The 57,045-nt window shown below is 72.0% G+C and carries 53 protein-coding genes, 2 tRNA genes and 1 pseudogene (1 of these 56 only partly in view); 32 read left to right on the top strand and 24 right to left on the bottom strand.

The features are described 5' to 3' along the window. The 5 genes from sigM to BIV28_RS14530 all read left to right on the top strand — a co-directional run. Positions 1–310, top strand: partial view of an RNA polymerase sigma factor SigM gene (gene sigM / locus BIV28_RS14550; RefSeq protein ID WP_076262999.1) — the 3' portion only. The gene continues 263 nt to the left of window position 1, outside the view; only the last 310 of its 573 coding nucleotides appear in the window; its start codon lies beyond the left edge, outside the window; it ends in the stop codon at positions 308–310. A 208-nt stretch (positions 311–518) separates the two neighbouring features. Beyond that, the gene (locus tag BIV28_RS14545; RefSeq protein ID WP_076262997.1) at positions 519–1,334 is read left to right on the top strand and encodes a hypothetical protein; all 816 of its coding nucleotides are present in this window, start codon (positions 519–521) and stop codon (positions 1,332–1,334) included. A gap of 179 nt (positions 1,335–1,513) precedes the next feature. Next, positions 1,514–2,548 carry a thioredoxin-disulfide reductase gene (gene trxB / locus BIV28_RS14540; protein ID WP_076263020.1) on the top strand — a complete coding sequence of 345 codons (1,035 nt, stop codon included), beginning with the start codon at positions 1,514–1,516 and terminating at the stop codon, positions 2,546–2,548. 50 nt (positions 2,549–2,598) lie between these two features. Beyond that, positions 2,599–2,922 carry a thioredoxin gene (gene trxA / locus BIV28_RS14535; protein WP_207556001.1) on the top strand — a complete coding sequence of 108 codons (324 nt, stop codon included), beginning with the start codon at positions 2,599–2,601 and terminating at the stop codon, positions 2,920–2,922. A 157-nt stretch (positions 2,923–3,079) separates the two neighbouring features. Then, positions 3,080–4,300, top strand: coding sequence for an N-acetylmuramoyl-L-alanine amidase (locus BIV28_RS14530; protein WP_076262995.1), 1,221 nt, complete (start codon positions 3,080–3,082; stop codon positions 4,298–4,300). Between the two features lie 7 nt (positions 4,301–4,307). On the opposite strand, the gene BIV28_RS14525 is transcribed toward BIV28_RS14530, so the two are convergent. Beyond that, positions 4,308–4,985, bottom strand: a complete 678-nt coding sequence (locus tag BIV28_RS14525; protein WP_076262993.1) for a GNAT family N-acetyltransferase — start codon at positions 4,983–4,985, stop codon at positions 4,308–4,310. Between the two features lie 102 nt (positions 4,986–5,087). On the opposite strand from BIV28_RS14525, the gene BIV28_RS14520 reads away from it, so the two are divergent. Continuing rightward, positions 5,088–6,104, top strand: coding sequence for a glutathione S-transferase family protein (locus BIV28_RS14520; protein ID WP_076262991.1), 1,017 nt, complete (start codon positions 5,088–5,090; stop codon positions 6,102–6,104). Between the two features lie 60 nt (positions 6,105–6,164). Here BIV28_RS14520 and BIV28_RS14515 read toward each other — a convergent pair whose 3' ends face one another. The 3 genes from BIV28_RS14515 to BIV28_RS14505 all read right to left on the bottom strand — a co-directional run bounded on the left by BIV28_RS14515 (position 6,165) and on the right by BIV28_RS14505 (position 8,346). Further along, a complete protein-coding gene (locus BIV28_RS14515) occupies positions 6,165–6,989 on the bottom strand; it encodes an alpha/beta fold hydrolase (protein ID WP_076262990.1) in 825 nt (274 codons plus the stop codon). 58 nt (positions 6,990–7,047) lie between these two features. Then, the gene (locus BIV28_RS14510; protein WP_076262988.1) at positions 7,048–7,341 is read right to left on the bottom strand and encodes a DUF4287 domain-containing protein; all 294 of its coding nucleotides are present in this window, start codon (positions 7,339–7,341) and stop codon (positions 7,048–7,050) included. Positions 7,342–7,455: 114 nt separating this feature from the next. Beyond that, positions 7,456–8,346: a metallophosphoesterase family protein gene (locus BIV28_RS14505; protein WP_076262987.1), complete on the bottom strand. Its 891-nt coding sequence runs from the start codon at positions 8,344–8,346 to the stop codon at positions 7,456–7,458. Positions 8,347–8,409: 63 nt separating this feature from the next. On the opposite strand from BIV28_RS14505, the gene BIV28_RS14500 reads away from it, so the two are divergent. Then, on the top strand, positions 8,410–8,733 hold the full coding sequence (locus BIV28_RS14500) for a DUF1905 domain-containing protein (RefSeq protein ID WP_242653047.1): 324 nt from the start codon (positions 8,410–8,412) through the stop codon (positions 8,731–8,733). 35 nt (positions 8,734–8,768) lie between these two features. After that, positions 8,769–9,170 (top strand): PNPOx family protein, encoded by a 402-nt coding sequence (locus BIV28_RS14495; protein WP_076262984.1) that lies wholly within the window; start codon positions 8,769–8,771, stop codon positions 9,168–9,170. Between the two features lie 42 nt (positions 9,171–9,212). Here the strand turns inward: BIV28_RS14495 and BIV28_RS14490 are convergent, their stop codons facing one another. After that, on the bottom strand, positions 9,213–10,073 hold the full coding sequence (locus BIV28_RS14490) for an Fpg/Nei family DNA glycosylase (RefSeq protein WP_076262982.1): 861 nt from the start codon (positions 10,071–10,073) through the stop codon (positions 9,213–9,215). A gap of 136 nt (positions 10,074–10,209) precedes the next feature. On the opposite strand from BIV28_RS14490, the gene BIV28_RS14485 reads away from it, so the two are divergent. After that, on the top strand, positions 10,210–11,673 hold the full coding sequence (locus tag BIV28_RS14485; protein ID WP_076262981.1) for a DUF2339 domain-containing protein: 1,464 nt from the start codon (positions 10,210–10,212) through the stop codon (positions 11,671–11,673). Between the two features lie 21 nt (positions 11,674–11,694). Here BIV28_RS14485 and BIV28_RS14480 read toward each other — a convergent pair whose 3' ends face one another. The 8 genes from BIV28_RS14480 to rpmH form a co-directional block, all read right to left on the bottom strand. Further along, entirely contained in the window at positions 11,695–12,783 is a 1,089-nt protein-coding gene (locus BIV28_RS14480; protein WP_076262979.1) for a ParB/RepB/Spo0J family partition protein, read from the bottom strand. A 1,044-nt stretch (positions 12,784–13,827) separates the two neighbouring features. Beyond that, complete coding sequence (locus tag BIV28_RS14475) at positions 13,828–15,366, bottom strand: ParA family protein (protein WP_423221542.1); 1,539 nt, start codon at positions 15,364–15,366, stop codon at positions 13,828–13,830. Between the two features lie 101 nt (positions 15,367–15,467). Continuing rightward, positions 15,468–16,274 carry a 16S rRNA (guanine(527)-N(7))-methyltransferase RsmG gene (gene rsmG / locus BIV28_RS14465; protein ID WP_076262976.1) on the bottom strand — a complete coding sequence of 269 codons (807 nt, stop codon included), beginning with the start codon at positions 16,272–16,274 and terminating at the stop codon, positions 15,468–15,470. 81 nt (positions 16,275–16,355) lie between these two features. Continuing rightward, positions 16,356–17,081: a R3H domain-containing nucleic acid-binding protein gene (locus BIV28_RS14460; RefSeq protein WP_076262975.1), complete on the bottom strand. Its 726-nt coding sequence runs from the start codon at positions 17,079–17,081 to the stop codon at positions 16,356–16,358. A gap of 94 nt (positions 17,082–17,175) precedes the next feature. Continuing rightward, entirely contained in the window at positions 17,176–18,156 is a 981-nt protein-coding gene (gene yidC, locus BIV28_RS14455) for a membrane protein insertase YidC (RefSeq protein WP_076262973.1), read from the bottom strand. A 78-nt stretch (positions 18,157–18,234) separates the two neighbouring features. Then, positions 18,235–18,600 carry a membrane protein insertion efficiency factor YidD gene (gene yidD, locus BIV28_RS14450; protein ID WP_341350229.1) on the bottom strand — a complete coding sequence of 122 codons (366 nt, stop codon included), beginning with the start codon at positions 18,598–18,600 and terminating at the stop codon, positions 18,235–18,237. After that, complete coding sequence (gene rnpA / locus BIV28_RS14445) at positions 18,597–18,947, bottom strand: ribonuclease P protein component (RefSeq protein WP_076262970.1); 351 nt, start codon at positions 18,945–18,947, stop codon at positions 18,597–18,599. The genes yidD and rnpA overlap by 4 nt, the downstream gene beginning before the upstream one ends. 18 nt (positions 18,948–18,965) lie before the next feature. Then, on the bottom strand, positions 18,966–19,103 hold the full coding sequence (rpmH, locus tag BIV28_RS14440) for a 50S ribosomal protein L34 (RefSeq protein WP_010849920.1): 138 nt from the start codon (positions 19,101–19,103) through the stop codon (positions 18,966–18,968). A 550-nt stretch (positions 19,104–19,653) separates the two neighbouring features. Here rpmH and dnaA point away from each other — a divergent pair. After that, entirely contained in the window at positions 19,654–21,408 is a 1,755-nt protein-coding gene (gene dnaA / locus BIV28_RS14435) for a chromosomal replication initiator protein DnaA (RefSeq protein ID WP_207556000.1), read from the top strand. Positions 21,409–21,459: 51 nt separating this feature from the next. Here dnaA and BIV28_RS14430 read toward each other — a convergent pair whose 3' ends face one another. After that, positions 21,460–22,425 (bottom strand): NAD-dependent epimerase/dehydratase family protein, encoded by a 966-nt coding sequence (locus BIV28_RS14430; RefSeq protein WP_076262968.1) that lies wholly within the window; start codon positions 22,423–22,425, stop codon positions 21,460–21,462. Between the two features lie 141 nt (positions 22,426–22,566). On the opposite strand from BIV28_RS14430, the gene BIV28_RS14425 reads away from it, so the two are divergent. The 6 genes from BIV28_RS14425 to BIV28_RS14400 all read left to right on the top strand — a co-directional run bounded on the left by BIV28_RS14425 (position 22,567) and on the right by BIV28_RS14400 (position 29,991). Next, on the top strand, positions 22,567–23,274 hold the full coding sequence (locus BIV28_RS14425; protein ID WP_076262967.1) for a TetR/AcrR family transcriptional regulator: 708 nt from the start codon (positions 22,567–22,569) through the stop codon (positions 23,272–23,274). A gap of 729 nt (positions 23,275–24,003) precedes the next feature. Then, positions 24,004–25,131 carry a DNA polymerase III subunit beta gene (dnaN, locus tag BIV28_RS14420; protein WP_076262965.1) on the top strand — a complete coding sequence of 376 codons (1,128 nt, stop codon included), beginning with the start codon at positions 24,004–24,006 and terminating at the stop codon, positions 25,129–25,131. A gap of 178 nt (positions 25,132–25,309) precedes the next feature. Next, a complete protein-coding gene (gene gnd, locus BIV28_RS14415; RefSeq protein WP_076262963.1) occupies positions 25,310–26,434 on the top strand; it encodes a phosphogluconate dehydrogenase (NAD(+)-dependent, decarboxylating) in 1,125 nt (374 codons plus the stop codon). A 16-nt stretch (positions 26,435–26,450) separates the two neighbouring features. Further along, the gene (gene recF, locus BIV28_RS14410; protein ID WP_076262962.1) at positions 26,451–27,830 is read left to right on the top strand and encodes a DNA replication/repair protein RecF; all 1,380 of its coding nucleotides are present in this window, start codon (positions 26,451–26,453) and stop codon (positions 27,828–27,830) included. Then, positions 27,823–28,473, top strand: a complete 651-nt coding sequence (locus BIV28_RS14405; protein WP_083707366.1) for a DciA family protein — start codon at positions 27,823–27,825, stop codon at positions 28,471–28,473. The genes recF and BIV28_RS14405 overlap by 8 nt, the downstream gene beginning before the upstream one ends. A 60-nt stretch (positions 28,474–28,533) precedes the next feature. Further along, positions 28,534–29,991 (top strand): protealysin inhibitor emfourin, encoded by a 1,458-nt coding sequence (locus tag BIV28_RS14400; RefSeq protein ID WP_076262961.1) that lies wholly within the window; start codon positions 28,534–28,536, stop codon positions 29,989–29,991. Positions 29,992–30,084: 93 nt separating this feature from the next. Here BIV28_RS14400 and BIV28_RS14395 read toward each other — a convergent pair whose 3' ends face one another. Both BIV28_RS14395 and BIV28_RS14390 read right to left on the bottom strand, forming a co-directional pair. Further along, complete coding sequence (locus BIV28_RS14395) at positions 30,085–31,149, bottom strand: hypothetical protein (protein ID WP_076262959.1); 1,065 nt, start codon at positions 31,147–31,149, stop codon at positions 30,085–30,087. A 183-nt stretch (positions 31,150–31,332) separates the two neighbouring features. After that, entirely contained in the window at positions 31,333–31,839 is a 507-nt protein-coding gene (locus BIV28_RS14390) for a SigE family RNA polymerase sigma factor (RefSeq protein ID WP_076262958.1), read from the bottom strand. Between the two features lie 439 nt (positions 31,840–32,278). Between BIV28_RS14390 and gyrB the strand changes: the two genes are divergently transcribed. The 6 genes from gyrB to BIV28_RS14360 all read left to right on the top strand — a co-directional run bounded on the left by gyrB (position 32,279) and on the right by BIV28_RS14360 (position 38,741). Further along, entirely contained in the window at positions 32,279–34,450 is a 2,172-nt protein-coding gene (gyrB, locus tag BIV28_RS14385; protein WP_076262956.1) for a DNA topoisomerase (ATP-hydrolyzing) subunit B, read from the top strand. A gap of 115 nt (positions 34,451–34,565) precedes the next feature. After that, a complete protein-coding gene (gene gyrA, locus BIV28_RS14380) occupies positions 34,566–37,319 on the top strand; it encodes a DNA gyrase subunit A (RefSeq protein WP_083707365.1) in 2,754 nt (917 codons plus the stop codon). A 56-nt stretch (positions 37,320–37,375) separates the two neighbouring features. After that, positions 37,376–38,167, top strand: a complete 792-nt coding sequence (locus BIV28_RS19780; protein WP_242653045.1) for a DUF3566 domain-containing protein — start codon at positions 37,376–37,378, stop codon at positions 38,165–38,167. A 168-nt stretch (positions 38,168–38,335) separates the two neighbouring features. Next, positions 38,336–38,412 (top strand) — tRNA-Ile (locus tag BIV28_RS14370). A gap of 28 nt (positions 38,413–38,440) precedes the next feature. After that, on the top strand, positions 38,441–38,626 hold the full coding sequence (locus BIV28_RS14365; RefSeq protein WP_076262955.1) for a DLW-39 family protein: 186 nt from the start codon (positions 38,441–38,443) through the stop codon (positions 38,624–38,626). 39 nt (positions 38,627–38,665) lie between these two features. Then, positions 38,666–38,741 (top strand) — tRNA-Ala (locus tag BIV28_RS14360). A gap of 143 nt (positions 38,742–38,884) precedes the next feature. Here BIV28_RS14360 and BIV28_RS14355 read toward each other — a convergent pair. Both BIV28_RS14355 and BIV28_RS14350 read right to left on the bottom strand, forming a co-directional pair. After that, on the bottom strand, positions 38,885–41,974 hold the full coding sequence (locus BIV28_RS14355) for a DEAD/DEAH box helicase (RefSeq protein ID WP_076263009.1): 3,090 nt from the start codon (positions 41,972–41,974) through the stop codon (positions 38,885–38,887). Between the two features lie 103 nt (positions 41,975–42,077). Next, on the bottom strand, positions 42,078–42,560 hold the full coding sequence (locus tag BIV28_RS14350; protein WP_076262953.1) for an SRPBCC domain-containing protein: 483 nt from the start codon (positions 42,558–42,560) through the stop codon (positions 42,078–42,080). A gap of 307 nt (positions 42,561–42,867) precedes the next feature. Here BIV28_RS14350 and BIV28_RS14345 point away from each other — a divergent pair, with 307 nt between their 5' ends. The 7 genes and pseudogenes from BIV28_RS14345 to BIV28_RS20525 all read left to right on the top strand — a co-directional run. Beyond that, complete coding sequence (locus BIV28_RS14345) at positions 42,868–43,428, top strand: TasA family protein (protein WP_076262952.1); 561 nt, start codon at positions 42,868–42,870, stop codon at positions 43,426–43,428. Positions 43,429–43,568: 140 nt separating this feature from the next. Beyond that, entirely contained in the window at positions 43,569–44,207 is a 639-nt protein-coding gene (locus tag BIV28_RS14340) for a signal peptidase I (protein WP_076262950.1), read from the top strand. 289 nt (positions 44,208–44,496) lie between these two features. After that, a complete protein-coding gene (locus tag BIV28_RS14335; RefSeq protein ID WP_076262948.1) occupies positions 44,497–46,320 on the top strand; it encodes an Ig-like domain-containing protein in 1,824 nt (607 codons plus the stop codon). Further along, positions 46,320–46,829: a hypothetical protein gene (locus tag BIV28_RS20065; protein WP_207555999.1), complete on the top strand. Its 510-nt coding sequence runs from the start codon at positions 46,320–46,322 to the stop codon at positions 46,827–46,829. The genes BIV28_RS14335 and BIV28_RS20065 overlap by 1 nt, the downstream gene beginning before the upstream one ends. Next, positions 46,756–47,553, top strand: coding sequence for a response regulator transcription factor (locus BIV28_RS14325; RefSeq protein ID WP_076262945.1), 798 nt, complete (start codon positions 46,756–46,758; stop codon positions 47,551–47,553). The genes BIV28_RS20065 and BIV28_RS14325 overlap by 74 nt, the downstream gene beginning before the upstream one ends. After that, complete coding sequence (locus BIV28_RS14320; RefSeq protein WP_076262943.1) at positions 47,546–48,760, top strand: sensor histidine kinase; 1,215 nt, start codon at positions 47,546–47,548, stop codon at positions 48,758–48,760. The genes BIV28_RS14325 and BIV28_RS14320 overlap by 8 nt, the downstream gene beginning before the upstream one ends. 45 nt (positions 48,761–48,805) lie before the next feature. Further along, positions 48,806–49,276: pseudogene (locus BIV28_RS20525) on the top strand (AAA family ATPase); the annotation flags it as partial. Between the two features lie 15 nt (positions 49,277–49,291). Here BIV28_RS20525 and BIV28_RS14310 read toward each other — a convergent pair. Next, positions 49,292–51,364, bottom strand: coding sequence for a hypothetical protein (locus tag BIV28_RS14310; RefSeq protein ID WP_207555998.1), 2,073 nt, complete (start codon positions 51,362–51,364; stop codon positions 49,292–49,294). A gap of 34 nt (positions 51,365–51,398) precedes the next feature. Here BIV28_RS14310 and BIV28_RS14305 point away from each other — a divergent pair, with 34 nt between their 5' ends. From BIV28_RS14305 to BIV28_RS14295, 3 genes are all read left to right on the top strand, one after another. After that, positions 51,399–51,662 carry a response regulator transcription factor gene (locus BIV28_RS14305; RefSeq protein WP_076262940.1) on the top strand — a complete coding sequence of 88 codons (264 nt, stop codon included), beginning with the start codon at positions 51,399–51,401 and terminating at the stop codon, positions 51,660–51,662. Between the two features lie 132 nt (positions 51,663–51,794). Beyond that, positions 51,795–52,115, top strand: coding sequence for an antibiotic biosynthesis monooxygenase family protein (locus BIV28_RS14300; protein ID WP_076262939.1), 321 nt, complete (start codon positions 51,795–51,797; stop codon positions 52,113–52,115). Between the two features lie 13 nt (positions 52,116–52,128). Beyond that, positions 52,129–52,593 carry an ester cyclase gene (locus BIV28_RS14295; RefSeq protein WP_076262937.1) on the top strand — a complete coding sequence of 155 codons (465 nt, stop codon included), beginning with the start codon at positions 52,129–52,131 and terminating at the stop codon, positions 52,591–52,593. 27 nt (positions 52,594–52,620) lie between these two features. Here the strand turns inward: BIV28_RS14295 and BIV28_RS14290 are convergent, their stop codons facing one another. From BIV28_RS14290 to BIV28_RS14270, 5 genes are read right to left on the bottom strand one after another with little or no spacing between them, the layout of a single operon-like run. Beyond that, entirely contained in the window at positions 52,621–52,917 is a 297-nt protein-coding gene (locus BIV28_RS14290; protein WP_076262935.1) for a DUF6510 family protein, read from the bottom strand. A 1-nt stretch (position 52,918) separates the two neighbouring features. After that, complete coding sequence (locus BIV28_RS14285; RefSeq protein ID WP_076262933.1) at positions 52,919–53,659, bottom strand: ferredoxin reductase; 741 nt, start codon at positions 53,657–53,659, stop codon at positions 52,919–52,921. Between the two features lie 13 nt (positions 53,660–53,672). Beyond that, on the bottom strand, positions 53,673–54,269 hold the full coding sequence (locus tag BIV28_RS14280) for a sulfite oxidase-like oxidoreductase (RefSeq protein WP_076262931.1): 597 nt from the start codon (positions 54,267–54,269) through the stop codon (positions 53,673–53,675). 51 nt (positions 54,270–54,320) lie between these two features. Next, entirely contained in the window at positions 54,321–56,567 is a 2,247-nt protein-coding gene (locus tag BIV28_RS14275) for a caspase, EACC1-associated type (protein ID WP_076262929.1), read from the bottom strand. After that, positions 56,564–56,959: an effector-associated constant component EACC1 gene (locus BIV28_RS14270; RefSeq protein WP_076262928.1), complete on the bottom strand. Its 396-nt coding sequence runs from the start codon at positions 56,957–56,959 to the stop codon at positions 56,564–56,566. Before BIV28_RS14270 ends, BIV28_RS14275 begins: the two co-directional genes overlap by 4 nt. Positions 56,960–57,045 lie beyond the last annotated feature (86 nt).

Raw genomic sequence — 57,045 nt, 5'->3', positions numbered from 1 at the left:
CGCCTGCCTCGACCGGCTCCGGCGCCGCAAGCCCACGAGCGAGCTGCCCGAGTACGAGCTCGCCGACCGCCACGACGACCACGCCTCGACCGAGGTCCGCCTCGACATCCGCGAGGCGCTCGAGCGGCTCCCCGAGGGCCAGCGGGCGGCGCTCGTGCTCGTCGACATGCACGCGGTGCCCGTCGCCGAGGCCGCCGAGATCCTCGGCGTCGCCGAGGGCACCATCAAGTCACGGTGCGCCCGCGGCCGGGCGGCGCTGGCCCAGCACCTCGGGCTGACGCCGGGCCGCCGGCCCACCGCCGACGCCTGAGCCCCCACCCCGCACGCCACCGTGTTCGCGGACGGGCCCGATCCGCTCCCGGCGCACGATGGTTGAATCCGGGTGGAACCGGAGGACGGCGTCGGGGCGTCGAAACCCCGGCGTACGGCTACCCACGCCCGGTCCCTGCCGGGTACGGACCCCGTGCACCAGCACGCACCGCACGGCCCCTGCACGCACCTGACGAAGGACCCACCCCGTGGACGAGTCCAGGCATTCCCCTGAGCCGCACCTCGACCCCGACGCACCGACCGCGCTCCCGTCCGCCGAGGAGCAGGAGCTGCACGACGAGCACGAAGAGCACGTTCGCGCCCTCCTCGCGGACCCCGGGCCCGACCCGGGCCCGATGCCGGACGCCGTCGCCGACCGCATCGCCGCCGCGCTGGCGCAGGAGGGCCGCCTCCGCGTCGACCGTGGCCCGCTCGCCGACGCGTCGGCGCCCGCCGGTCCGCACGACGAGCACGCCGCCGTCCTCGAGCTGCGCCGTCCGGAGCGCCGGCGCCGCCCGTACTACCTCGCCGCGGCGGTGGCCGCTGCCGCCCTCGTCGTCGCGGCGGGCGCGTCAGCGCTGCACCTGACGAAGCGCCCGAACAGCACGGCCGTCATCGGCGGCGGGTTCACCTCCTCGACGCCCGCGGCGTCCTCCCCCTCGGCCGCACCCGGCGCCTCCGGCGTCCACATCCAGCTCGGCAGCACCGCCTACGCGGCGGCCACGCTGGGCACACAGGCCCGCGACCTGCTCGACCACCCGGGCACGGCGCTGCGCCCGGGTGCCGCCGAGGCACCGGCCATCGGGCCCATCGGCACCGAGGTCGGCCTCGCGAGCTGCCTCGACGGACTCGGCGTCGGATCCCCGGCGCCGAGCGCCGTGTCGGCCGACCTCGCGACGTTCGAGGGGCGTCCGGCTGCGGTCGTCGTCGTCACCCGCGACGGCGCGAGCAGCGTCTGGGTCGTCGAGCGGTCGTGCTCGGCGCAGGCGCCGGGCGTGCTGCACCCCGAGACCCCCGTGCCCTGACGCGTCGGCGCGCTGGCGGGCGCGGGAACAAGGACCGCCTAGGATCGGTTGAGGCCCATGAGGCCCGCAGCACCGACCCGGTGCGCGGGACGCGTGGGCACACGCCGGGGGTCAAACGCCCCGCCCGTGTCAGCGAGAGTGTCATCGAGCTTCACCGAGGAGCAGTCCCAGTGTCCGACATGTCCGACGTGCGCAACGTCATCATCATCGGCTCCGGCCCGGCCGGCTACACCGCAGCGGTCTACGCCGCGCGGGCGAACCTGGCCCCCCTCGTCTTCGAGGGCGCCGTCACGGCCGGTGGTGCGCTCATGAACACCACCGACGTCGAGAACTTCCCCGGCTTCCGCGACGGCATCATGGGCCCCGACCTCATGGACAACATGCGCGCGCAGGCCGAGCGGTTCGGCGCCGAGCTCGTCACCGACGACGTCACCGCCGTCGACCTGACCGGCGACGTCAAGACCGTCACCGACGGCGAGGGCAACACCCACCGCGCCAGGGCCGTGATCCTCTCGATGGGCTCGGCCTACCGCGAGCTCGGCCTACCCCGCGAGAAGGAGCTGTCCGGCCACGGCGTCTCCTGGTGCGCCACCTGCGACGGCTTCTTCTTCCGCGACCAGGACATCGCCGTCGTCGGCGGCGGCGACTCCGCCATCGAGGAGGCCACCTTCCTGACGAAGTTCGCCCGGACCGTCACGATCATCCACCGTCGCGACGAGCTGCGGGCGAGCAAGATCATGGCCGAGCGCGCCTTCGCCAACGACAAGATCCGCTTCGCGTGGAACTCCGAGGTCGCCGAGATCCACGGCGAGGGCAAGCTGTCCGGGGTCACGCTGCGGGACACCGTCACCGGCGACACCCGCGAGCTCGCCGTCACCGGCCTGTTCGTCGCCATCGGCCACGACCCCCGCAACGAGCTCGTCAAGGGCGTCGTCGACACCGACGACGCCGGCTACGTCCTCGTCCAGGGTCGCTCCACGCGCACCAACCTGCCCGGCGTCTTCGCCTCCGGCGACCTCGTCGACCACACCTACCGCCAGGCCATCACCGCGGCCGGCTCCGGCTGTGCGGCCGCCCTCGACGCCGAGCACTACCTCGCCGCGCTCGAGGACACCTCCGGGCCCGCCGAGGCCGCCGCCGAGGCCGCCGCCATCGACGACACCGACTCCGGCGCCATCCCCGACCCGCGCGCCGCCGTCGGCGCCGACGCCTGAACCACAGCGCACCACCCACCTCGCCACCCCGCACCCGAGAAGGAATCTCCATGGCACTGAAGAACACGACCGACGCCACCTTCGCCGACGACGTCCTCATGAGCGAGAAGCCCGTGCTCGTCGACTTCTGGGCGACGTGGTGCGGTCCGTGCCGCAAGGTGGCCCCGATCCTCGAGGAGATCAACGAGCAGTACGGCGACAAGATCGAGATCGTCAAGCTCGACACCGACGCCAACGTCGACACCGCGGCCCGCTACGGCGTCGTGTCGATCCCGACGCTCAACGTGTACGTCAAGGGCGAGGTCGTCAAGACCATCGTCGGCGCGCACCCGAAGCCGAAGCTGCTGCGCGAGCTCGAGGAGTTCATCGCCTGATCGGGTACGTTGTCGGGGGTGGTCGGCCGTGTGGCCCCACCCCCTTCGCGTACTACGCTGCCCTTGGGTCGAGACACGTGCCCCCGGGACGACCTCACCCCCGCCCGCGATCCGTCCGCCACCCGCGCCCGGGCCTCCTCCACCGGAAGGAGCCGTCATGACCCCTCTCCCCTCGGTCGTGCTCCGACGCGGTGACTCCGGTCCCGCCGTCGCCGCCGTCTGCGAGCGGCTCGTCGTCACCGGCGACCTGCCGGGCGGCGCGGGCCACGTCGACCGCTTCGGCGACCCGATCTTCGACGAGCGCGTCGAGAAGGCGGTCAAGTCCTTCCAGCAGCGGCGCGGCCTGCTCGTCGACGGCGTCGTCGGGCCCTCCACGTTCGCGGCGCTCGACGGCGCACGCTGGGGCCTGGGCGACCGCGTCCTGCGCTACCTGCCCGAGCACTTCCTCGAGGGCGACGACGTCGTGGTGCTGCAGGCACGGCTCGCCGAGCTCGGGTTCACCGCGGGCAAGGTCGACGGCCTCCACGGCCCCGACACCGACGCCGCCGTGCGCGCCTTCCAGGCCGCGGTCGGGCTCGTGCCCGACGGTGTCGTCGGGCCCGAGACGATGCGCGCCTTCGCCGGCCTGCGCCGCTCGGTCGTCGGGGGCTCCGCCAACGCCCTGCGCGAGCGCGAGCACATCCGGCGCAGCGGGTTCTCCCTGAGCGGGCGCACCATCGTGCTCGACCCGGGCCACGGCGGTCGCGACGCCGGCGCCACGGGGCACCGGGGCCTCGTCGAGGCCCAGGTCGCCCTCGACCTCGCCCGACGCATCGAGGGTCGGCTCTCGGCGCACGGCGTCAGCGTCGTCTTCACCCGCACCGCGGCCACCGACGCCGGCACCGACGACGAGCGCGCCGCCTTCGCCAACTCCTGCGACGCCGACCTCGTGCTGTCGCTGCACGCCGACCACAGCTCCACCGGCTCGGCCCACGGCGTCGCCACCTTCTTCTACGGCCACGGCGACGGTGCCGGCTGGTCGACCACGGGTGAGCACTTCGCCGACCTGCTGCTGCGCGAGATCGTCGCGCGCACGGGCCTCACCGACTGCCGCACCCACGCGCGCACGTGGTCGCTGCTGCGCCGCACCCGGATGCCCGCCGTACGCCTCGACTTCGGCTACCTCAACAACGAGGGCGACGCCACGGCCCTGTCCGACGCGCGCACGCTCGATGCGATCGCCGAGGCCGTCGTCGTCGCGCTGCAGCGCATGTACTTCGGCGAGGCCGACACCACGCGCACCGGCGTGCTGCGCCTCGACGACCTGCGCCGCCACCTCGAGGCGATGCGACACCAGCAGGTCGGGTCGGAGGCCGTGCCGCCCCGCACCGGCACCTGACCGCACGTCAGGCGTGGCTCGAGCCATTCGGGTGCGTCTCGGGCACCGGGCGCACGCCTGGCACCTTTGCCAGGGCACGGCGCACGGCCTCGGCCGCCTCGTCGCGGATCGTCACGAGGGTGCGCAGGTCGATGCGCAGCCGGGGGTAGGTCGGGTGGTCCCGCTCGACGTGGAAGCCGGCGTCCTCGAGCAGGTGCGCCTCGAGCACGCAGGCGTGGCGGTGCACGGCGAGCGGTCGGGCCGCGACGACGTCGAGCGCGCGGACCCGGTGGTTGAGGGCCTCCTTGGCGGCCGCCTGGACGAGCACCTTGCGCAGCGCCTTGCCACCCCTGCCTGCGCCGTCGACGGCTCCCGCCGGGTCGCCCGTGACGGCGGTGACGAGCATGAGCGTCGCCGGGTCCGACGGCGAGGTCGGGAAGGCGGCGAGCCGGGGGACGTGCCGGGCCGGGGCGACCACCACGTGCCCGACCGCGCGGCCGTCGACGTAGGCGACGCGTCCGGGGGGCCCCCAGTCGGCGGTGACCTGCTCGACCCAGGCGGCGAGCAGCTCGAGCGGGTCGGTCGGTCGGCCGTGCCCGTTGTGCGGGACGGTCTGCCAGAACGTGCACGGCGCGCACGAGCCGACGAGGTCCCCGACGCGCTCGGGCGTGAGCGGCAGCAGCTCACGCGTCCTCGGTCCGGGCATGGCCCCATTCTGACCCGATGCCGATGCGTCGTGCCCGCCGGACGCGCTGCGGTGCGGTGCCGCGTCGTCCCAGGGGCGCCTCGGCCACCTAGGGTGAGAGCCATGAGCGAACCCGGCACGTACGTCGAGAAGAGCTTCAAGCGCGACACCAACTACATCACCACGCGCATCACCCGCGACGGCCGTGACGGCTGGCCGGTCGAGGCCGGCCGCTACCGGCTCGTCGTGTCGCGCGCCTGTCCCTGGGCCAACCGCGCCATCATCGTGCGCCGCCTCCTCGGGCTCGAGGACGCCCTGTCGATGGGCATCTGCGGGCCCACCCACGACAGCCGCAGCTGGACCTTCGACCTCGACCCCGGTGGCCTGGACCCGGTCCTGAAGATCCCGCGCATCCAGGACGCCTACCTGCGGCGCGATCCCGAGTACCCGCGCGGCATCACGGTGCCCGCGATCGTCGACGTGCCCACCGGTCAGGTGGTCACCAACGACTTCAAGCAGATCACCGTCGACCTCGAGACGCAGTGGCGCGAGCACCACCGCGACGGCGCACCCGACCTCTACCCCGACGCTCTCGCCGACGAGATCGAGGCTGTGAGCGAGCCGATCTACCGGTACGTCAACAACGGCGTCTACCGGTGCGGCTTCGCCGGCACCCAGGAGGCCTACGACAAGGCCTACCACCGGCTCTGGCGGCACCTCGACGCGCTCGAGGAGCGGCTCGCCACGCGCCGCTACCTCGTCGGCGACCACGTCACCGAGGCCGACGTGCGCCTCTTCACCACGCTCGTGCGCTTCGACCCGGTCTACCACGGGCACTTCAAGTGCAACCGGAACAAGCTCTCCGAGATGCCGGTGCTCTGGGCCTACGCCCGGGACCTCTTCCAGACGCCGGGGTTCGGAGACACGATCGACTTCGCGCACATCAAGCGGCACTACTACGTCGTGCACCGCGACGTGAACCCCACCGGCATCGTGCCGCTCGGTCCCGCGCTCGAGGGCTGGGCCGCTCCGCACGGCCGTGAGGCGCTCGGGGGCACGCCGTTCGGTGACGGCACTCCACCGGGTCCGGTGCGGGAGCCGGTCAGGCCGGAGCACAACCCGGTGCTGGCGCTCCTCTGAACCGCCCCGTGGGTTCCTCTGTCTGGCAGAGGAACCCAGGGGGGTCGCGCCGGATGCTGCTCAGCCCCTGAAGAACTCGGCGAGGGCCGGTGCCAGTGTCGAGGCGGGCACCTGGTGGAACTCGCCCGGCAGTTCGACAGCCGTCCCGTTCGGCAGCGCGTCGGCGACCACCTGGGCGGAGTCGTGGAGCCACGGCATCTGTGTCCCGCTGCTGCACACGGCGAGGAACGGGATCATCACTCGCGCAAAGGTTTCGGCCGGGATGTCCTGCTCGTCGCCGCCAAGGCACAGGCCGTCGTACTTGACCGTGTACGTCATCGACAGCATCGGCTCCCACATCGGGGTCCCCTTGAGCCCGTCGACCATCTCCTCGGGCATCCCGACGGCCTCGCGGTTGAAGAACCGCAGGATCCCCTCGCGGTCGCCCTCGGCCTCGAAGGCCTCGAGGCGCTCGATGTAGCGCTCGGGCGGCGGCGGCCACGCCGCGGTGCGGTAGGGCACCTCGAGGGCGGAGGCCTTCGTCAGCGGTGCGCCGCCGGCGGCGGCCTCGATGACGAGCGCACCACCGGAGGAGATCCCGAAAGCGTATGCGGCTGAACCGGATTCGCCGGCCGCCTCGATGACGGCGGTGAGGTCCTCGACCTCACGCGCCACCGCGTAGGGCTTGGTGTCGCCGCTGTCCCCGCGGCCGCGTCGGTCGTAGGTGACGCCGGTGAAGCCGAGCTCACCGAGCGTCTGGGCGACGTCCCGGAAGGCGCCTCGGTCGCAGAACGCACCGCCGACGACAGCGACGACGGGTCCGCTGCCGTACGCCTCGTAGGCGATCTGCGTGCCGTCGGCGGACTGCGCGTGCTGGACGGTGGTGGTGGTCGGGGTGGTGCTCATCGTCGGTCTCCTGTCGAAAGTCGTTGTCGGGTGGTCGTTCTCGCGTTCTGGATGGCGTTCAGGCTGGTCCGTGGCGCTGCGCGATCCCGTCGAGACGCAGCTGTGTCGAGTCGTCGCGGTGCGCGCCGGTGCTGCCGACGTGCTTGTCGCTGATCGTCGCCCCGTTCTTGACCACGTGGAACAGGGCCATGGCGTGGCCCCGGCCCAGCCCGTAGTCCTCAGCGAGCCACTCGACGACAGCCGCGGCCTTCGCGTCGGGGCCGTACCCCTTCGCGGTCGCCTCGTCGAGCAGCTCCTGCGGGGTGAGGCCGGTCTTCTTCTCGATCGCGTCGAGGTAGGCCTGGAAGGACATGTCGGGTGCTCCTTGGTCTGGGTGTCCGGTGCGGGGCCCGGGTCGGTCCCGGCGGCCTCTCACCCTCATGTCGAACGCCATCGGACCGTCTCGACATTTCGATAATCGAAATGGTCAGCGCTTGGTCGAGAAGACCGTCCGGCGGTCCTCCTCGGGCACGGTGGCCATGAACTCGACGACGGCGTCAGCCAGGCTCGGCCACGTGGGGTGCTGCTCGACCGGTGCCACCGTCGCGACGACGTGGTCGGCGTGCACCTCGACGAGGTTCCACGACTGCGGGCCGTCGACCCCCATGAGCAGCTCGCGCGGCGCCCCGACGTCGTCGACGTAGGAGACCCCACCCGCGACGAACACGGGCACGCGCCCGAGCGTGCCGAAGCTCGTGACGTGGAGGTGCCCGCTGAGGATCGCCCGCACGTCGGTGCCCTCGAGGGTCGCGCGCAGCCGGTCGGGGTCGTCGAAGTCGAGCAGCTGCATCACGGGCGACCGGTAGGTGATGGGCGGATGGTGCATGACGAGCACCGTCCCGTGCTCCGCCGGCGTCGCGAGCACGTCGGCCAGCCAGGCGTACTGCTCGTCGGAGAAGCCACCGTGGTGGAAGCCCGGCAGGGCCGAGTCGATCGCGACGATGCGCAGGCCGCGCACGACGGTCACGGTGTCCTGGGGCTCGTCGGTGTCGCGCCCGAACCAGCCCCGGGCCAGGGGTCGCCGCTCGTCGTGGTTGCCGCCCGTGACGACGACTGCCGCGCCGAGCCGCTCGGCCACCGGCTCGACGAGCTCGCGCAGCCTGGCGTACGCCTCGGGCTGGGCGCTGTCGGTCAGGTCACCGGACAGGACGATCGCATCGAACCGCTCACCCGATGCCTCGACCTTCTCCAGCGCCTTGCGCAGCTGGGTGACGGTGTCGATGTGTCCCTGCAGCAGGCCCTCGCCGGCGATGAGGTGCATGTCGGACAGGTGGGCGATGACGTGCGACGGTGCCGGTCGGCTCCCTGTGAAGACCATGGCGCCAATCTACGGTGGGGCGGGTCGTTGTGATCGAGGTCGAGGCGTTGGATGCTGGGTCGCGTGGCACCCGTCGCCCCTGGGCTCTTCCGCGTCGACTTCACCGGTGAGGTGATCTTCTGGCGCGGGCCGTCCCCGTACCACTTCGTCGCCGTCCCCGAGCCCGCGCTCGAGGAGGTGGCGTCGTGGTCGTTCGCGAGCTACGGCTGGGGCTGCCTACCCGTCCACGGCCGGCTCGGCCGCACCGACTTCCGGACGTCCCTGTTCCCCAAGGACGGCGGCTTCGTCGTCCCCATCAAGGCCCACGTGCGTCGGGCGGAGGACGTCGACCTCGGTGACGTCGTGCGGCTCCGCGTCGACCTCGTCACCGAGGGAATCGCCGACTGAACCATCGCCCGAATGATCGACTGAGGAGCCCACCCGTGCCGCTGCCCCGAGCCATCACGACGGTGAACCGCGACGTCCTCAACAAGGCGATGGTGCACCTGGCCGGGCACGGCTGGTTCGTCGAGGTGGAGCACGTCGGGCGCCGCTCGGGGCGCGTCTTCCGGGTCCCGATGATGGCCTTCGACGGCGGTGACCACGTCACGGTGGCGCTCACGTACGGCCGTGGGGTCGACTGGCTGGCCAACCTCCGCGCCGCGCACGGGGGCCGCATGCACCTGCGCCAGGAGCTGTTGACCCTCGGCACCCCCGCCTTCCTCGACGAGGCGGAGGGCTTGCGACGCATGCCGCAGCCGCCGCGTGCGATGCTGCCGGTCCTCGGGTGCCACGACTTCGTCGAGATCCCCGTGCTGGCGCGAGCCCCGTTCCGCGGGTGGTGAGCCCGTGGATCTCGCCGGTAGGGGCAGTGACGCCGAGGTGGCTCAGTGGCGCAGCTGACAGGTGGGACACCAGTAGAGCGTCCGTCCGGCGACGGCGCGGTCCTGCACGGTGGCCGCGCACCGTGGGCAGTCGAGTCCGGTGCGCTTGTAGACGAGGAACCGGCGCTCGAAGTGGTCGCCGAGCCGCTCCCCCGTCAGCGACTCCGTGACGGACCTGGCGCGTCCGCTGCGCCGCAGCCGCCGCGCCGCCTCCACCTGGTCGGGCATGGTGAGGATCTGCGAGAACGTGGCGCCGAGCGGCATGAGCAGCACCAGGTCGTCCCACAGCGCCGTCCATGCGTCGGTCGACAGGTCGCGCCCGGGGGTCAGCGGGTCGATGGCCTGGCGGTGCAGCACCTCGCAGCGATAGACGTTGCCGACGCCGGCGACCACCGACTGGTCCATGAGCAGCTCGCCGATCCCCTTGCGGCTGTTCGCGATTCGCTGCAGAGCCCGATCCGGGTGCTGCCGCCGTCGCAGCGGGTCCGGGCCCAGGGTCCTGACGATCTCGCGTTCCCGTGCGGCGTCGACGAGCGTGCACGTCATCGGCCCGCGCAAGTCGGCGTAGTGGGCGTCGGTCTCGAGGCGCAGACGCACGGTCGGCAGCGGGGCCGGCACGTGGCCGCCCGGGGCGGGGCGCACCGGGAAGCTGCCGATGAGCCCGAGGTGCACGTGGAGCGTCGCCGGGCCGATGTCGACGAACAGGTGTTTGCCGTGGGCTCGGGCGCCGTGCAGCTCCTGCCTGTCGAGTCGGGCCGCGTCGGCCGCGAACCGTCCCTGCGGGCTCGAGGCCGCCACCACCCGTCCGGAGAAGGCCCGTTCGAGCCGGGCCGCCAGGGCGTGGATCGTGTGGCCCTCGGGCACCGCTTCCCTCCGTACGTCGGTCGGTCCGTCGGCGGCTCCGCGGCCCCTGGACAGCGGGTCGCCGCCCGCCCGCGGCTACCGTATCGTTGCCCGAGGGGGAACAGCAGTCGCCGGCAGCTTCCGACAAGGAGAGTAGATGGCGACTGACTCGGTGCGTACCCGTCGGCTGCGCGGCGACGCCGACCAGCAGCCCGATGCCGACCGTCCCGATGTCGGACCGGGCGCGGACGCGGCGGAACGGCCGCCGTTGTGGGTGCCGGTCCTGGCGGTCGCCCTCGGTGTGCTGGCCAGCGGCTACGTCGCGCAGGTTGTCACGCCGTTCATCCGCCGCGACGACTGGCCCTACCTGCTGCCGGACCATGCCCCCGGCGGGTCCGACGTGTTGCACAAGAACCTCACCGAGGGTCGGTGGCTCAACTACGTCTGGTGGCTCGTCGTGGGACAGCACGAGGCGCCCGTCGTGGCGTCGGTGCTCTACGCCGTGGCCTACGCCTGCTTCGTCGTGGGGTTCGCCCGGCTCTTCGACGTCCGCGGGCGACTCGCCGCCGGCCTGCTGACCCTCGCGGTCTTCGCCTCGCCGCTGTGGGAGCGGCTCGTGTACTGGCCGGGCACCCTCACCCCGTCGGTCATCGTGGCGGCACTGTCGGTGTGGACGCTCCCGCGCGCCTCCACGAGCCGCGTCCGCCTCGGCACGTGGGTGGCCATCACGACGATCCTCTGCGTGCTGACCTATCCGCCGATCGCACCGGTGCTGCTCATCGCGGCGTTGGTCCACCTCCGGACCCGCTCGTGGCGCACGACCATCGCCGTCTGCGTCGTCTGGCTGGTCGCGTACGGGGTCGGCATCCTCATCATCTACACGCTGAACTGGATCGCCTTCAGCCACTTCGGGATCCGTATCGCCGCCTGGCGCCACCCGAACACGGCCCACAGCCTGCACGCCCTCCGCGTCAACGCACACCGATACCTGTCCGACCTCCAGTCGCTGGCCAAGGCCCTGGGGTGGGCCACGCTCGCGGTCGGCGTCGTCCCCGGTGCCGTGGCGCTGATCGACCGGCGGACGCGCGGGCCGTGGCTGCGCATCCTCGCCGGCTTCGTCGTCGCCGTCGGTCTCGGGGGCGTCCAGACCCTTGCCACCGGGGTCACGACCAACCCGCGCGGCCTGCTGTGGGGATGGCTGCTGGCCGTGGTGCCCGCAGCCCTGCTCCTCTCGAGCGCCACGTGGACCCGGTGGGTCGGCACGGTGGCCCTCGTGGCCCTGTCGGTCGTGGGCCTGCTCCAGTGGCGCGCCGACGTCGCCGCCCACCAGCAGACGCGCCGGGAGTACGCCGCGATCGTCGACGCCGCCGTCGCCGCCCAGCAGCGCACGGGAATCCGCGACGTCGTGCTCTACCAGGATCCCGCCCAGCGCAAGACCGCCGTCGGCGGCATCACCGCCGGCACGATCCAGATGATGCTCTACGAGTACGGCGGCATCGTCACGCACTGGTGCGCCACGGCCCAGTGCGCCGAACTCAAGGCTGCGTCCGGGTCCGGGCCGGTGCTGCCGATCAACGGCGCGATCGGCGTCATCGTGCCGAGACCGGCGTCGTGGCTCTGATCGCCGCGGGTTCGCGAGGGCTCAGCGGCCCTGGCCGTCGACGCCCATCAGGCCCATGATGCGGCGCAGGTCCTCGATCGAGGCGAACTCGACGGTGATCTTGCCCTTGCGCTGACCGAGGGCGATCGCGACCCGCGTCTCGAGGTGGTCGGCGAGCCCCGAGGTGTACTCCTCGAGCTGCGGGTGGCGCGAACCGGCACGCGGGCGACGCGGCTTGGGGGCCTGCCCGCCCTCGCCGAGCGCGACGAGCTCCTCCACCGTGCGCACCGACAGGCCCTCGGCGACGATGCGCTGGGCCATCCGCTCCATGGAGGCACCGTCGGGCAGGCCGAGCAGCGCTCGTGCGTGCCCGGCGCTCAGCACGCCCGCCGCGACGCGCCGCTGGACGAGCGGGGGCAGCTTGAGCAGGCGCAGCGTGTTGGAGATCTGCGGCCGGGACCGGCCGATGCGCGTCGCGAGCTCCTCGTGCGAGCACCCGAAGTCGTCGAGCAGCTGCTGGTAGGCGGCCGCCTCCTCGAGCGGGTTGAGCTGGCTGCGGTGCAAGTTCTCCAGGAGCGCGTCGCGCAGGAGGTCGTCGTCGCTCGTGTCCTTGATGATGGCCGGGATCGTGGCCTGCTCCGCCTGCTGCGACGCCCGCCACCGCCGCTCACCCATGATGAGCTCGAAGCGCTTGCCGTCGGCCTCGCCGAGCTGGTCGTCCGGGATGCGCCGCACGACGATGGGCTGCAGCACGCCGATCTCACGGATCGAGTGCACGAGCTCGCCCATGTGGTCCTCGTCGAAGACCGTGCGCGGCTGGCGCGGGTTGGGCCGGATCGAGTCGATGTCGAGCTCGGCGAACTCGGCGCCCGGCACGACCGCGAGCTCGGGACCGTCCGTCGGGGCCTGCTGCGACTGGGGGGCGCCAGCGTCCGCGCCCGTCGAGCCGGTGGCGTCGGCGCCGGCAGCAGCCTCCGGCGACTCCTCGGTCGCGACGGCGACTCCGCCGCCGACCTCGTCCCGCTTCTGGTCGGGGAAGAAGACGTCGACCGGCCGGCCTGCTCCCCCGCTCGGTGCGCTCGGAATGAGTGCTCCGAGACCCCGACCCAGTGCGCGACGCTTCTCCGCCATTCAACATCCTCTGACCATGTCGGCCGCGACCCTCGCGTCCGGCGCTCAGTCTAGGTGGTTGTCGTGGCCGATCCGCGCACGCCGCACGAGCTGCCGCTATGGGCGTTTCACGTGAAACGAAATGCGACAGGCGGTCGAAACGACGCACAGCAGTCTTCCGGGTCGCGTTTCACGTGAAACACGCACCCATCAGACCTTGCCGATCGGAGAAGCGGCCGTCTTGTCTCCGTGTTTCACGTGAAACCGGCCGCTGCCCATCGTCTCGTCGTGCCCTGACAGATCCCAGCGCCGACCAACCGGGAGTCAGGACTGTGGGTGGGGCGCCGGTCCACGCCACGCGCGTCATCCGGCCCCGCGACGGATGGGCGTGCTCGGAGCGGAACGCGGCAAGGGCGCCTGTCGCCGTTCAGGGCCGCCGGCGGCCGCGCTTCGGTAGAGCGGGCGCGGATGACGACGCCTTCGTCGCCGGCAAGGTTCGCTGCCATTGGACCCGGGACACCTTGTACCTGCCACCCTCGACCCGCCCACCCTTCCACGCTTTGTGTCCGTTCCTTGGCGCGCGGCGCCCCGGGTGCCCTTCTGCGACAGTCGAGCCCGACGACGTCGCCGCTCGCAACGACCATGACGGCACGAATCCATGGAGGGTCTTTCCCGCCGAGGCTGGTGTGATCCGACCGCGGCCCAGGACCCGGTGGGCCCGTCGGGACCGCTGGTCCCAGCCGCACCTCCCCCGCCTGGCGCCCGGACGCGATCCGGCCCGAGCAGGCTCCCGAACACCGCACCCCGCCCCGTCGGCACAGCTCCCCGGTCGCAACAGCGTCGACAGCCACATCGGCCTCCTCGCGGTCTGTGCCCCACTGACCAGTCAGGAGTTGAGTGGCGCCATGCCCTCGGCCGCCGGCCCCGCCGCGGGTCGGGCGTTCGGTTTCACGTGAAACGGGAGCACCGGTGGAGAGCGCCGCCGACGCCGTTCAGCGCGTTTCACGTGAAACGGCGCCGCCCCGGTCGGGAGCGGCGCCGTTCTCAGCGCGTCGGAGGGACGGGTCAGGCAGCCCCGGCGGCACCGCGGTCGGCCATCTCACCGGCGGCCTCGAGGTAGGCGAGGGCGCCGCTGCTCGTCGAGTCGTACGTCATGACCGTCTCACCGAAGCTCGGGGCCTCGGAGATGCGTACCGACCGCGGCACCGTGGTGCGCAGCACCTGCTCGGGGAAGTGCTCGCGCACCTCTTCGGCGACCTGGGCCGACAGGCGGGTGCGGCCGTCGTACATCGTCAGCAGGATCGTGGAGACGTGCAGCGGCGGATTGAGGTGGGCCCGCACCAGCTCGATGTTCTTCAGCAGCTGCGACAGGCCCTCGAGCGCGTAGTACTCGCACTGGATCGGGATGAAGACCTCGCTCGCCGCCACCATGGCGTTGACGGTGAGCAGTCCGAGGCTCGGCGGGCAGTCGATGAGGATGTAGTCGTAGCTGTGCCCGGCCTCCGACGCCGCGGCGATCGCCTTCTGCAGGCGCGTCTCACGGGCCACCAGCGACACGAGCTCGATCTCGGCACCGGCGAGGTCGATCGTCGCCGGCGCGCAGAAGAGGCTCTCGACCGTGGTGCACGGCTGGACCACGTCGAGCAGCGGCGTGCCGTCGACGAGGACGTCGTAGATCGAGGGCACCTCGGCGTGGTGGTCGATGCCGAGGGCCGTGCTGGCATTGCCCTGCGGGTCGAGGTCGATGACGAGAACCTTCAGCCCCGACTGCGCCAGGGCCGCCGCGACGTTCACCGTGGTCGTCGTCTTGCCGACGCCACCCTTCTGGTTCGCGACGGTGAGGACGCGGGGGGCGGCCGGCTTCGGGAAGGGGCGGCCGGTCAGCTGGATCCGGCGGCGGGCGTTGTCGGCGAGCTCGCGCGCCAGGGGCGTGTCGTCGTCGACCGTCGGCAGGGCGGCGACGAGGGCCTCCCGGTCGGCGTGCCCGTCCGCGTACGCGCGTCGCCGCGCCTCTTCGTCCACAACGTTGTCCCCAGCCGCCGGAACCCCTGGTTCCTGCGTGGAGAGCGTGTTATCGGGCGCGTCATCCACCGCGTTGTCCACAGGTCGTTCTTCCTCGTCGTCAGTCTCGTCGTCAGTCAGATCATCCGGCCCGGAGGCCTCGGTGCGGTCGTCGTCGACCGGCTCCCGGCTCGCGTTGTCCCGGCCGTCGGGCTCTTCCTCGACAGGGGCGGGCTCGGAGGAGAGCACCTCCGGACCAGCGTCGCTCCCCCGCGCCCCACCCGGGTCCCCTCGACCGTGGTCGCCGTCGGCGTCCGCATCGGCGAGGGCCTCGACCGCATCGGGTTCGGCACGGTCCACGTCGGTGCGTCCTGGCGTATCGATCTCCGCGTCTCCGTCCCCGGCGACGAGCGTCGCATCGACGACGGCCGCTTCGGGCGCTTCACCACCGCCGACGCCCAGACCGCTGCCACCCGTGTCTCCCGAACCGGGCCCCTGCCCCGTTTCACGTGAAACACCACCGAGCATGCGGGCCAGCCAGCCCAGACGACGGTGCTCCGGCGACGGTTCGGGTTCGCTGGGCCACCCCAGGTTCGTCGACATCGTCACGGGGAGTACACCTCCGGGGATCGCGGGCGAGGGTGGCGGTGGCGCGGAACGGGCGACCCGTCGCCGCATCCACCGCCGAAAAGGTCTCGACACGATCATGTCTGATGCGGCCGACGTCTGCCGGACGCCGGGCCGGTGCGCCGCGAACCGCGCGGCCGATCCGCCCGTCGCCGCGCCGAACCCGCGCTGCTGGGCGCGCGCGATCGGAACCGCCGCCGGTCCACTCCCTCGCCGATGGTCAGACGCAGCACGAGCGTCGGGTCGGCGAGGACCCCGGCGCCGTAGGCCTCGACGGCCGCATCGACCACGCCGAGGCGGGTCAGCGCGGTGCGGTTCTCCGTCAGCTCGTCATGGGCTCGTGACCCCTTGAGCGCGAGGACGCTGCCGTGCGGTGTGAGCAGGGGCAGCGTCCACTCGGCGAGCTGGACGATGCCGGACACGGCCCGCGCCGTGACCCACGGTGCGGTGACGGTGTCCCACAGGGCCTCCGCACGTGCCGTGTGGACCGTGACGTTGTCGAGGCCGAGCTGGGCGATCGTTCCCGAGAGCCAGCCGGTGCGTCGGGCGAGCGGCTCGACGAGGTGCACGTGGAGGTCCGGGCGCGCGATCGCGATGGCGAGGCCGGGCAGCCCGGCCCCCGAACCGACGTCGACGACCTGCTGGCCGTCCTCGGCCACGGGGATGGCGTGGTGCACGACGGCGCAGTTGAGCACGTGGCGGTCCCAGAGGCGGGGTGCCTCCCTGGGGCCGATCAGCCCGTGGCTGATGCCGGTGTCCGCCAGCACGGCGACGAACTCCTCGGCGAGCGAAAGCCGCTCCCCGAAGACCGACGCCGCAGCATCGGGTGTCTCCGGCGTCACCGGCGGGACCGGACCGCTCGGCTCGCGCTCCTCGTCAGCCACGCCGTGCTCCTTGTCCTGCGTCGTCGTCGGCGGCGGGCACGGGACGCGGAACGCCCCGTTTCACGTGAAACGCGCCGGTGATCAGGCCGGCAGGATGACGACGTGGCGGTTCGGCTCGACGCCCTCGGACTCCGACACCAGTCCGGCCGCGGCCACCTCGTCGTGCACGACCTTGCGCTCGAACGCCGACATCGGCTCGAGCGCGGACTTCGTGCCGCTCGTCCTGACCTGCTCGATCGCCGTCTTGGCGAGGTCGACCAGGGTGGAGCGGCGCTCGGCCCGGTGCCCGGCGATGTCGAGCATGAGGCGGCTGCGCTCACCGGTCTCGACCTGGACCGCGAGGCGGGTCAGCTCCTGGAGGGCCTCGAGCACCTTGCCGCCGGGGCCGACGAGGCGGCGCGGCACGCGGCCGTCCTCCGAGTCGACGATGGCCACCGCGGCCCGGTCGCCGTCCACATCGACGTCGATGTCGCCGTCGAGGTCGGCGATGTCGAGGAGCGTCTCGAGGAAGTCGGCCGCGACCTCGCCCTCGCGCTCGAGCTGGCGGACGCGCGACGGCTTGTCGCCCTTGTCCTCCGTGGCGGTGCCGTCAGCAGCGTCGTCGTCGGAGTCCCGCGTCGCGTCGTCGGCGTCGATCGCCGCGTCGTCGGCGTCGATCGCCGCGTCGGTCGCCGCGTCCGTCGGGGTGCTCGCAGCGTCGGCCGTCGCGTCGGGCGTCGCCTCGGGGGTGGTGTCGGGCGTGGTGTCGGGCGTGGTGTCGGGCGTGGTGTCGACGGCCACGTCGCCGGTCGCCTGGGTGTCGCTCATGGGTGCTCCTTCGTTCACCGGCCCGGCCTGGGGACAACTCGTGTCCTCGCAGGTCAGCGGCTCGGCAGGGTGGGAAAGACTGTGGACGGACGCCTCAGCGGCGGTTCTTGGGCGCGGTGGTCTTCGAGCGCTTCTTGCTCTTCGGCTGCTGTCGCTGGCCGGCCTTGGGGGCATCCTCGACGGCGTCTTCGCCGTTCAGCCCCGGCACCGTCAGCTCCTCGAACGTCTTGCCCTTGCGCTCGAGCCGCTTGCGGCGGTTGGCCTCGGCCTCGGACCCGGGCGCGGGCATGTTGCGGATGACGTAGAACTGCTGGCCCATCGTCCACAGGTTCGTCGTGAGCCAGTAGATGAGGACACCGATCGGGAAGTTGATGCCGGAGATCGCGAAGAAGATCGGCATCAGGTACAGCAGGACCTTCTGCTGCTTCGCGAAGGGGTTGTCGAGCGCCGCCGACGGCATGTTCTTGCGCATCAGCTGGTACTGGGTCGTGAACGTCGTCGCCGACATCAGCACGATGAGCACCGCGGTGAGGATCTTGACGCTGAGCTGGTCGCTCGACACGAACGAGTCGGAGAGCCGGGCGCCGAAGATCGTCGAGCTCTCGATGGCGCGGGCGACCTCGTTGGTGATCGGGCCGATGCCGGGCTGCTTGCCCTCGGCCTGGGCCTTGAGGTTGTTGAGCAGCTGGAAGAGCGCGAAGAAGAACGGGCTCTGGATCAGGATCGGCAGGCAGCTGCTGAACGGGTTGGTGCCCGTGCGGCGGTAGAGATCCATGATCTCGGCCTGCTGCGCCTTCTGGCTCTCCGGGTCGCGCTTGCCCTTGTACTTCTTCTGGATCTTCTGCATCTCCGGCTGGATGAGCTGCATCCGGCGGGAGGAGTGGATCTGGCGCACGAAGAGCGGGATGAGCAGGAGCCGGACGACGACGGTGAGACCGACGATCGAGAAGGCCCAGGCCCAGCCGGCGAGGTCACCCTTGAGACCGATCGCGTCGAACAGCCAGTGCCAGGCGTACATGACCCATGCCTCACCCAGCTTGATCGGGTAGAGCAGGGTGTTGAAGAACTCGCTCAACGTGTGTCCTCTGTCGTCCGGTGAGCCGGCCATGCCTTCGGTCCGGTCACCACTGGTCGGCAACGATATGCCGCGTGGTCAGGTGGTGGGTGCTCCGTGCTGGTGCCGATGCCGCGCCTTTGCGCCCGGGGCCGGGTCCGGCTCGACGTCACCGTCGGCGTCCCGCGGTCGGAAGTCCTCGGGGCGGACGTCGTTGCGGCTCTCCCACGTGAGCGGAACGTCGTCGACGCCACCCGGGTTCCACGGGTGGCACCGGCCGATGCGCCGCGCGGCGAGCCAGCCGCCGCGGATCGGGCCGAAGCGCGTCAGGGCGGTGACCGCGTAGGAGGAGCAGCTCGGGTAGAAGCGGCAGCTCGGCGGGGTGAGCGGGGAGATGAACCGCTGGTAGACGCGGACCGCGAGCACGAGCGGGGCCGCGAGCACCTGGTTGACCGTCACGCTCACCGGCAGGTCACCTTCTCGAGCTGCCGCCCGAGAGCGGCGTCGAGCTCGACCCAGGACGCTTGTGCCGCAGCGGGATTCGCGCGGACGACAAGGTCCCAGCCGGTGGGGACGCGGTTGACGTGGCCGGCCATGCTGGCCCGGAGCCGACGCTTCGTGCGGTTGCGGACGACGGCGTTGCCGACGGCCTTGGACACAACAAAACCGACGCGCGGCGGAAGGTCCGCACGCGCATCGGTCCGGTTGGCATGCACGACGACGAGTCGCCCGCCCGCTCTGCTGGCGCCAGGCCCGCGGACTGCCGACGCGAAGTCTGCGCTCTCACGCAGACGGTGACGTGCCGGCAGCACGCCGAGGCCTTCGGCGGCTCAGGCCGAGAGCTCGGCGCGGCCCTTGCGACGGCGGGCGGCGAGGATGGCGCGACCCGCACGGGTGCGCATGCGCAGGCGGAAGCCGTGCGTCTTGGCGCGGCGACGGTTGTTCGGCTGGAAGGTGCGCTTGCTCACGAGATTCTCCGTTGGTCGCGGGGCCGGGCGACTCTCGTCGACCCGCGCTCCCGTGGTGGTGGGGCAGTGCGTGGTCTCGGCGACCGCAATCGGCAAGCCCGTGGTGCTCCGGCATCGACCCGGCGGACCGGGGCGCGGCGCCTGGCGCCATGGGCATGCGAAAGAGGTCGCAGACACGCTCGGTCAACGATACGGGAGCGCCGGAACGAGGGTCAAACCGAGGCGGGGCCGCGCGGGTGCCGCCGCCGAACCGACCGATCTTGGGCGCTTCGCGGACAGAATCAAGCCGACACGCCGGGAGTTGACCGAATCAGCGCACCTGACGATTGTCACCGCCGCCCTCGAGTTGTAGGTTTCGGTGCTTACGGTCCTGGTCCACCCATGCACAGGCTGTGGACAAACGTGTGGACAACAAGGCATCGTTCACCCGGACAGCGGACGGCGGAGGGCCGTCCAGCCCGGTCGCGCGGCACGAGAGCCGCCACCGGGGCGTACCGGAACGTGCCCGACCGACGGGCCCGAGGACTGACTCAGGGGTAGGTGGGACCAGGTGGCCGAGGCAGGCGTCGACTACGCACAGATCTGGCAGGAGACGCTGCGCACGCTCGACTCGGTCGGCCTGTCCAACCGCGAACGGGCCTTCGTACGGCTGTGCCGGCTCATCGGCGTCCTCGACCAGGTGGCGCTGGTGCGCGTGCCGAACAACTTCACCAAGGACTTCCTCGAGACGCGCATGCGCGACCAGGTGCACGCGGCGCTCGGCGAGCAGCTCGGGCACCCGGTGCAGCTCGCGGTCTCCGTCGATGAGACCCTCGAGACCGATCTCGGCATCATCAGCGACGAGCCCACGGGCCAGCCCGCCCTGTCGGAGGGCGCGCGCCCCGCCAACCCGTTCGCCTCGACGCCCGGTCACCAGGGCCAGCTCGGGCAGGTGGGCCAGATGGGTCAGCTGCCCCACCACGGCATCAACCACGGCACCGGCTCCTCGGGCCAGGCCGGGCCCGGTGCGCCGGCCGCCCACGCCGGGTCCAACGGCCACGCCGCCCCGGTCCAGCCGCCGCTCGGCAGCCCGTACTCGCAGGTGCACCCCGCGGCCGCCAACCCGAACCCGCTGCGCGACCTCGCCGAGAGCGCGCCCGCGCTCGACGGCGCCGACCTCGACGAGCCGCGTCCGCAGGCCTACCCGGCCCCCGACCACGGGATCGACCCGCTCCGCGCCGGCGGCGAGAGCGGCCCGCTGCGCCAGCAGCGGCCCGAGCCCCCGGTGGTCGGCGACACGCGTCTGAACCCGAAGTACACCTTCGACACGTTCGTCATCGGCGCGAGCAACCGGTTCGCCCACGCGGCCGCCGTCGCGGTGGCCGAGGCGCCGGCCAAGGCCTACAACCCGCTCTTCGTCTACGGCGAGTCCGGGCTCGGCAAGACCCACCTGCTCCACGCGATCGGGCACTACGCCCGCACGATGTTCCCCGGCGTCCGGGTGCGCTACGTGAACTCCGAGGAGTTCACCAACGACTTCATCAACAGCATCCGCGACGACAAGGCGAGCGCGTTCCAGGCCCGCTACCGCAGCGTCGACGTGCTGCTCATCGACGACATCCAGTTCCTCCAGGGCAAGCTGCAGACCCAGGAGGAGTTCTTCCACACCTTCAACACGCTGCACAACGCGAACAAGCAGATCGTCATCACCAGCGACCTGCCGCCGCGCGAGCTGTCCGGCTTCGAGGACCGGATGCGCACCCGGTTCGAGTCGGGCCTGCTCACCGACGTCCAGCCGCCCGACCTCGAGACCCGCATCGCCATCCTGCGCAAGAAGGCGATCCAGGACCGCATGAAGGTCCCGGACGACGTCCTGGAGTACATCGCGACGAACTTCAGCACGAACATCCGTGAGCTCGAGGGCGCGCTCATCCGCGTCACGGCCTTCAGCAACCTCAACCGCCAGCCGGTCGACCTCCCGCTCGCCGAGATCGTCCTCAAGGACGTGCTGCCGAACGAGACGCCGAACCAGGTGACGGCCGCGACGATCATGGCGGTCACGGCCGCGTACTACGCGGTGACGCTCGAGGACCTCTGCGGCTCGAGCCGCTCGCGCCAACTCGTCACCGCCCGGCAGATCGCCATGTACCTGTGCCGCGAGATGACCGACCTGTCGCTGCCGAAGATCGGCCAGCACTTCGGCGGCCGCGACCACACCACGGTCATGCACGCCGACCGCAAGATCCGCGAGCTCATGGGCGAGCGGCGCGCCATCTACAACCAGGTCACCGAGCTGACGAACCGGATCCGCCAGCAGTCCCACTGAGCGGCGCCCACTGACGCTTCGGCGCGCCTGACGCGTCGGTGCACGGACGCGTCAGGCGCGCCGCGCCGCGACGGTGGCCGCGAGCGCGTCCTCCCACGGCGTCGGCGCGAGCCCGAAGGTTCGCTCGGTCCGGGTGGTGTCGAGGACGAAGGGCCGCTCGAACTGGTGGCGCGTCTCGCGCACCTCGCGCATGAAGGGCACGACGAGCCCGGCGGCGGTGCCGAGCGGCCTCGGCAGCACCCGAACGCGGCGCGCCCGGACGCCGGCGATCCGGGCGACATCCTGCGCGGCCTCGTCGAACGTGCGCGGCGCGGAGGTCGGGACGTGCCAGGCGCGGCCCCACGCGACCGAGTCCGCGTCCTCGAGCGCGATGCGGGCGGCCGTCGCGCCCACGTCGGGCACGTAGGTCCACGAGTGGGGGGCGTCGGCCCGACCCACGGGGACGAAGGGTGTGCGGCCGGCGAGGAGGGCGTCGACGACGATGTCGTTGAGGTAGCTCGTGCGCGGCGTCGTGCCCGGGCCGAAGTAGTCGCTCGAGCGCAGCTCGGTGACGCGGATCCGGCCGGCGCGGTGGCGGGCCAGGGCCTCGGTCCACATGTCGGCGCGCAGGGCCCCCTTGTGGCCGGCGGGACGCATCGGGTCCTCCTCCGTCATCGGGGCCTCCACGCGCCCGTAGCCGTAGAGGTTGCCGATGATGACGAGGCCGGCGCCCGTGGACTCGGCTGCCTCGAGCATGGCCGCGGCGACGGGCGGCCAGTCGGTGTCCCAGGTCAGGTAGCTGGGCGGGTTGACGGCGTTCACGATGCTCGCGGCACCGCGCGCCAGCGATGCGAGGCGCGTCGCGTCGGCGGCGTCCGCGGAGACGACCTCGACGGCGTCGCGGTGCGCGTCCTGCCACGGGCGCTCGGTGACGCGGCCCGATCGCGACGCGAGGGTGACGGTGTGACCGGCGGCCACGAGGGCCGCGGTCGTCGAGCGGCCGACGCCACCGGCGCCGACGACGAGGTGGTGGGACATGAGGGGCTCCTGGACGAGTCGATGGGTGCGGTGGATTTAGCGGAAACGTGAGCGCTGCTCACATTTCAAGCATGGGCGTTCGACAGCACGAAATCAAGAGCAGTGCTCACATTTCTTCGTCGGTTGTGTCAGGCTCGTCCCATGACCCCCACCGAGACCCTCGGCCGCCGGGCCCGCAACCGCCTCGCCGTCGAGGCCGACATCCTCCGCGTTGCCCGCGAGCACCTGGCCTCCTCGGGGGCGGCCGCCCTGAGCCTGCGGGCCGTCGCCCGCGACCTCGGCATGGTCAGCTCGGGCATCTACCGGTACGTCGAGAGCCGCGACGAGCTGCTGACCCGACTCATCGTCGACGGCTACACCTCGCTCGCCGCCACGGTCACGGCGGCGCACGGGGCGGTCGACCCGACCGACCTCGGGGGGCGATGGGAGGCGGTCGCGCACGGGCTGCGGCGGTGGGCGCTGGAGCGCCCGCACGACTTCGCCCTCCTCTACGGCTCGCCCGTGCCCGACTACACCGCGCCCGCGGACCGCACGACCGGACCCGGCACCGCCGTCCTCGCGATCGTCACCGGCATCGTCGACGCAGCAGCCCGGGCCGGCCGCACTCCTGCACCGTCGCCGGAACTGGCTCGGCTCGCGGGGCCGGCCGTCGGGGGCTTCCTCGACGACGACTTCTTCGCGGGCACGGCCGTCGACGCGGAGGCGCTGGCCCAGGGCCTCAGCGCGTGGACGCTGCTGCTCGGCGCCGTGACGAGCGAGGTGTTCGACCAGCTCGGACCGGTCCCCGACCCCGAGGCGCTCTTCGGTTGGCACGTCGCGGTGTCGCGACGCCTCGTCGTGGCTGACTGACGCGCCCGTAGCCGGACGAGTGCCGCGAACGGGACGGAGGTGACTAGTCACCACGTACCGGACCCCTCGGTGGGCCCAGGTGGGGCTACCCCCGAACGGCCCGACGTCCACACCCGTCCACATCCACATCCACAGCTGTGTGCACAGCGTGACCGGCTCGTGACCCTCCCGATCGCAACCCACAGGCTCTACCCCCAGCTGTGGTTATCCACCTCTGTGGACAACTCTGTGGAAGCGGAGGCCGCCTCCATCCACAGGTGACTAGCCACCAATGCACGCAAAACGGACATGGGCTCCGGCTCTTTCCACAAGGACACTGTGGACAGGTGTGGACGAGGCCGGAAATCTTGCGGAAAAACTGCACCCGGCTTGTGAGCGCCGTGTGAACAGTGAAATCGCGTCCACAACAGCTCGTGGGCCCACCCGTCGGCGACCCACACCCCCTGCACACCCGAAACGACGCGCTGACCTGCGTCGACACCGCTTGTCCACAGGATCCACAGCACCTATGACGATGACGAGAACCCAGATCACGGGAGATGCCCCGACAACGAGGGTCTCGAGCGACCCGACGACCGGGACGGGGAGGGCCGGTGGAAGACTCCCCCCGACACGGCCCTGCGCCAGGTGCCGGGGCCCACGACCGTTTGTGGCGTGTTTGTGGTGCCACCTCGGGCGCAGGGACTAGTGTCTGAGCCCCCATGTCCAACCTGTCGAAGTGAGAGCACCGTGAAGTTTCGGGTTGAGCGAGACGTCCTGGCCGAGGCCGTGACCTGGGTGGCGCGCGGTCTGCCGGCGCGCCCGCCCGTGCCCGTGCTCGCGGGCGTGCTCCTCGAGGCCAGCGAGGAGGGCTCGCTGACGCTGTCGGCCTTCGACTACGAGGTCTCCGCGAAGATCACCGTGCCGGCCGACGTCGCTGAGGCCGGCCAGGTGCTCGTGCTCGGCCGCCTGCTCGCCGACATCTCGCGCAACCTGCCGAACAAGCCCATCGACGTCAGCACCGACGGCACGAAGGTCAACGTCGCGTGCGGGTCCTCGCGCTTCAGCCTGCGCGAGATGCCCGCCGCCGACTACCCGACGCTGCCTGCGGCGCCCGACGCCAGCGGCACCATCGCCGGTGACACCTTCACCCAGGCCGTCGCGCAGGTCTCGATCGCGGCCGACCGCGGCGACACGCTGCCGATCCTCACCGGCGTCCGCATGGAGATCGAGGGCGACAAGGTGACCCTGCTCGCCACCGACCGCTACCGCCTCGCGATGCGCGAGCTGTCGTGGACGCCGAGCGAGTCCGACGCGAGCCACGTCGCCCTCGTCCCGGCGCGCCAGCTCTCCGACACGGCCAAGGCGCTCGGCGCGTCCGGCACGGTGTCGCTCGCGTTCGGTGCCGGCGGCGACGGCCTCATCGGCTTCGAGGCCGGGCAGCGTCGGGCCACGACCCGCCTGCTCGACGGCGAGTACCCGAAGGTCACCTCGATCTTCCCGACGAGCGTCGACACCGAGGCCGTCGTCGAGACCGCCGCCCTCGAGGAGGCCGTCAAGCGCGTGGCCCTCGTCGCCGAGCGCAACACCCCGGTGCTGCTGAAGTTCACCGACGGCCAGGTCGCCATCGAGGCCGGCACCGGCGACGACGCCCAGGCGTCCGAGGCGGTCGAGGCCACCCTGACCGGGCCCGAGATCCAGATCGCCTTCAACCCGCAGTTTCTCCTCGACGGCCTGCACGCCGTCGGCACCGCCTTCAGCCGGCTGTCGTTCACCCAGCCGAGCCGGCCCGCGGTGCTGTCCGGGCAGGAGGAGGCCGACGGCGAGCCCGACGGCACCTACCGCTACGTCCTCATGCCGGTCCGCTTCGCCAGCTGAGGCCGGTCGTCCTCTGGCGTCGCCCTCGCCGGGACGGCGGCCCGGGGCGCCCGCCCGACCACGGACGCGCCCGCCGGTGCACCCGGTGCTCCGGCAGGCGTAGCCTCGAACCGCTCGTGCTCCACCGGCACCCCCTGCCGCACCTCGCTCCCTGCACTCCCCCAGAAAGGCTCCCGACATGCAGCTCGGTCTGATCGGTCTCGGCAAGATGGGCGGCAACATGCGGGAGCGGTTGCGTCGCGCGGGCCACGAGGTCGTCGGGTTCGACTTCAACCCGGCCGTGCGCGACGTCGCGACGATGGCCGCCCTCGTCAAGAAGCTCGAGGCGCCCCGCGTCGTGTGGGTCATGGTCCCGGCCGGAGACCCGACGCGTGAGACCGTCGCCAAGCTCGCCGATCTGCTCGAGCCGGGTGACCTCGTCATCGACGGCGGCAACTCGCGCTTCACCGACGACTTCGAGAACGCCAAGCTGCTCGCCGGCAAGAAGATCGGCTACATCGACTGCGGCGTCAGCGGCGGCATCTGGGGCCTCGAGAACGGCTACGGCCTGATGTGCGGTGGCGACAAGAAGTGGGTCAACAAGGCCATGCCCATCTTCGACGCGCTGCGCCCCGAGGGCCCCCGCGAGGAGGGCTTCGTCCACGCCGGCAAGGTCGGCGCCGGCCACTACACGAAGATGGTCCACAACGGCATCGAGTACGGCCTCATGGCCGCGTACGCCGAGGGCTACGAGCTGCTCGAGAAGAAGGACATCGTCACCGACGTCCCGGGCGCCTTCAAGGCGTGGAGCCGCGGCACCGTCGTGCGGTCCTGGCTGCTCGACCTCATGGTCAAGGCGCTCGAGGAGAACCCGCACCTCGACGACGTGTCGGACTACACCAACGACTCCGGCGAGGGTCGCTGGACCGTCGAGGAGGCCATCGCCCTGTCGGTGCCGATGCCGGTCATCTCGGCCTCGCTCTTCGCCCGGTTCGCCTCCCGCCAGGAGAGCTCGCCGACGATGCAGGCCGTGGCGGCGCTGCGCGGCCAGTTCGGCGGCCACCAGGTCATGACGATCGCCGAGGGCGAGACGCTGCGCACGGGGTCCGCCCCGGCGGCGCCGGCCAAGAAGGCTGCCGCGAAGAAGGGGGCGACCAAGCGCGCCGCGACGAAGGCCGCGAGCAAGCGTGCCGCCGCGTCGGCGTCGAAGGCGAACGTCGCCACCGCGAAGACGGCGGCCACGTCGGGGCGCAAGGCGGCCTCGAAGGCGACCGACACGGCCGACACGGTGCGCGGTCAGAAGCGCGCCGCCAAGAAGGCCTGAGCCAGGCCGGGTTTCGTTGCATGTCCGGCACCTGACCCTCAAGGACTTCCGCAGCTACCCGAGCGCGGAGCTCGCCCTGTCGCCGGGGGTCACGACGCTCGTCGGTCTCAACGGGCAGGGCAAGACCAACCTCGTCGAGGCCGTCGGCTACCTCGCGACGCTCGGGTCGCACCGGGTCGCGACGGACCAGCCACTGGTGCGGTTCGGGGCGAGCCAGGCGGTCATCCGCGGTGCCGTCGTGCGCGACGACCGCGAGACGCTCGTCGAGCTCGAGATCACGCCGGGCCGGGCCAACCGGGCCAGGCTCGGCCGGGCCCCGGTCAAGCCGCGCGACGTGCTCGGCACGGTGCGCACCGTGCTCTTCGCGCCGGAGGACCTCGCGCTCGTCAAGGGTGACCCGTCCGAGCGGCGTCGGTTCCTCGACGACCTGCTCGTGCAGCGTCAGCCGCGGTGGGCCGGGGTGCGGTCTGACTACGACAAGATCCTGCGCCAGCGCAACGCCCTGCTGAAGTCGGCGGCTCCCGTGCTGCGGAAGGGCTCCCGGTACCGTCCGCGGCCGGGTGACCCGAGCAGCGACGAGGCGCGCGAGGCGGCGCTGCACACCCTCGACGTGTGGAACGACCACCTCGCCGGCGTCGGCTCCCAGCTGGTCTACGCCCGGCTGCGGCTGCTGCGCGACCTCGTCCCCGACCTCGCCGAGTGCTACGACGCCGTGAGCGCGGCCGCCTCCAACGCCAGGGCCGTCTACCGCAGCTCACTGCACGAGGACCTCGCCGCACGGATCGCCGCGGGCGAGGTGCCGGAGGTCGACGAGCTGCGCGCCGGGATGCTCGAGACGCTGGCGCAGGTGCGCGGCACCGAGGTCGAACGCGGGGTCACCCTGGTCGGGCCGCATCGGGACGACCTCGTCCTGTCGCTCGGCGAGCTGCCGGCCAAGGGCTACGCGAGCCACGGCGAGTCGTGGTCGTTCGCGCTCGGGCTGCGGCTCGCGGCCTACCGCCTGCTGCGCCGCGACCTCGGCGATGACCCCGTCCTCGTGCTCGACGACGTCTTCGCCGAGCTCGACTCCGGCCGGCGCGAGCGGCTCGCAGCCCTCGTCGACGACTGCGAGCAGGTGCTCATCACGGCCGCGGTCGGTGCCGACGTGCCCGACCGGCTCCGCGAGCGGGGGTCGACCTTCGCCGTCGAGCTCGGTGCCGTCGGGACGCCCGGCGCCGTGGCTCCGGGTGAGCTGTCGGGCGGCGAGGCTCCCGAGGCCACGGCCGTCCCTGGCGTGCTGTCCGACGACGCGCCCGATGACGCGCGCGACGCGGGTGAGGACCCGTCGGGTGACGACGCGTCGGGTCACGACTCATCGACACTCGCTGCCGACGGCGAGGTCGCGGCCGATGGCTGACGAGGTCGCGCCGGACGCCGGAGGATCCGGGCGCGACGAGGGCGCAACGCCCGTCGACGACGCGGCGCGCCCAGCGGGCGAGAACGCGGCGGACGCCGGCAACCCCGCGTCGTCCGATGAGCCGGGGCCCTCGGACACCGACACCCGGATCGCCGACGCCGCCGCGTCGGCCCTGGCCCGGGCGCGGGCCGCGGCGTCGGAGAAGGGGCTCCGGCCGGGCATGAAGCCGCGCAAGCGGCGCCGGCCCATCGGCGAACCGACGCTGTCGGGCTCGAGCCGCGACGGGCGGGACCCGACGCTGCTCGGCGACCAGCTCGACCGCCTGCTCCTCGACCGCGGATGGCGGGTCGACGTGGCGGTCGGGTCGGTGATGGGGCGTTGGCCCGAGATCGTCGGCCCGGACATCGCGACGCACGTCGAGCCGGCCACGTTCGTCGACGGCGTGCTGACCGTGCGCGCCGACTCGACGGCCTGGGCCACCCAGATGCGGCTGCTCGCCTCGTCGCTTCTTGCGCGGATCGAGGAGGAGGTCGGCGTCGGTGCGGTGAGCGAGCTGCGGGTCGTCGGTCCGAGCGCGCCGTCGTGGAACCGCGGGGCCCGCCGTTCTCCCGACTCCCGCGGCCCGCGCGACACCTACGGCTGACCGGCGGGAGCGCGGGTCGCTCGGCAGGCGACTGTCAGCGACGCGTCGCAGACTGGCTCCATGACCCCGACGCCGACGCACCGCTGCACGATCGTCCCGCCCTACATGCTCGAGGAGCTCGCGCGCAGCGCCGAGCCCGCGGTCGCGGCGGAGGCGCGCCAGGCGCTGCGCCACGACGCGTCGGTCCGCGAGCTGCGCAGCGCGCCGACCGTCGCCGCGAAGCGGCGCCACCACCGGCCCGGCAAGCCCGGCGCCGCGACCCCGTCGACGCCGGTGCCCGAGCGGACCATCGCCGACGCGAAGGGTGCCCAGACCACTCCCGGCACCACGGTGCGGCGCGAGGGCGGGGCGGCCTCGTCCGACCCGGCGGTCAACGAGGCCTACGACGGGCTCGGCGCCACGTGGGAGCTGTGGTGGCAGGCCTACCAGCGCAACTCGCTCGACGGCCAGGGGCTGCCGCTGCTCGCGACCGTCCACTACGGCCGCAACTACGACAACGCGTTCTGGGACGGCACCCAGATGGTGTTCGGCGACGGCGACGGCGTCATCTTCGAGCGGTTCACCAAGAGCGTCGACGTCATCGGGCACGAGCTCGCGCACGGGGTCACCGAGCACACGGCCGGGCTGCAGTACCAGGGGCAGTCGGGCGCGCTCAACGAGTCGATCTCGGACGTCTTCGGGGTCCTCGTCAAGCAGCACCAGCTCGGGCAGTCCGCCGACCAGGCCGACTGGCTCGTCGGTGCCGACCTGCTCAACCCCTCGGTCAAGGGACGGGCGCTGCGCGACATGCGCAACCCCGGCACCGCCTACGACGACCCGCGCCTCGGCAAGGACCCGCAGCCGGCCGACATGGCCGGCTACGTCGACACCCAGGACGACAACGGCGGCGTCCACATCAACTCCGGCATCCCCAACCGCGCCTTCGCCCTCGCCGCCGTCGCCATCGGCGGCAACGCGTGGGAGGACGCCGGTCACATCTGGTACGCCGTCGTGTCGGGTGGGTCGATCAAGCCCGACTGCGACTTCGCGACGTTCGCGACCCTCACGGTCGACGCCGCTGCCGCCGCCCACGGTGACGGCTCCTCCCAGCACACCGCGGTGCGCGACGCGTGGCAGCAGGTCGGCGTCCTTGCTGCCGGGGGCCAGGCGCCCGGCGGTCCGGGTTCGGGTTCGGGTGCGGCTGAGGGCGGGTCGAGCGGCGGCGCCGGGCCCGCGACGCCGCCGAGCCCCGACGCGCAGGTCGTGCTCCGCCGTACCGGCGGCTTCGCGGGCCAGGTCCGGGAGCGGCGGGTGGCCATCGGCGAGCTGTCCGAGCGCGACCAGAAGGACTGGCAGCACCTGCTCGCGGCCCCGACGCTGCAGCGCATCGCGGCCTCCACCGAGGGCACGCACCCCGATGCGTTCATCTACTCGGTCGTGTGCGACGAGGCGGGCTGCGACGTGACGATCCAGGAGCCGCACCTGCCCGAGGCCATCCACTCTCTCTTCGAGCGCACCCTCGATCCGCGCGACGACTGAGGGCGGTCCGGCTGTTCGTCACCGGTCGGGTCTCTTCGACCGCGGTGGAGCACGGACGGAGAGACCCGAACGGGCCCCGAACCGCCGCGGAGGTCAGTTCCCGGCGAGGAAGTACGGGTCCTCTCCTTCCGGAATGTCTACCTGGTCGCGCGGCCGGGCCGGGGCCACGACCTGGCAGACACCGTTGAGGTTGCACCGCTGCAGGGCGCGGCTGCCGGCTGCGGCCCCGACCTGCACCGTGACCGTGCCGTCGGAGCCCATGCGGTAGCTGACCGGGGAGTCGATCCCGGTGGCGGGGTCGCCCCTGCCCTCGAGCACGACTGCGGCGTCGCTGGTGCGCACGACGACGAGCCCGCCGTACCGGAACGTCCGGTCGGGGTTGAGCTCGGAGTCCGCGAGGCCGTCGATCTCGCCGGTCGCGAGCAGGTAGCGCCCGTCGGCGGAGAACGACCGGAACAGCAGCGGACCGCAGAGCCGCCACAGGGTGCGGTCGCTGGCGAGGTCGACGAGCGCGTTGCACGTCCGCGCGGATGGCGTGTTCGGATCTGGTGCCACGAGCGCCGTGCCCGTCGCCGCGTCGACGAGCGCGAGCCGGTGCGGCACCGGAGTGATGTTCCCGTCGAGGACGTCCCAGGCGACGGCGTCACCGCCGGACCCACGGTTGGCGTAGACGACGCGGTCGATGACGCCGACGGCCTCGAACCCGGCGGCGCAGTCGCAGGCCGAGGCGGGGAGCGTGCGAATCAGGATGCCGCCCGCCTCGTAGGCACGCAGCGTTCCGCGCGTCTCGACGACGATCAGGTTGCCGTCGCCCGCGACGGTCACCGTGTCCCCACGCAGGCGCACCGTGGCCAGGTCGAGGGGTTGCAGGACGCGCACGACGCCGGTCTCCCCCTGCGCGACGAGCCAGCGACCGCCCGGCAGGTCCCATAGGGAACCGCCGGAGATCGACCGCCCGACGGTCAGCGTCCTGCTCCCGTCGTGGATGACGCCGTCGACGAGGTAGGGGATCTCGGTCGTGGCGGTCGGGTCGCCGGTGGCGGGTCGCAGGTCCGCGGGCGCGGGCGACCCGTCGGCCGTGAGGGTCGGCGTCGGGGTCGGCGCAGGGGTCGGCGCGGTGGACGGCGGGGGCGTGACCGGCGCCGAGGGCGTCGGCACGTCGGTCGGCCGCGTCGTCGACGCCGACCGCCGCCGTACGGCGACGGCGCAGCTGGGTGTCGCGGCGGATGGCGCGCTCGGCGAGGTCACCGACGACGCGGACGCCCTCGCCCCGCGCGTCGAGGGCCTGCCTGAGCCCCAGGTCCGGGGGGCCGGCGGCGTCCGGGGTGCGGTTCGGGTCGCTCATGCCGTGACCTCGCTCATCCTCGTGCGCAGCGCACCGATGGCGCGGCTGGTGTGGCTCTTGACGGTCCCGACCGAGCAGCCGAGGACCGCCGCGGTCTGGGCCTCGGTGAGGTCCTCGTAGTAGCGGAGCACGACGGCGGCCCGCTGCTGGGTGGGCAGCGCCTGCACGTGCCGCCACAGGTCGAGGGCCTCCGACGCGTCGAGCCCGGCCGGCGCCGGCGGCGCCACGACCTCGAGCACGTGGCTGCCCGGCGACTCGGGCCGGCGCAGCACCCGCCGCCACCGCGAGTTGTTCTCGTTGACCCTGAGCCGCCGCACGTACGCGTCGGGCAGCTCGGCCGCCCGCACCCGCTCCCAGTGCCGGTACACCTTGGCGAGGGAGTTCTGCAGCAGGTCCTCGGCGGTGTCGCGGTCACCGGTGAGCAGGAAGGCGAGCCGGCCGAGTGCCTGCTCGCGCGACCTGACCCAGGCCGTGAAGTCGTCCCGCCGGTCGGCGTCGTCCATCGGTGCTGTCCCCTGTCGTCCGACCCGAGGGGCCTGTGGAGGCGTCCGGCGAGTCATGTCGCCGGCGGCTGCCGGCACCAGTCCAGACGCCCGCGGCCGCGTCGGCGTTGTCACCGGAGTCTGGCCGATTCGTGCGGATCCCGGGGTTTCGCGGCCCGGCGCGGTGGGCGAGGACGCCGTGTCGTGAGAAGGCACCTGAGGCGCGCTGGGGGGCCGGGTCGTGATCCTCCCCCCGGATCAGCGGGGTTTCGGGCCGGAAAAGTGCCCTCCCGGGCGTTTGCGGGGCACGGTCGAGGCGCTCGGCCCGTTAGAATGAGTGGGACTCGGCTCGACCGTGCCGTCTGACACGGGCGGGCCGTCCCGATGTCACCGACCGGTGGCACGACGCGGGTCGCAGGCGTGAAGTGCGCACCCGCGTCGACGTGTGAAGAGGAGAGACGTGTCCGAGGCCGACCAGACGCCCCAGAATCCCATCGACCCCGCGGCCTCGGCAATCGACCCGGCGATCGACGCGGCCGGTGACCCCGCCGTCGCGGCGCCCGCCGACCTCCGGCCCAACGGCGTCGACTACGACGCGAGCGCGATCACGGTCCTCGAGGGGCTCGAAGCGGTCCGCAAGCGTCCGGGCATGTACATCGGCTCCACCGGTGAGCGCGGCCTGCACCACCTCGTCTACGAGATCGTCGACAACTCCGTCGACGAGGCCCTCGCCGGCTACGCCACCCAGATCGACGTCACGCTCCTCGCCGACGGTGGCGTCCGCGTCAAGGACAACGGTCGTGGCATCCCCACCGACATCCACCCGGTCGAGAAGATCAGCGCCGTCGAGCTCGTCCTGACCCAGCTGCACGCCGGTGGCAAGTTCGGTGGCGGTGGCTACAAGGTCTCCGGCGGCCTGCACGGCGTCGGGTCCTCGGTCGTCAACGCGCTGTCGACGACGCTCAAGGCCGCCGTGCGCCAGAAGGGCCACGTGCACCGGATGAGCTTCTCCATGGGCGTGCCCGACGGGCCCCTGCGCCAGGAGGAGGCCACCGACGAGACCGGCACGACGATCACGTTCTGGGCCAACCCGGAGATCTTCGACACGACCGTCTACGACTACGAGACGCTCCGGGCGCGCTTCCAGCAGACGGCGTTCCTCAACAAGGGGCTGACGATCAGCCTCACCGACGAGCGCGTCGACGCGTCCGCCGAGGGCGAGGTCGACCTCGACGGCGTCGAGTCCGACCTCACCGAGGTCGAGGCCAGCGACGACGACTCCGCGGCCGACGCGTCGGGCGGCGCCGGCGAGAAGAAGAAGGTCACGGCCAAGAAGGTCACCTACCGCTACGACGGCGGCCTCGTCGACTACGTCAACCACATCAACAGCAGCAAGCGCAGCGAGCCGGTGCACCCCGACGTCATCTCGCTCGAGACCGAGGACTCCGAGCGCATGCTCTCCCTCGAGCTGGCGATGCAGTGGACCACCGCGTACTCCGAGTCGGTCCACACCTACGCCAACAACATCAACACCCACGAGGGCGGCACGCACGAGGAGGGCTTCCGCGCGGCGCTGACCAAGCTCGTCAACGACTTCGCGCGCAAGCAGAACCTGCTCAAGGAGAAGGACGAGAACCTCACCGGCGACGACATCCGTGAGGGCCTCACCGCCGTCATCTCGGTCAAGCTCGGCGAGCCGCAGTTCGAGGGCCAGACCAAGACCAAGCTCGGCAACTCCGAGGTCAAGGGCTTCGTGCAGCGCGCCATGACCGACGAGTTCGGCCACTGGCTCGAGGCCCACCCGAACGAGGGCAAGGACATCGTCCGCAAGTCGGTCCAGGCGGCCGCGGCCCGCATGGCCGCGCGCAAGGCCCGTGAGGCGACGCGACGCAAGGGCCTGCTCGAGTCCGGTGGCCTGCCGGGCAAGCTCAAGGACTGCCAGAGCAAGGACCCGAGCCGCTCCGAGGTGTTCATCGTCGAGGGCGACAGCGCCGGCGGCTCGGCCACCCAGGCCCGCGACCCGCACACCCAGGCGATCCTGCCGATCCGCGGCAAGATCCTCAACGTCGAGAAGGCGCGCATCGACAAGATCCTCGCCAACAACGAGGTCCAGGCGCTCATCTCGGCGTTCGGCACCGGCATCGGCGAGGACTTCGACCTCGCCCGGGCGCGGTACCACAAGATCGTCCTCATGGCCGACGCCGACGTCGACGGCATGCACATCCGCACGCTGCTGCTGACGCTGCTCTTCCGGTTCATGCGCCCGCTCATCGAGGCCGGCTACGTCTACCTCGCGCAGCCGCCGCTGTTCCGCCTCCGGTGGAGCAACGCCGACCACCAGTTCGCCTACTCCGACAAGGAGCGCGACGGCCTGAAGAAGCTCGGCGAGGAGAAGGGCTGGCGCCTGCCGAAGGACAACCCGATCCAGCGCTACAAGGGCCTCGGCGAGATGAACTACGGCGAGCTCGGCGAGACGACGATGGACCCCGAGAAACGCACGCTGCTCCAGGTCACCCTCGACGACGCCGCGAAGGCCGACGAGGTGTTCGCGGTCCTCATGGGCGAGGACGTCGAGTCGCGACGCACGTTCATCCAGAAGAACGCCCACGACGTGGCGTTCCTCGACATCTGACCCCGAAGCGGCGGCCGGCGGGACATCCGCGACGTTCCACGTGAAACGTCCGCACCTCCCGCCACGGCCCTCCCCCAACGCCTCCCACTCCGACTGACAGACAAGAGGATCTGACGTGAGCGACGACCTGCCCCCCAACGAGCCGCCCGAGTCCACCGACGGGCCCGGCGCCGACGGGGACGACGTCACCCAGACGCCCGAGGAGAACGTCGACGCCCGAGCGGTGGTCGCGCGGGAGCCCGGCGAGCACGACCGCGTCGAGCCGGTCGACCTCAACACCGAGATGCAGCGCAGCTACATCGAGTACGCGATGTCGGTCATCGTCTCGCGCGCGCTGCCCGACGTCCGTGACGGCCTCAAGCCGGTGCACCGGCGCATCGTCTACGCCATGTACGACGGCGGGTACCGCCCCGACCGCGGCTTCAACAAGTGCGCCCGCGTCGTCGGTGACGTCATGGGTCACTACCACCCGCACGGCGACTCGGCGATCTACGACGCCCTCGTGCGCCTCGTGCAGGACTGGTCGCTGCGCTACCCGCTCGTGCAGGGCCAGGGCAACTTCGGCTCGCGCGGCAACGACGGCGCGGCCGCCCCGCGGTACACCGAGTGCCGGATGGCCCCGATCGCCATGGAGATGGTGCGGGACATCGAGCAGGACACCGTCGACTTCGTCCCGAACTACGACGGCAAGACGATGCAGCCGGCGGTCCTGCCGAGCCGCTTCCCCAACCTGCTCGTCAACGGCTCGGCCGGCATCGCCGTCGGCATGGCCACCCAGATCCCGAGCCACAACCTGCGCGAGGTCGCCGCCGGCGCCCAGTACTACCTCGACCACCCGGAGATCTCGCGCGAGGAGCTCCTGGAGGCGCTGCTCGGCATCATCAAGGGCCCCGACTTCCCCACCGGGTCGCTCATCATGGGCCACAAGGGCATCGAGGACGCCTACCGCACCGGCCGCGGCTCGATCATCATGCGGGCGGTCGTCAACGTCGAGGAGATCAAGAACCGGCAGTGCCTCGTCGTCACCGAGCTGCCATACCAGGTCAACCCCGACATGCTCGCGATGAAGATCGCCGACCTCGTCAAGGACGGCAAGATCGCCGGCATCGCCGACATCACCGACGAGACCTCGGGCCGCACCGGCCTGCGCATCGTCATCACGCTCAAGCGTGACGCCGTCGCGAAGGTCGTGCTCAACAACCTGTACAAGCACACGCAGCTGCAGACGACGTTCGGCGCCAACATGCTGGCCCTCGTCGACGACGTGCCGCGCACACTGCCGCTCGACGGGTTCATCCGGCACTGGGTCGACCACCAGATCGAGGTCATCGTCCGGCGCACGCGCTTCCGCCTCAACAAGGCCGAGGCCGACATCCACATCCTGCGTGGACTGCTCAAGGCGCTCGACATGCTCGACGAGGTCATCGCGCTCATCCGCGGGTCGCGCACCGTCGACATCGCCCGAGAAGGCCTCATCGAGCTGCTCTCGATCGACGAGATCCAGGCCAACGCGATCCTCAACATGCAGCTGCGCCGCCTCGCCGCCCTCGAGCGCGAGAAGCTGCAGTCCGACCACGACGAGCTGCAGGCGCTCATCGACGAGTACAACGCGATCCTCGCCTCGCCCGAGCGGCAGCGTCAGATCGTCTCCGAGGAGCTCGCGGCGATCGTCGACAAGTACGGCGACGACCGGCGCACCGAGATCATCCCCTTCGACGGCGACATGTCGATGGAGGACCTCATCCCGGAGGAGGACGTCGTCGTCACGATCACGCGCGGCGGCTACGCCAAGCGGACGCGCGTCGACCAGTACCGCGCGCAGAAGCCGGGCGGCAAGGGCGTCCGGGGCGCGTCGCTGCGCGGCGAGGACATGGTCGAGCACTTCTTCACGACGACCTCCCACCACTGGCTGCTCTTCTTCACCAACCTCGGACGCGTGTACCGGGCCAAGGCCTACGAGCTGCCCGAGGGCAGCCGTGACAGCAAGGGCCAGCACGTTGCGAACATCCTGGCCTTCCAGCCGGGCGAGCAGATCGCCCAGGTGATGGCGCTGCGCTCGTACGAGGCGGCGCCCTACCTCGTCCTCGCGACGAAGGCGGGCCTGGTCAAAAAGACGCGTCTGGCCGACTACGACTCGCCGCGCTCGGGTGGCCTCATCGCCATCAACCTGCGCGACGAGGACGAGCTGGTCGGGGCCTCGCTCGTCAGCGCCGAGGACGACCTGCTGCTGGTGTCCCGCAAGGGCATGTCGGTGCGCTTCCACGCCACCGACAGCCAGCTGCGCCCGATGGGCCGCTCGACCTCCGGCGTCACGGGCATGAAGTTCCGCGGCGACGACGAGCTGCTCGCCATGTGCGTCGTCGAGGACGGCACCGAGCCCGACGTCTTCGTCGTCTTCGAGAACGGCATGGCCAAGCGGACCGCCGCCAACGAGTGGAACCCCAAGGGTCGGGCCACGCTCGGCGTCGCGGTCGCCAAGATCACCGACCGCAACGGCGACCTCGCCGGCGCCCTGACCACCACGGGCGACGACGAGCTGCTCGTCGTCTTCGAGCGCGGCAACATCGTGCGCGCCACGACGGCCGGCATCGCCCGCAAGGGCCGCAACACCCAGGGCGTCATCCTCGTCAAGCCGGGCAAGAACGACCGCGTCGTCGCGATCGCGCGCAACCCGGAGAAGGAGGAGGCCGAGGTGGTGGGCGAAACCGACACGACGGGCGAAGGCGACGCTTCGGGCACGGGCGGCGTGCCAGGGGCGTCCGCTCCCAGTGCGCCCGCTACGGTTCCCGGGCCCGATGGCGTACCGTCGGACGAAACCTCGGGTGACGAGGATGGTTCGTCCGAAGGTGACAACGGAGGTGACGCATGAGCGCGACGAGCTCTGACCGCCCGCTCGGGGCGACGGGGTACGGCGCGGGTCCGTCCATGAGCAACGGCAGCCCGACGTCCGGCTCGACGCCGTCCGCTGGCTCCGCCGGGGCCTCGTCGTCCGCACCGTCGACGCCCTCGTCGGGCGCGTCGTCGGCGTCCTCGGGTACGAGCGACGCGACCATGACCTCGGGGGCCGACTACTACGGCAGCGGCTCGCCCTACGCGTCCGGCTCGACGACCTCCTTCAGCAGCTCCAGCGGCTCGTCGGGCTCCAGCGGGGCCTCCGGTGCCGCGCGGTCCGGCGGCGCGAACGACACGTCGCTGTCCCGGGGCGCGGTCACCACGCGCACGAGCCCGCAGCAGCGCGTGAGTGGTGCCGGCGCGTCCGGCGCCTCAGGTGCCTCGGCCACCCCGGGCACCGGTCCGGCGACGGCGGCCACGGCCGCGGTGCGCCCAGCCAACGCCCCGCGCAAGGCCAAGGGCCCCCGACGCGTCCGCCTGGCGGTGGCCCGCGTCGACCCGTGGTCGGTCATGAAGATGAGCTTCTTGCTCTCGGTGGCGCTCGGCATCGCCGGCGTCGTCCTCACGGCCGTGCTGTGGATGATCCTGTCGACGATGAACGTCTTCACCGACATCGAGGGCGTCCTGCAGTCGCTGCAGACCACGACGTCCGACCCGTTCTCGATCAAGGACTACGTCGGCTTCGGCCGGGTCGTGTCCCTGTCGATCGTCATCGGCGTCATCGACGTCATCCTCATGACGGCGATCGCGACCGTCATGGCCTTCCTCTACAACATCTGCTCCGCCCTCGTCGGCGGCGTGCAGCTGACGCTCACCGACGACTGACGCGTCGGATCAGCGCGTAGCCAGCCCGTCCTGACGGCCCCCGCCCTGCCCGGGCGGGGGCCGTTTTGGAGACAGCTGGGGGCATCCGGTAACGTTTCCCATCGCGCCCGGTCATCAGCCCAGACGTCGGATCCCGACGGGTTCGGCCAGGCGCGCGAAGGTGACGATGGGCCTATAGCTCAGACGGTTAGAGCGCTTCCCTGATAAGGAAGAGGTCGGAGGTTCAAGTCCTCCTAGGCCCACCATCACCGTCACCACGGAGAGGATCCCGGAATGCTCAAGCGTCTCGCTCTCATCGCTGGGGCCGTCGCCGGCATCGTGTTCCTGCGACGCAAGGCCAAGCAGCAGCAGGCCGAGCAGGACCTGTGGACGCAGGCCACCGACGACGTCTCGGCCCCGGCAGCGCCGGTCACGCCCGACGCCCCGGTCAGCCACGACGAGGCGACCACCTCGTCCTGATCCTCCCTGCTTCACCCGCCGGACGCGTCCGGCGAGCCAGGGGCCATGGCGCAATTGGTAGCGCACCTGCTTTGCAAGCAGGGGGTTAGGGGTTCGAGTCCCCTTGGCTCCACCACGAAGAGGCCTGTCCCGACGCCCGGGACAGGCCTCTTGTCGTCCCCTCTCCTGGCGCCGATACCCCGTTGGGCCGGGTGCACCCCTTGCAAGGGGTGCGTCTACGCCTCAGGCGTGCACCTGACGCGATCGGTTCGGCAGTGGCTAGACGACCACGCTTGCCGAGGCGAAGTCTGCAGCCGGCATCGGCGTGCGAAGGTGCCAGGTGATCGCGATCGGTCGTTCACCCCGGTGCTCCACGTAGTCAGCCTCGCCCAGGAACAAGTAGGGCGCGCCAGTACCCATGGCAGTGACCTTCTGCTGCCGCGTGAAGAGCAGCACGTGACTGCCGCGCGCCTTGTGGTGGAGGTACCGCTGACCTGTAGCTGATGCCACCCGCGTCCCCGATTGGGACTCCCAGTGGAACAGCTCAGGGCTGATGGCATAGTCCTGGTACATCGTGGTCGGTGAATAGTCTGCCTCGGACTTGTTGAGGGTGACGAGGAAGGCATCCGAGTTCGCCTCAGCGGCGAACAGGACCCCCTCGCGAAAGCTGTTCGGCTTGCGGCCATCGATGGCGACGTAGTCGAGCGCGGCCACCAACTCCTCACGCGTGTAGCGCGCGTGCACCCGTAGCGGCCGCCCAGCCAACTCACCGCTCAACGACGAGGTGACCCGCTCCGCAGAGCGCAGACTCAGGGCGATGACGGCCTGAAGGTCTCGAACGACCGCGCTCTCGCCGCGCAGCGCGTTGAGTCCTGCTTCGTAGGAGGTGAAGCCTCCTCCGTCAGGCCACAGCGAGAAGAAGAGCATCCGTCCGTAGGCCTGCAGGGCCGGGTCAGCCGCCTCGTAGCGGGGTGCCTCCGGGCTGAGCCAGACAAGGTAGGCAGCTGCCCGTTCCGCGTCATCAACGTGGGCGAGGGTGCGCACGCGCTTCAGCAGGTGCTTCTCGAGGGAGCCACCAGGGGGTACCTCGATACCGGCCTCGCGTCGCAGCCGAGTCCAGGAGCGGTCCGCTCGCACCACGTCGGACAGCTCGAAGCCCGACTCCGTCAGGAAGCTGCCCAGGTCATCCGTCGGATGGGCACGCAGCTCGGCCGCGATGGCCGACCACCGCGTCGTGACCTGGCTTCGGATGTTCTCGAGGACGAGGTCTTGGCTTTGCTGGTCGAGCACGATCTGGGTGCCAGCGGGCAGGAACGGAAAGCCATGCTCGATGTCGCGCTGAAGAGCAGCACGAGTACTGCCGGTCATGGCGCGGAATCGCTGATCGAACCGGAACTCCTTGCGGTGGTGGCCGACGAAGTCGACGGCCGTCAGGACCGCCTTGTCCTTGGCGCGACGCAGGCCCCGTCCGAGTTGTTGGAGGAAGACGGTGGAGCTTTCGGTTGGGCGGAGGAACAGGACTGTGTTGATGGCCGGCACGTCCACGCCTTCGTTGAAGACGTCCACGGCGAACAGCACTTGAACCCGGCCGTCTTTCAGTCCCTGCACGGCCGCGTCGCGCTCGGGAGTTGCTGTATCCCCCAGAACTACCGCAGATGCGATGCCGGCCTCGTTGAAGACCCTGGACATGTACCGGGCATGGTCCCGGGAGACGCAGAAGGCCAGCGCCTTCATGGTGCTCAGATCGGCGATCTTGTCCCGGATTGCTTTGAGCACGATGCGCGCGCGGGCGTCATTGCCCGTGAAGAGGTTCGAGAGGTCGGCAGCGTCGTACGCGCCAGCCTTCCAGTCCACCCCGGTGAGGTCCACACCATCTGCGATCGCGAAGTAGTGGAACGGGGTCAGCAGATCAGCCTTGAGGGCGTCCCACAATCGGAGTTCGGCGGCCGTGTGGCCCTCGAAGAACGACCGGACGTCGAGACCGTCCCCTCGCTCGGGCGTGGCGGTCAGGCCAAGCAGTTCTCTTGGCTGCAGATGCTCGAGGAGGCGTCGATAGGTCTGCGCCTGGGCATGGTGGAACTCATCGATGACCACGATCTCGTAAGCGTGTGGCGGCACATTGCCGACTCCATAGGACGACAGGGACTGGATGGAGGCGAAGACGTGGTCCCACCGTTCGGGGCGGTGCCCGTCGACGTACAGCTCCCCGAACCCCGCGTCATTCAGGACCTCGCGATAGGTGCGCAGCGACTGTTGGAGGATCTCGCGTCGGTGTGCAATGAACAGGAGGCGGGGCGGTGTCGCGGAGCCTGACGCGAGCCGGCGGTAGTCAAGCGCAGCCACGACGGTCTTGCCGGTACCCGTCGCCGCGACGACCAGGTTCCGGTGACGGTCGTGGACGACGCGTTCGACGTCCAGCTGATCGAGCATTTCCTGTTGGTAGGCGTACGGCCGAACCTCTAGACCGGACAGGGTCAGGGTCACTCGGTCGTGTGTGCGTCTGCCGGCCGCCTCAGCGAGGGCATCGTCGAGGCGATCACGGTCGACATCCGGGTGGTAGGACTCGAATGACGCGTCGTTCCAGTAGCTGTCGAAAGTGGCACGGAACTTCGCGAGCGGTGCGGGGGTAGAGATAGCCGAGAGGCGGACATTCCACTCCACGCCGTCGAGCATCGCGGCGCGAGACAGATTGCTCGAGCCGACGTACGCCGTGTCGAACCCAGTGTTGCGCCGGAACAGCCATGCCTTCGCGTGCAGCCTCGTTCGCTGGGCGTCGTACTGAATCTTGACCTCGGCTCCGAAGTCACGGACCAGCCGGTCCACAGCGGCTCGCTCGGTTGCCCCCATGTACGTGGTCGTGATGACGCGGAGACGAACTCCCCGGGCTTGCAGAGCGGCCAGTTGTGTCTCAAAGAGTCGAAGGCCGTACCACTTGACGAAGGCCATGATCACATCGACGTGGTCGGCGCTCGCCAGCTCTGCACGTACTTCATGGCCGAGGCCCGGCTCGCCCGAGGCGTTCGTCAGAAGGGCAGCCTCGGACAGCGGAGTCGAGGGGCGCTCTGTGAGGCTTCGCGCTAGGTGGTCGGGCCCTGGGGGCGCAGAGACTGCGAGCAGTTGATGCGCGGCGGACAAGGAGTACTCCACGGCACCCACCGTCTCGACGAGCCGGTTGACGAGGTCCAGCCGAACCTCAGGCCGCCGCTCTTCGCGCAGGGCTCGGAGGACGACTTCACCGATGTGCCGCGCCAGGACTTCGGGCTGATCTGCCTCGTCCACGGATCCACGTCGGACGTCGAGGGCCGTGACACGCTCGAGCCGTGCCTCGAGCGCCTTCGTGATGAGGCTCTCGTAGAGCCCCTCGAGCAGGCTGCCGTCCCCTGTAGTCACCGACGCAGCTTGCCAGGAGTGAGTCTGTTCGTCCGGGAAATGCCGGCTGTGCCTTGCAGGCGTCGGTTCCCGGAATCCCCCATCAGCCGGGTGCGACCGCGAGGGCTAGGGCGTTGAGGCGGAGCTGGATGCCGCCGCGGAGGTGGGCGAGGTCGACGCTGCCGCCATCCTCGCTCGGGACGAGCAGGACGACCTGTTCGGTCCAGGTCAGCTCCGTCGCCTCGACGCCACTTTCCCCGGTCGTCGGCTCGAGCTCGACCATCACGAGCGAAGCCCACCGGACGACGCCGTCGACGGTGGCGCGGTAGGCGAAGACGAGCCGCCGGGCGGGCACCAACTCGAGGTAGTGCGACTCGTTCTCGAGCAGCTCGGTCGGGTGGTCGAGCGTCGTGAACGAGGCGCTGGCCCGCTCGCCGCCACCGACCCGGAAGTCGTGCTCGAAGCGGGCGCCCGATCCCGGCATCCGCATCCACCGGCGTCGGATCGAATCGTCGGCGAAGGCGGCCCAGACCGCAGACGGTGCGACGGGCAACGTGCGGGTCAGCGTGAACGAGTCGTGGCGCATGCCGGTACAAGGCCGAGCCGCCGGCGGTTACTCCCCGCGCCGCCGCCACACCGTGCTCCAAGAGCACCCCGCACGGCCATCCACACCCCGTGCACGGTGTGTGGATGGCCAGCGCAGGCGTCGTCCACGGGCAGGAACGGGGCGGTGTTCCCGACGGCGCGCGAACCGTTCCGAACCGTGGACGTCGTGTGGATCTCGTGGGGGAATCGCGTGGTTCGCCCCTCCGTAGGTTTCTCGTCAACAGGGATCGACGCGATCCCGACAGACTTCCGGGCCAGGCCCGGTCCACCGACAGGGAGCCCACACCATGCGAATCCTCGCCACCAAGAAGGTCCTCGTACCGCTCGCCACCGCCGCCGTCGCCGGCGCTCTCGCGGTCGGGTCCGGTGCCGACTTCTCCTCGACGTCCGGCAACACCGCGAGCACGGTCACGGCCGGCACGCTGGCCCAGACCAACAGCAAGTCCGGCTCCTCGATCCTGAGCCTGGCCAACATGAAGCCCGGCGACTCGGTCTACGGCCAGGTCACCATCACCAACTCGGGCTCGCTCGGCTCGGTCTTCTCCGTCACGCAGACCGACACCTCGACCTTCAGCTCCGGCGTCCTGACCGAGAAGATCGAGGACGTCACCAACACGTCCTCGCCCGTCACCGTCTACAGCGGGGCGTTCGGCAGCGCCGGCACCAAGAGCCTCGGCACGTGGGCCGCCGGCGAGGCGCACACCTACCGCATCACCGTGACGCTCGCCTCGAGCGCCACGAACACCGAGCAGGGCAAGTCCGCGTCGGCCTCGTTCTCCTGGAACGGCACGCAGAGCTCCGCCACGGTCACCAACGCCGACACCGGCGCGGTCACCCCGGCGGCCTGACGCACTGACTCCCCGGCGTCGACGCGGGAGGGCGTCGACGCCGGGTTCAGCCCGCAGCCGCAGGAGCCCCAGCAGCTCCAGCAGGACGAGCACGTAGCACCAGCAGCCAGCACCGCCGACTCGAATTGAGAGGAACAGCCATGGCCACCACCACGCAGCGCCGCCGCAGCGCGCGGGTCGCCGGCGCCCTGGGCAACCTCGCGATGCTCGCGCTCCTGCTCCTCGCCGTCGCCTACGTCGTGCCCTCGGTCCTCGGCTACCAGCGCTACGTCATCACCGGCGGCTCGATGACCGGCACGTACGACAAGGGCTCGGTCGTCTTCGAGAAGGTCGTGCCGGTGCGCGACGTCAAGGTCGGCGACGTCATCACCTACGTCCCGCCGGCGAGCAGCGGCGTCACCAACCTCGTCACGCACCGCGTCGTCTCGGCCGAGCCCGGCGTCGACGGCACCGTGTACCGCACCCGCGGCGACGCGAACCCGAGCACCGATCCGTGGACGTTCACGCTCGACTCCGACAGTCAGCCGGTCGTCGCCTACCACGTGCCCTACGTCGGCTGGGCTCTACTCTACCTCGCCGACCCGCACCACCGCATGCTCCTGGTCGGTGTCCCGGCAGGCCTCATCGCGCTCCTCAGCATCCGGGAGGCCTTCCGCAACGCACGTACCGGGGAGGAGGGTGCCGGCCGTCGCGCCGACGGCCGGCACCGCACCGGCGCAGCCGCCTCGAGACGTGTGGCCGCCGGCGCCGCCCTCGCCCATGGCGTCGCCCCGCGCTGACGCCCCTCAGCTGTCCGGTCGTCCCACCGCCCGGACCGACCACCGGCTCCCCCGGCCGTGGTCACCCACCCAACCGGCAGGCCCGTCCCACCAGGGACCGGGCCTGCCGGCGCGTTCCCCGACGCGTCCCGACCGTTGCCGACGCCCCCGCCGCCCGCTCCCCGACGCGTCCCGCCCCGTCCAGGCGTCCCACGCGTCGAGGTGGCAGTTCCCTTTTGTGGAAGAGCAGCGTCCCGGGAGTGTGTTCTCGAACGGCTCCCGTGGGGGCCGTCTCCGTAACGTTTGGAGCATGCCGAGGACCCGACTGATGCTGCTGGCCGTGGCCGCGCTCGCCGTGGTCCTCGGCGCCGGCGCGTCCTTCTCCTCGGCGTCCTACACCTCGAGCTCGACCAACTCGCCCGCCGTCTTCACGGCCGCCGCCGACTGGACGCCGCCGACCGTCTCGATGAACAGCCCCGGCTCCGCCGTCAGCGGCACGGTCAGCGTCTCGGCCACCGCGTCCGACGCCGGCAGCGGCCTGGCCTCGGTGCTCGTCGAGTACGTCTCCCCGGGCAGCGGCACGTGGACGACGCTCTGCACCGCGACCGCGAGCCCGTGGTCGTGCAGCTGGGACACGACGCGCGGCGTCGACGGCAGCTACGCGCTGCGGGCCACCGCCACCGACAAGGCCGGCAACGTCGCCGTGTCCGACCCGGTGTCCACCACGGTGGCCAACAACGTCGTCGTCGTCCTCGCCGAGCCCGGCACCTACGTCCGCGGCGCCACGTCGCTCTCGGGCACCGTCTACGGCGGCGGGGCCCTGCTCTACGGCGTCACGATCGAGTACGCCGTCAGCGGCACGACGACGTGGAAGACGCTGTGCACGTCCGCGTCCGTCACGACGACCTTCGGATGCTCCTGGGTCACGACGACGCTGGCGAACGGTACCTACGACCTGCGCGCCACGGCGACCTCCGGCAAGACGAGCGCCACCTCGGCCGTCGTCACCGACGTCATGGTCGACAACACCGCCCCGGCCGTCACGATGACCGACCCGGGCGCCACCCTGAGCGGCACCGTCACCCTCGCCGCGACCTCGACCGACGCCGACTCCGGCGTCAACCAGGTCGCGATCCAGTACGCCGTGACCGGCGCCCCGCTGCCGACGTGGACGACCGCGTGCACCGTCACCACCTCGCCGTGGTCCTGCCGCTTCGACACGACGAAGCTCACCTCCGGCAGCAGGTACGACTTCCGGGCCGTCTCGACCGACGCCGCCGGCAACACCGCAACGTCCGCGTCGGTCACCGGACGCACCGTCGACAACACGGTGTCGTCGGTGTCGATGGAGGACCCCGGCGCCTACCTCACCGGCACCGTGACGCTCACGGCGAGCGCGACCGCCAGGGCCGGCGTCGCGTCGGTCGCGATCCAACGCTCCCCCAACGGGGCGGGCACGTGGACGACGGCCTGCACCATCACGTCGGGGCCCTCGCCTTACTCCTGCTCGTGGGCCACCACCTCGACGGCGGACGGCCTCTACGACTTCCGGGCCGTGCTCAGCGACACCGCCGGCGTCGTCACCACCTCGACGCTCGTCACCGCCCGACGCGTCGACAACACCGCCCTGCGCGGCTACGACGTCCAGGCTGCCAACGGTGGCGCGACCGTCGGCAAGATCGAGACGAACGACTCGTTCACCTTCACCTACACCGACTCGGTCAAGCCGTCCTCGATCACGCCCACCTTCACCGGAGCCTCGCTCGCCGTGCAGGTCCGAGTCCGCGACGGCGCGCTGCTCGGGCTCACGAGCAAGGACGACACCCTCGACGTGCTCGTCGGCGGCACCGTGGTCAACCTCGGCTCGATCGACCTCAAGGAGGACTTCGTCCGCACGAGCAAGACGAGCGTCTTCACCGCGACGATGACGGCGAGCACGGTCGTGGTGGGTTCGGCCAACCGCACCGTCATCACGGTCAAGCTCGGCGCCCTCTCCAGCGGCGGCGCGCTGCACGCCGTCACGACGGCCCAGAACATGGTGTGGAGCCCCTCGACCGCTGCCACCGACGCCTTCGGCACGGCCTGCTCGGGCGCGCCGGTCACCGAGCTCGGCGCACTGGACAAGGACTTCTGATGCGGCAGCCCTCATCAGTGACCACCGAGGCCCGACGCGTCAGCGTGCCGCTGCGGGCGGCGGCCGTCTGTGCCCTCGCCCTCGCGGTCGTCGAGGTCGCGACCCTCGCGGGCCAGGCGGCGCCGCCGCCCTACGTGACGGTGCTGCTCGGCGTGGCCGCGACGGCCAGCGCGGGCGTGGGTGTCGCCCTGGCGCGGGGTGGGTGCGCGGTCTCGCGGACCGCGGCCGGGGTGCTCGCAGCGGCCGTGATCGGCGGGGTCCTCCTGCTCGTCACGGTCGGTCGGCCCGGCGGCCGGCCGGTGCCGTTCGGGCCGCTGTCGCTGCTCGCCCTGGGTCTGGCCGGAGCGCTGCTGGCGCTCCTCGGTTCGGAGGCCGTGCGGCGTCGCCGGAACACGACCACTGGTGCGAAACGTGCAGAAACGGATAATTTGGGTCATGGCGACTCACGTGCTGCTCGTGGAGGACGACCCGGACATCGCGCCGACGCTCGTCATCGCACTGGAGCGTGAAGGACACCTCGTGACCCACGCACCCACCGGCGCCGCCGCCCTCGCGCACGCCTCGACCGCGCCCACCGACGTCGTGCTGCTCGACCTCGGCCTGCCCGACATGGACGGCCTCGAGGTGTGCCGGCGGCTGCGTTCCGGGGGCTACACCGGCGCGGTCCTCATCCTCACCGCCCGCGGCGGCGAGCTCGACCGCGTCGTCGGGCTCGACGTCGGCGCCGACGACTACCTCTCCAAGCCGTTCTCCCTGTCCGAGCTGCTCGCTCGTATCCGCGCCACGCTGCGTCGGGGCTGGGCCGTGGGTTCGCCGCGCGACGACGCGTCCCGCGCGTCCACCGCGTCCGGCGCCGACGCGTCGCCCACCGGGCCCCTCGGCGGTGCCGCGAACGGCACGTCCGGCTCGCCGGCGGGTACGGCCGACGCCGCTGCCGACGCGCTCAGCGTCGACACGCGGTCGCGGCGCGCCTTCGTCGGTGGCGGCGAGATCGCACTGACGGCAAAGGAGTTCGACGTCCTGGCGCTGCTCGACGCCGAGCGCGGAGCCGTCATCACCCGCGAGGCCCTGATGAGCGAGGTCTGGGACGAGAACTGGTTCGGCTCCACCAAGACGCTCGACGCCACCGTCGGGCGCCTGCGCCAGAAGCTCGAGACCGCCGACAGCGCCGCTCGCATCTCGACCGTGCGCGGCGTCGGCTTCCGTCTCGAGGACGAGCCACCGGATGCGTGAGCGGCTCGTCGCCGCGCTCGTCGGGACGGTCGTCGTCGTGGTCGCCGTCATGGGGGCGGTGCGCGCCTACGCCACGGCCGGCGAGATCGAGCGCTCGGCGCAGGCCACGGTCGAGCGGTCGCTGACGATGGCCGGCGTCGCGGTCGACGAGCGGCTGCACGGCGGGCGGCCGGTCACGTCGGACTTCCTCGACGCGCTGTCCGGCGACGTCGTCGGCCTGCGCTACCGGCCGCGGCAGGGGGCCGCGGTCACCGGCGGCCTGGCGGTCGCCGACTCCGACCGCGAGTACGCGGCCAGCGCGACGCGCCCCGACGGCGCCGAGCTGACCGCCGTGCGCCCCGCCGACGACATCGGACGCCGCATCTCCGACGCGCTGCTGCCCCTCGTGCTGCTCGCGTTGGGCCTCATCGCCGCGGCTGCCGTGGCCGGGTGGCTGCTCGCCCGCCACATCGCCCGCCCCTTCCAGCAGCTGGCCGACGCGGCACGCGGCCTGGCCCGGGGCCGCGCGGGCGTGGCCGTCCCGCACTACGGCGTGGCCGAGGCCGACGCCATCGGCACCGCTCTGCGAGAGGGCCTTTCGCGCCTGGACCGGTTGCAGGAGCGCGAGGAGCAGTTCGCCGTGACGGCCTCGCACGAGCTGCGCACGCCGATCACCGCCCTCAGGCTGCGGGTCGAGGGACTGGCGCTCGACCCCGACCTGCCTCCCGCTGCGCGCACCGACGTCGACGAGCTGGGGCGTGGCCTCGACCGCCTCTCCACCGCGGTCGTGGACGTCCTCGACGCGGCTCCCTCCCGGCGTGACCGCGTCGTTCCCGCGGTCCCGGCCGAACCCTTGGTGGCCGAGGCCGTGCAGCGGGTGTCGCCGTGGCGCGCCCGGCGCCGCGTGCGCCCCGACGTCGACGGCGGCGTGCAGGTCGGGGTCCCGGCTGACGCGTTCACCGACGCCGTCACGGCGCTCGTGGAGGACTGCGCCCGGGCCGGGCGGGGCAGCGTCGGCGTCGGTCTCGTCGACCGCGGCTCCCACCTCGAGCTCACCGTGACGGACGAGGGGCCCCGGCGCGGCGAGCCCGACCTGCTGCACGCGGACACGGCGCCCCCACCGCTGGCGTCCGTGGTGTCGACCGTCGAGTCGTTCGGCGGCCGGCTCTTCGTCACCGACGCCGCGACGCACGGCTACCGGCTGCTCCTGCCGCGGGGAGCCGCGTAGCGGACCCACCCCACGGCAACGTCGCCGACGCGTCCGGCCGATTCGGTGGACGCGTCCCGGGTGCGGGTGGACGCTGGGAGGGTGTCCACGGCGAACGGTCTCGTGGGCCGTGACGCCGAGGCCGAGGTGGCCGCGGCTGCGGTCCGCGGGCTCTCCGAGGGCCGGGGATCGGTGCTCGTGGTCGAGGGGGAGGCCGGGATCGGCAAGACCCGGCTCGTCCAGCACGTCATCGACGACGCGCGTGCCCGCGACGTCAGCGTGCTCGCCGGTCAGGCACACCCGTTCGAGCGCACCCGTCCCTTCGGCGTCATGGTGTCGGCCCTCGCCCTGGACCCCCGGTCCGGCAACCCCGGGCGCGCCCGGCTCGGAGCCCTGCTCACGGGGGTGACGCACGACGGCCAGGACCCTCTGGTCCAGCACGGCGTCGTCGACGAGCTCGTCGACCTCGTCGACGCGGCCTGCCTCGAGGGCCCGGTGCTGCTCGTCGCGGAGGACGTCCACTGGGCCGACACCGCGAGCCTCGCAGCCCTGTCAGCGGTGGTGCGACGGCTGCCCCTGGCGCCGCTGCTCGTCGTCGTGACCCACCGACCCGCGCCGGTGTCGGCCGAGGTGTCGCGTCTGCTCGAGGACCTCGCCGGGGCCGGCGCGCGCACCGTCACGCTCCACCCGCTGACCCCCGACGACGTCGGTTCCGTCGCCCGGGGCATCCTGGGGGCCGACCCGGGCCCCGTGCTCACGGCCCTGCTCGACAAGGCCGATGGCAACCCGCTCTGGGTCGTCGCCGTCGTGCGGTCCCTCGCCGACGCGGGTCACCTCCGGTGGGACGGCGAGCGCGTCGAGGCGACGACGCGGGAGCTGCCGGCCTCCCTCGCCGAGCTCGTCGTGCGACGCCTGCGCGACCTGCCGCCCACCACGTTGCAGCTGCTCGAGGTGACGGCGGTGCTCGGTGACTCCGTGTCGTTGCGCGACGTCGCGGCCGTGGCGCACCTCGCGCCGGTGGAGGTGGTGGCGCAGCTCGGTGGCGCCTTCGACGCGCAGCTGCTCGACGAGAGCGACGGGCGGGTCGTCTTCCGCCACCAGCTGGTGCACGACGCCGTCTACCTGCACGTCCCCGGGCCCGCGCGGAGGCGGCTGCACCGGGAGGCGGCGATCGCCCTCGTCGACGCCGGGGCCGACCGGAGCGCCGTCGCCGACCACCTGATGCTCGGTGCCGAGCGCGGGGACGAGTGGGCCGTGAGCTGGCTGCGTGAGGCGGCGCGCGACACCGGTGGGCGGGCGCCGCTCGTCGCCGTCGACCTGCTCCATCGTGCCGAGGCGCTGCTGCCCGAGGGGCACCCCGCTACCGACGTCGTGACGGCCGAGGTGGTGGACGCCCTGGTGCGGGCCGGCCGCGTCGCCGAGGCCGCCTCCCGCGCGGAGACGCTCCTCGAGCGACCCCACGCCACCGAGGTGGACACGCCGCTGCGGCTCGCCCTCCTCGGCGCGCTCGCGCTGCAGAACCGCGCCACCGAGCTCATCGGCGTCGTCGACGCCAGCCTGGCCGACGGGCACGCGCTCCTGCCGCACGAGCAGGTGCCGATGCTCGCGCAGCAGAGCTGGGCCCTGACCTTCACCGGTGACGCCAAGGCCGGCGCGGCCGCGGCCTCGCGGGCGCTCGACGTCGCCGAGCAGGTGGGCGTCAACGGGCTGACCGTGTGGGCGCTGACGGCGCTCTTCGTCGCGCTCGGGCGCCAGGGCCGGCACGTCGAGGCGCTCGCTCACGCTCGCCGTGCGGCCCTGCTCGCCTCGCAGGACCCGTCCGTGCAGGCCCTCCCGCTCCAGCCGAACCTCTTCCTCGGCCTCGGGCTCTTCGACTGCGACCTCGTCGAGGACGCCCGCGCTGCGTACCGCCGTGCCCTCGACGCCGAGTTCAGCTCCGGCTGGTGGCTCTCCGACACCCTCCTGGCCGACGCGCACGCCGCCTTCGCCGTCGGCGACTGGGACGATGCCGGCCCGGGGCTCGTCGCCGCCGGCGATGCCGCCCGCGACAAGGACCACGCACTGCTCGCCTCGCAGGCCCTCGCCCTGCGCACCGTCATCGCGACCGCCTCGGGAGACGTCACGACGGCCCGCGACCTCGCGGCTCCGCTCGTCCGCACCCTGCAGGGTGACGACCTGGGGTACAACGCCGGTGTCGTCGCGGCCGCCGTCGCCGGGATCCTCGAGGCGGAGGGCGACGCGCGCGGGGCCTACGACCTGCTGCTGCGGTGCTGGCGGTTCGAGGCCGCCCGGGAGGACCGCTTCTACGACCGGTGGCTGGCGCCGGACCTCACGCGACTGGCCCTCGTCCTCGGGCACCGCGACGTCGCCGAGCAGGTGGCCGACTCCGTGGCGCAGGGCGCCCGACTCGCCCCGACGGTCTCGACCGTGCAGGCGGTGGCGCTGCGTTGCCGGGGCCTCGTCGGCGGCGACCCGGAACCGGCGGTCGAGGCGGCCACGCTCACGCGAGGCACGCCGCTCCTGCTCGAGCACACGGGGGCGTGCGAGGACGCCGCGAGCCTCCTGGTGCGCTCCGGTCAACCGGCCGACGCGGCGGCGCTGCTCACGGAGGCGCTGACGCGTCACGAGCGGGCCCGGGGCCGACGCGTGGGCGGCACGCGTGCGCGGTTCCCTCCGCGCGCTCGGCGTGCACCCCGGCTCCCGCAGCGGTCGGCGCCGACCGAACCGCGGTTGGGCCGCCCTGACGAGCACCGAACGGGCCGTCGCCCAGCTCGTGGCCGAAGGACTGACCAACGGCGCCGTGGCGCGCCGGCTCTACATGTCTCCGCACACCGTCAACACGCACCTGCGCCACGTGTACGCCAAGCTCGCCGTGCCCAACCGGGTCGCCCTCGCCGCGGTGGTGCATCACTCGATCGAGTGATGTCTGCGGCGCCTCCCGCGCCGAGGATCGATGGCGTACGCAACCAGCCGTGGCGCGGGTGGTCGTGGCGACGGAGTCCGTACCGATGTGACACCGCACCGGCCCGCCCCGCACGGGACGAGGAGGAACAGCATGGCCGTCATCATGATCTCCGAGGTGCCCGGCGCCGACCGTGGCCTGGTCGAGGGGCTGCGCGCCTCCGGACTGCTCGACCAGCTCACCCGGATGCCCGGGTTCGTCAGCCACCTCAGCGGTCCCACCGACACCGGCTTCCGGGTCGTCGAGGTGTGGGACACCAAGGAGTCGCACCAGGACTGGTACGACCACCACGTCGCCCCCAACCTGCCACCCGGGATGGCGGCCACCCCGCCCGAGTACATCGAGCTGATGCTCACGCTGCCCGAGCACCGCGACCACGAGCAGGGCGGCCACCGGGCCGCTGCGTCCGCCTGAGAGGAGCACCGTCATGGGAAACGCGGACACGATGCGTCGGGCCTACGACCTGCTCAACGGCGGCGACGTCGACGGCTTCGGCGCGCTGGTCGCCGACGGGTTCGTCGAGCACCAGGAGACGCCGGGGGTCCCCCCGACGAAGGCCGGCGTCCTCGACATGTTCCGCTCCTACCTCGAGATCTTCCCCGACCTGCACATGAAGGTCGACGAGGTGCTCGAGAGCGGCGACCGGGCCGTCGCGCGCGTGTCGGTGTCCGGCACGCAGAAGGGCGAGTTCATGGGCGTCCCGGCTTCGGGCCGGCACGGCGAGACCCAGCTCATCGACATCATGCGCTTCGACGCCGACGGCAGGATCGCCGAGCACTGGGGCGTCATGGACATGCTGACGCTCATGCAGCAGATCGGGGCCATCCCGGGCGGTCCCCCGGAACCGGCCGGCGCCCAGCACGGCAAGCCGGCGGGGACGCCCGGCCGCTAGGGCGCTGCGCTCGGGTGGCGCGACGGGTCAGACCGCGGGGGCGGGCAGCGAGACGCGCAAGGTGCGGGTGCCGCGCAGGTCGAGGACGACCTCGTCGCGGATCTGCGCCGCCCGCAGCACCACCGCACCGCACCCGCGGCAGCGCGCCGTCGCTCCCATGCCCGTCTCGTAGAGGACGAGCTCGGCGACGCACTGCCCGCGGCCGCACCCGACACAGATCACCCTCGCACTCGTGACGTCGACGCCGAACACCTCCCCGAGCCGTCCGGCCAGCACGTTGCCGTCGAGGGCCGGGGTGGCCCGGCCGTCGTCGTGAACCGTCATGTCACCCTCCGCTCGGGCCGAACCGCTCGGTCCTGATGGTGTGTTCGTCGTGTCCGAGGTCGACGAGCGCGTCCGCGACCGCGTCGACGAAACCGGTGGGGCCGCACACGTAGGTCCGCTGGCCCTCCCGGTACGGGGCCCAGGCGGCCAGCTCCTCGGCGGTGATGCGGTGCGCGCCCCGCGCGTCCCCCGGTGGTGCGGAACGCGTGTACGCGACGGTCACCGTGAGCCCGTCGTCGAGGCGCCCCCGGCGCTCCAGCTCGTCGGCGTAGAGGACGTCGGCCGGGGTGCGCACCGAATAGACGAGGTGCATCGGCGCGGTGCTGCCGGACTCGTGCCGAGCGCGCACCATCGCCATGAGCGGCACCACGCCGGAGCCACCGCCGAGGAGCAGCACCGGGGCGGCGGCTGCACCGACCTGTGGCGACCACACGAACCACCCGCCGACCGGCCCACGCACCTCCACCGGGTCGCCGACGGCGTAGTCCCGGGCGAGGAACGAGGAGACCTCCCCGTCCTGCACCACCTGGACCGTCAGCTCGACCTGGGCGCCGTGGTCCGGGGCGGCGAGGGAGTAGGAACGCTGCGCGGAGTAGCCGTCGGGGGCCGTGAGCCGGACGTCGACGTGCTGGCCCGGCAGGTGGCCGGGCCACTCGGGCACCCCGAGGACGAGGGTCACGGCGTCGGGCGTCTCGTCCTTGCGGGACACGAGGTAGGCCACCTGCCACGTCACGCGTGCCATCACCCGGCCGCCCTCAGTCGCCGGCGTAGCGCTGCTCGCGCCACGGGTCGCCGTACTCGTGGTAGCCCAGCTGCTCCCAGAACCCCGGCTCGTCGTCGAGGAGCAGGTCGATGCCGCTGACCCACTTGGCCGACTTCCAGAAGTACAGGTGCGGCACGAGCAACCGCGCCGGACCGCCGTGCCACGGCTCCAGCGCCTCGCCGTCGAACTCGTGCACGACCCAGGCCTGCCCGTCGAGCAGGTCCTCGAGCGGCAGGTTCGTCGTGTACCCGTCGTAGCAGCGCACGAGCGCGAACTCCGCTGCGGTGTCGACGTCCTCGAGGAACGTGTCGAGCGAGACGCCGCGCCATGACGTGTCGAGCTTGGACCACTTCGTGACGCAGTGGATGTCGACGGTCGGCGTCTCCTGCGGGAGCGCCTGCAGCTGCTCCCACGACCACGCGTGCTCCTCGCCGGTCTCGGTCGTGACGGTGAACGACCACTCGTGGACCTCGACGCGGGGGGTCGGTCCGGCCTGCAGCACCGGGAAGTCGTGCGTCAGGTACTGGCCCGGTGGCAGCTCGACGTCGGCGCGTCGTCGTCCACGGAAGCCCGGCGTCACGATGCCCATGCGTCCTCCTGTGCGGTAGTCGGTCACGTTCGGTCGGTCAGGCTGGGTCGATCAGGCAGGCTGCGGCCGTCGTCCCAGCATGATCGCGGCGACGACGATGACGACACCGGCGACGACGCCGAAGATCAGATGGAGCGAGTCGGTGTGTGTGACGGCGTAGAGGTAGGACGCGAGGGTTCGACTCACGAGCCCGACACCGGAGGCAGCCAGCCAGGCGCGACGGGCCGTGACCGGATCGAGGGGAAGGCCGATGGCGACGAGGAGTACCAGGGCGACGATGCAGACCCAGACCCACGCCACCCAGTAGGCCCCCGCGTTGGTGCTCGAGAGGTAGGTGGCCACCTCGATGATCACGAGGACGCCGACCGCCGTGGCGGCCAGGACGATGATGGTCGCGGGATCCGTCCAGCCCACCCCGCCACGGGCGACGGACGACCGCAGGGGCCCAGCCAGGACAGTGACGGCAGCGACGACGACCATGCAGGCCTGGCCGAGGATGCTCAGCCACCATCCCGGACCGGGAGCCGGAGGCGTGTTGTCGCGCAACAGGCCGATGGCCCTGAGCGCGTCGATGACCGCGAGGGTCGCGGTGGGGACCACGAGAGCGACGCCGATCGCCGGTGATGACCGTCGGGCCAGCAGGGCGACGCCGGTCGCGACGGCCAGGGCGAGGTAGCAGACGACCTGGACCACGACGTCGTTCGACGGGTTGGGCGTGGAGTCCTCGGCGCCCCACGGCGCGATCATGCCCCCGACCAGGACGAGCGCGCCGGAGACGATGGCCAGCCAGCCCAGCACGCCGCGGACCCGGGCCGCCTGCTCGGCCTGGCGTCCGGGGTCCGGCGGGGGTGGCTCTGTGGCAGCGGATTCCGGCCTGGCCGGCTCGGTCGCAGCGACGGCGCCGCTCGTCCCGGCGGCCGGGTCGGCGGAGACGGGCACGAGCCGACGTGGCGTGCCGACCAGGTCGGGCGCGGCGTCCTCGCCGGCCGTGGCCGCTGGGACCGGTGTCGCGTCATCCGCAGGGGTAGCGCCACTGCCGGTCGGCGCGTCGGTGCCGGCGACACGTGCCGTCACGGGCACCGTGACCGCGCCGGTCGGCGCGGTCAGGACGAGCGTCCCGCTGAAGGCCCGTCCCGTGGGCGAGAAGGTCACGACGACCTCGTCGCCCTCGACCTCGGCGGCCAGCGGCGGCTCGGCCTCGACCGACACCTCGCGTGCGAGCGGCACGCCACCGAGCGTCAGGGTGCGCTCCACGTCGACCGACGCGTCGGCGTCGACGTCGCCGAGATCGACCGACGCGGGCGTCACGACGGGGCGGGCGGCGTCGATCGCGGCCTGGGCGTCGTCGGCGACCGCGCGCACGTCGCCGGCCGCCACCGCCCGCAGCGCCTCGAGCGCGCCGAGCGCCACGGCGAGGTCGGGATGGCCGAGCCGGTCGCGCAGCTCGAGCACGGCGCCGCGGCGGTAGGTCGGGTCGGGGTTGCGCAGCGCCGTGGCCAGCGCGTCGGGCAGTGGTGCCGCCTTGACGCGTCGCCGCCTGGTGCGGGCGACGTAGATCTCGCCCGACATCTCGATGTCGCGTCCCGGCGTCTGCTTCGGGTTGGCCTCCCGGACGCGGTCGAACACGTAGTCGTAGAGCTCGTCGAGCGAGACGAACCCGTCCTCGTCCCGGTCGGCATCGCCCGTGCGCAGGCCGTGGACGACGGCCGAGGTGAACACCGACGGCGGCGCCTCGTGCTCGGCGGTCAGCGTCGTGCCCTCGAAGGCGTACTCGATGGCGCTCGACGCGCTGATCACGGCACGCCCACGCCCTCCGCCGAGCCGACCCTTCGGGAAGGCGTCCATGACGTTGACCGGGCCCGCGGCCCGCACCGCGACGCCCTCGCCGAACGCCCCGCCGTAGCAGCAGTCGAGGAAGAGCACGATGCTGTGGGCACGCGAGCCGCGCATGCACCGCTGCACGAAGTCGGCCGGTACCGACGACGACGCCAGCCGGTCCGGACGCGTGTTGCGCGCGGCGATGAACAGCTCGCCGGAGTCGCTCTTGAGCCCGTGGCCGGAGAAGTGCAGCAGGACGAGGTCATCGGGACCGCTGTCGGCGAAGAGGTCCTCGATGTGGGCCTGCACCTCGTGCGACGCGGCGTTCTGCACGACGTCGACCTCGAACCCGCCGACCTCGGGGTCACCCAGCACCTCGCTCAGCGCCACCGCGTCGGCGGCCGCGGAGCGCAGCTGGCCGAGCGCCGCGTGGTCGTAGGTGTCGGTCGCCACGACGAGCGCGCGGCGTCGCCCGGTCACGCCGGCGCCTCCGTCCCGTCCACGTGCCGCAGGAACACCTGCAGCAGCCGCTCCTGCTCCTCGGCCGACGCGTCCGTCAGCTCGAACACGTCACCACCCACCTCGATGCGCACCGAGCGGGCCTCGCCCGTGCCGCGCCGCAGCCAGCCGCGCAGGGAGGCGAGCAGGGCCGTGAGGCCGCCGGAGCCGAAGACCGCCACGGCGAAGGCGCTCACGGTGGCCGGGTCGACGGCGCGCGAACCCGGCTCGACGGGCGCGGGGCCGGCCGGCGCGGGCAGCGGCTCGACCTCGTCGAGGTCGCCGAGCTCGGTGCGCAGCTGTCGGTGCAGCGAGTCGAGGCGCAGGCCATCGGCCCCCGACTCCGACAAGGCCAGAACGACCGTCGCGCGCATCTCGCCACCTCGCACATGCCGTTTCCAGAACAGTACGCGCGAGCAGGGCGTCCGATACAGGGTCTTTGCAGGTTCGTCCGGCCCGG

Origin of the sequence: Intrasporangium flavum, assembly GCF_001956915.1 — a bacterium.
In the GTDB taxonomy this organism is placed as follows: Bacteria; Actinomycetota; Actinomycetes; order Actinomycetales; family Dermatophilaceae; genus Monashia; species Monashia flava.
This window is presented reverse-complemented; position numbering and strand designations above follow the sequence as displayed.

Excerpts from the sequence above, each read along its gene's own strand:
- BIV28_RS14530 (WP_076262995.1), top strand. The coding sequence starts at position 3,080 with ATGACCCCTCTCCCCTCGGTCGTGCTCCGACGCGGTGACTCCGGTCCC.
- BIV28_RS14300 (WP_076262939.1), top strand. The coding sequence starts at position 51,795 with ATGGCCGTCATCATGATCTCCGAGGTGCCCGGCGCCGACCGTGGCCTG.
- BIV28_RS14480 (WP_076262979.1), bottom strand. The coding sequence starts at position 12,783 with ATGGCGGAGAAGCGTCGCGCACTGGGTCGGGGTCTCGGAGCACTCATT.
- BIV28_RS14350 (WP_076262953.1), bottom strand. The coding sequence starts at position 42,560 with ATGCGCCACGACTCGTTCACGCTGACCCGCACGTTGCCCGTCGCACCG.
- BIV28_RS14510 (WP_076262988.1), bottom strand. The coding sequence starts at position 7,341 with ATGTCCTTCCAGGCCTACCTCGACGCGATCGAGAAGAAGACCGGCCTC.
- BIV28_RS14475 (WP_423221542.1), bottom strand. The coding sequence starts at position 15,366 with ATGTCGACGAACCTGGGGTGGCCCAGCGAACCCGAACCGTCGCCGGAG.
- BIV28_RS14430 (WP_076262968.1), bottom strand. The coding sequence starts at position 22,425 with ATGTCCCACCACCTCGTCGTCGGCGCCGGTGGCGTCGGCCGCTCGACG.
- BIV28_RS14485 (WP_076262981.1), top strand. The coding sequence starts at position 10,210 with ATGGCGACTGACTCGGTGCGTACCCGTCGGCTGCGCGGCGACGCCGAC.
- BIV28_RS14270 (WP_076262928.1), bottom strand. The coding sequence starts at position 56,959 with ATGCGCGCGACGGTCGTTCTGGCCTTGTCGGAGTCGGGGGCCGATGGC.
- gnd (WP_076262963.1), top strand. The coding sequence starts at position 25,310 with ATGCAGCTCGGTCTGATCGGTCTCGGCAAGATGGGCGGCAACATGCGG.
- BIV28_RS14505 (WP_076262987.1), bottom strand. The coding sequence starts at position 8,346 with ATGGTCTTCACAGGGAGCCGACCGGCACCGTCGCACGTCATCGCCCAC.
- BIV28_RS14520 (WP_076262991.1), top strand. The coding sequence starts at position 5,088 with ATGAGCGAACCCGGCACGTACGTCGAGAAGAGCTTCAAGCGCGACACC.
- BIV28_RS14405 (WP_083707366.1), top strand. The coding sequence starts at position 27,823 with ATGGCTGACGAGGTCGCGCCGGACGCCGGAGGATCCGGGCGCGACGAG.
- BIV28_RS14515 (WP_076262990.1), bottom strand. The coding sequence starts at position 6,989 with ATGAGCACCACCCCGACCACCACCACCGTCCAGCACGCGCAGTCCGCC.
- BIV28_RS14295 (WP_076262937.1), top strand. The coding sequence starts at position 52,129 with ATGGGAAACGCGGACACGATGCGTCGGGCCTACGACCTGCTCAACGGC.
- trxB (WP_076263020.1), top strand. The coding sequence starts at position 1,514 with ATGTCCGACGTGCGCAACGTCATCATCATCGGCTCCGGCCCGGCCGGC.
- BIV28_RS14340 (WP_076262950.1), top strand. The coding sequence starts at position 43,569 with ATGGCCACCACCACGCAGCGCCGCCGCAGCGCGCGGGTCGCCGGCGCC.
- BIV28_RS19780 (WP_242653045.1), top strand. The coding sequence starts at position 37,376 with ATGAGCAACGGCAGCCCGACGTCCGGCTCGACGCCGTCCGCTGGCTCC.
- BIV28_RS14325 (WP_076262945.1), top strand. The coding sequence starts at position 46,756 with ATGGCGACTCACGTGCTGCTCGTGGAGGACGACCCGGACATCGCGCCG.
- BIV28_RS14525 (WP_076262993.1), bottom strand. The coding sequence starts at position 4,985 with ATGCCCGGACCGAGGACGCGTGAGCTGCTGCCGCTCACGCCCGAGCGC.
- BIV28_RS20065 (WP_207555999.1), top strand. The coding sequence starts at position 46,320 with ATGCGGCAGCCCTCATCAGTGACCACCGAGGCCCGACGCGTCAGCGTG.
- BIV28_RS14280 (WP_076262931.1), bottom strand. The coding sequence starts at position 54,269 with ATGGGCATCGTGACGCCGGGCTTCCGTGGACGACGACGCGCCGACGTC.
- BIV28_RS14400 (WP_076262961.1), top strand. The coding sequence starts at position 28,534 with ATGACCCCGACGCCGACGCACCGCTGCACGATCGTCCCGCCCTACATG.
- BIV28_RS14425 (WP_076262967.1), top strand. The coding sequence starts at position 22,567 with ATGACCCCCACCGAGACCCTCGGCCGCCGGGCCCGCAACCGCCTCGCC.
- BIV28_RS14335 (WP_076262948.1), top strand. The coding sequence starts at position 44,497 with ATGCCGAGGACCCGACTGATGCTGCTGGCCGTGGCCGCGCTCGCCGTG.
- BIV28_RS14345 (WP_076262952.1), top strand. The coding sequence starts at position 42,868 with ATGCGAATCCTCGCCACCAAGAAGGTCCTCGTACCGCTCGCCACCGCC.
- BIV28_RS14285 (WP_076262933.1), bottom strand. The coding sequence starts at position 53,659 with ATGGCACGCGTGACGTGGCAGGTGGCCTACCTCGTGTCCCGCAAGGAC.
- trxA (WP_207556001.1), top strand. The coding sequence starts at position 2,599 with ATGGCACTGAAGAACACGACCGACGCCACCTTCGCCGACGACGTCCTC.
- BIV28_RS14390 (WP_076262958.1), bottom strand. The coding sequence starts at position 31,839 with ATGGACGACGCCGACCGGCGGGACGACTTCACGGCCTGGGTCAGGTCG.
- BIV28_RS14365 (WP_076262955.1), top strand. The coding sequence starts at position 38,441 with ATGCTCAAGCGTCTCGCTCTCATCGCTGGGGCCGTCGCCGGCATCGTG.
- BIV28_RS14320 (WP_076262943.1), top strand. The coding sequence starts at position 47,546 with ATGCGTGAGCGGCTCGTCGCCGCGCTCGTCGGGACGGTCGTCGTCGTG.
- BIV28_RS14460 (WP_076262975.1), bottom strand. The coding sequence starts at position 17,081 with ATGAGCGACACCCAGGCGACCGGCGACGTGGCCGTCGACACCACGCCC.
- BIV28_RS14290 (WP_076262935.1), bottom strand. The coding sequence starts at position 52,917 with ATGACGGTTCACGACGACGGCCGGGCCACCCCGGCCCTCGACGGCAAC.